The 57,671-nt window shown below is 41.5% G+C and carries 55 protein-coding genes and 6 tRNA genes (1 of these 61 running past the window's edge); 29 read left to right on the top strand and 32 right to left on the bottom strand.

The features are described from left to right. On the bottom strand, window positions 1-609 hold the 5' portion of the coding sequence (gene cmoA, locus ACHSBP_RS06420) for a carboxy-S-adenosyl-L-methionine synthase CmoA (RefSeq protein ID WP_010560452.1). The gene continues 114 nt to the left of window position 1, outside the view; the window shows 609 of its 723 coding nt (coding positions 1-609); its start codon is at window positions 607-609; its stop codon lies beyond the left edge, outside the window. A 183-nt stretch (window positions 610-792) separates the two neighbouring features. Between cmoA and ACHSBP_RS06415 the strand changes: the two genes are divergently transcribed. From ACHSBP_RS06415 to ACHSBP_RS06405, 3 genes are all read left to right on the top strand, one after another. After that, window positions 793-1,476, top strand: a complete 684-nt coding sequence (locus ACHSBP_RS06415; protein ID WP_010560451.1) for a DUF3334 family protein — start codon at window positions 793-795, stop codon at window positions 1,474-1,476. A 168-nt stretch (window positions 1,477-1,644) separates the two neighbouring features. Continuing rightward, a complete protein-coding gene (locus ACHSBP_RS06410) occupies window positions 1,645-2,382 on the top strand; it encodes a hypothetical protein (protein WP_395388388.1) in 738 nt (245 codons plus the stop codon). 23 nt (window positions 2,383-2,405) lie between these two features. Then, on the top strand, window positions 2,406-3,152 hold the full coding sequence (locus tag ACHSBP_RS06405) for a zinc-dependent metalloprotease family protein (protein WP_010560449.1): 747 nt from the start codon (window positions 2,406-2,408) through the stop codon (window positions 3,150-3,152). A gap of 17 nt (window positions 3,153-3,169) precedes the next feature. Here ACHSBP_RS06405 and ACHSBP_RS06400 read toward each other — a convergent pair whose 3' ends face one another. Both ACHSBP_RS06400 and ACHSBP_RS06395 read right to left on the bottom strand, forming a co-directional pair. Then, a complete protein-coding gene (locus ACHSBP_RS06400; protein WP_010560448.1) occupies window positions 3,170-3,700 on the bottom strand; it encodes a M48 family metallopeptidase in 531 nt (176 codons plus the stop codon). 6 nt (window positions 3,701-3,706) lie between these two features. Then, on the bottom strand, window positions 3,707-4,555 hold the full coding sequence (locus ACHSBP_RS06395) for a DUF72 domain-containing protein (protein ID WP_040642473.1): 849 nt from the start codon (window positions 4,553-4,555) through the stop codon (window positions 3,707-3,709). Between the two features lie 173 nt (window positions 4,556-4,728). On the opposite strand from ACHSBP_RS06395, the gene aspS reads away from it, so the two are divergent. Continuing rightward, window positions 4,729-6,498, top strand: coding sequence for an aspartate--tRNA ligase (aspS, locus tag ACHSBP_RS06390; RefSeq protein ID WP_395388387.1), 1,770 nt, complete (start codon window positions 4,729-4,731; stop codon window positions 6,496-6,498). Between the two features lie 66 nt (window positions 6,499-6,564). Here the strand turns inward: aspS and ACHSBP_RS06385 are convergent, their stop codons facing one another. Then, window positions 6,565-8,415, bottom strand: coding sequence for a methyl-accepting chemotaxis protein (locus ACHSBP_RS06385; protein ID WP_105171630.1), 1,851 nt, complete (start codon window positions 8,413-8,415; stop codon window positions 6,565-6,567). A 409-nt stretch (window positions 8,416-8,824) separates the two neighbouring features. Here ACHSBP_RS06385 and ACHSBP_RS06380 point away from each other — a divergent pair, with 409 nt between their 5' ends. The 19 genes from ACHSBP_RS06380 to ACHSBP_RS06290 all read left to right on the top strand — a co-directional run bounded on the left by ACHSBP_RS06380 (window position 8,825) and on the right by ACHSBP_RS06290 (window position 24,044). Then, window positions 8,825-9,916 (top strand): DUF418 domain-containing protein, encoded by a 1,092-nt coding sequence (locus ACHSBP_RS06380; RefSeq protein ID WP_395388386.1) that lies wholly within the window; start codon window positions 8,825-8,827, stop codon window positions 9,914-9,916. A 105-nt stretch (window positions 9,917-10,021) separates the two neighbouring features. After that, entirely contained in the window at window positions 10,022-10,546 is a 525-nt protein-coding gene (ruvC, locus tag ACHSBP_RS06375) for a crossover junction endodeoxyribonuclease RuvC (protein ID WP_010560443.1), read from the top strand. Continuing rightward, the gene (gene ruvA, locus ACHSBP_RS06370; protein ID WP_010560442.1) at window positions 10,543-11,160 is read left to right on the top strand and encodes a Holliday junction branch migration protein RuvA; all 618 of its coding nucleotides are present in this window, start codon (window positions 10,543-10,545) and stop codon (window positions 11,158-11,160) included. Before ruvC ends, ruvA begins: the two co-directional genes overlap by 4 nt. A 1-nt stretch (window position 11,161) precedes the next feature. After that, window positions 11,162-12,169 (top strand): Holliday junction branch migration DNA helicase RuvB, encoded by a 1,008-nt coding sequence (gene ruvB / locus ACHSBP_RS06365; protein WP_395388385.1) that lies wholly within the window; start codon window positions 11,162-11,164, stop codon window positions 12,167-12,169. 841 nt (window positions 12,170-13,010) lie between these two features. Continuing rightward, complete coding sequence (gene tolQ / locus ACHSBP_RS06360) at window positions 13,011-13,697, top strand: protein TolQ (protein WP_010560440.1); 687 nt, start codon at window positions 13,011-13,013, stop codon at window positions 13,695-13,697. Continuing rightward, entirely contained in the window at window positions 13,697-14,122 is a 426-nt protein-coding gene (tolR, locus tag ACHSBP_RS06355) for a protein TolR (protein ID WP_010560439.1), read from the top strand. The genes tolQ and tolR overlap by 1 nt, the downstream gene beginning before the upstream one ends. Window positions 14,123-14,124: 2 nt before the next feature. Continuing rightward, window positions 14,125-15,012 (top strand): cell envelope integrity protein TolA, encoded by an 888-nt coding sequence (tolA, locus tag ACHSBP_RS06350; RefSeq protein WP_395388384.1) that lies wholly within the window; start codon window positions 14,125-14,127, stop codon window positions 15,010-15,012. 8 nt (window positions 15,013-15,020) lie between these two features. After that, window positions 15,021-16,376, top strand: a complete 1,356-nt coding sequence (tolB, locus tag ACHSBP_RS06345) for a Tol-Pal system beta propeller repeat protein TolB (RefSeq protein WP_395388383.1) — start codon at window positions 15,021-15,023, stop codon at window positions 16,374-16,376. 38 nt (window positions 16,377-16,414) lie between these two features. Then, entirely contained in the window at window positions 16,415-16,942 is a 528-nt protein-coding gene (gene pal / locus ACHSBP_RS06340) for a peptidoglycan-associated lipoprotein Pal (protein WP_010560436.1), read from the top strand. 16 nt (window positions 16,943-16,958) lie between these two features. Continuing rightward, window positions 16,959-17,717: a tol-pal system protein YbgF gene (ybgF, locus tag ACHSBP_RS06335; RefSeq protein ID WP_395388435.1), complete on the top strand. Its 759-nt coding sequence runs from the start codon at window positions 16,959-16,961 to the stop codon at window positions 17,715-17,717. Window positions 17,718-17,926: 209 nt separating this feature from the next. Continuing rightward, window positions 17,927-18,002: transfer RNA gene (locus ACHSBP_RS06330), tRNA-Lys, on the top strand. Between the two features lie 44 nt (window positions 18,003-18,046). After that, window positions 18,047-18,122: transfer RNA gene (locus ACHSBP_RS06325), tRNA-Lys, on the top strand. A 23-nt stretch (window positions 18,123-18,145) separates the two neighbouring features. Next, window positions 18,146-18,221, top strand: a tRNA-Lys gene (locus ACHSBP_RS06320). A 23-nt stretch (window positions 18,222-18,244) separates the two neighbouring features. Beyond that, window positions 18,245-18,320: transfer RNA gene (locus tag ACHSBP_RS06315), tRNA-Lys, on the top strand. A 39-nt stretch (window positions 18,321-18,359) separates the two neighbouring features. Continuing rightward, window positions 18,360-18,435, top strand: a tRNA-Lys gene (locus tag ACHSBP_RS06310). Between the two features lie 126 nt (window positions 18,436-18,561). Beyond that, window positions 18,562-19,620 (top strand): quinolinate synthase NadA, encoded by a 1,059-nt coding sequence (gene nadA / locus ACHSBP_RS06305; RefSeq protein ID WP_010560434.1) that lies wholly within the window; start codon window positions 18,562-18,564, stop codon window positions 19,618-19,620. Between the two features lie 103 nt (window positions 19,621-19,723). After that, window positions 19,724-19,813, top strand: a tRNA-Ser gene (locus ACHSBP_RS06300). A gap of 580 nt (window positions 19,814-20,393) precedes the next feature. Beyond that, the gene (locus ACHSBP_RS06295; protein WP_395388382.1) at window positions 20,394-22,997 is read left to right on the top strand and encodes an ExeM/NucH family extracellular endonuclease; all 2,604 of its coding nucleotides are present in this window, start codon (window positions 20,394-20,396) and stop codon (window positions 22,995-22,997) included. 90 nt (window positions 22,998-23,087) lie between these two features. After that, window positions 23,088-24,044 (top strand): phosphotransferase, encoded by a 957-nt coding sequence (locus ACHSBP_RS06290; protein ID WP_395388381.1) that lies wholly within the window; start codon window positions 23,088-23,090, stop codon window positions 24,042-24,044. Window positions 24,045-24,073: 29 nt separating this feature from the next. Here the strand turns inward: ACHSBP_RS06290 and ACHSBP_RS06285 are convergent, their stop codons facing one another. From ACHSBP_RS06285 to ACHSBP_RS06255, 7 genes are all read right to left on the bottom strand, one after another. Further along, a complete protein-coding gene (locus tag ACHSBP_RS06285) occupies window positions 24,074-24,940 on the bottom strand; it encodes an amidohydrolase (protein WP_010560429.1) in 867 nt (288 codons plus the stop codon). Further along, window positions 24,921-25,646 (bottom strand): SDR family NAD(P)-dependent oxidoreductase, encoded by a 726-nt coding sequence (locus ACHSBP_RS06280; protein ID WP_010560428.1) that lies wholly within the window; start codon window positions 25,644-25,646, stop codon window positions 24,921-24,923. Before ACHSBP_RS06280 ends, ACHSBP_RS06285 begins: the two co-directional genes overlap by 20 nt. A 3-nt stretch (window positions 25,647-25,649) precedes the next feature. After that, window positions 25,650-26,129 carry a peptidylprolyl isomerase gene (locus ACHSBP_RS06275; RefSeq protein WP_010560427.1) on the bottom strand — a complete coding sequence of 160 codons (480 nt, stop codon included), beginning with the start codon at window positions 26,127-26,129 and terminating at the stop codon, window positions 25,650-25,652. A 60-nt stretch (window positions 26,130-26,189) separates the two neighbouring features. Continuing rightward, window positions 26,190-27,545: a LysM peptidoglycan-binding domain-containing protein gene (locus ACHSBP_RS06270; RefSeq protein ID WP_395388380.1), complete on the bottom strand. Its 1,356-nt coding sequence runs from the start codon at window positions 27,543-27,545 to the stop codon at window positions 26,190-26,192. Between the two features lie 95 nt (window positions 27,546-27,640). After that, window positions 27,641-27,955, bottom strand: a complete 315-nt coding sequence (locus tag ACHSBP_RS06265) for a hypothetical protein (RefSeq protein WP_100913123.1) — start codon at window positions 27,953-27,955, stop codon at window positions 27,641-27,643. Window positions 27,956-28,034: 79 nt separating this feature from the next. Beyond that, window positions 28,035-28,310, bottom strand: a complete 276-nt coding sequence (locus tag ACHSBP_RS06260) for a cell division protein ZapA (RefSeq protein ID WP_395388379.1) — start codon at window positions 28,308-28,310, stop codon at window positions 28,035-28,037. 3 nt (window positions 28,311-28,313) lie between these two features. Beyond that, complete coding sequence (locus ACHSBP_RS06255) at window positions 28,314-28,538, bottom strand: hypothetical protein (RefSeq protein WP_010560423.1); 225 nt, start codon at window positions 28,536-28,538, stop codon at window positions 28,314-28,316. Window positions 28,539-28,719: 181 nt separating this feature from the next. Between ACHSBP_RS06255 and ACHSBP_RS06250 the strand changes: the two genes are divergently transcribed. After that, window positions 28,720-29,568: a 23S rRNA (adenine(2030)-N(6))-methyltransferase RlmJ gene (locus tag ACHSBP_RS06250; protein ID WP_395388378.1), complete on the top strand. Its 849-nt coding sequence runs from the start codon at window positions 28,720-28,722 to the stop codon at window positions 29,566-29,568. 46 nt (window positions 29,569-29,614) lie between these two features. Here the strand turns inward: ACHSBP_RS06250 and ACHSBP_RS06245 are convergent, their stop codons facing one another. Both ACHSBP_RS06245 and ACHSBP_RS06240 read right to left on the bottom strand, forming a co-directional pair. Continuing rightward, window positions 29,615-30,406, bottom strand: coding sequence for an META domain-containing protein (locus tag ACHSBP_RS06245; RefSeq protein ID WP_395388377.1), 792 nt, complete (start codon window positions 30,404-30,406; stop codon window positions 29,615-29,617). A gap of 156 nt (window positions 30,407-30,562) precedes the next feature. After that, complete coding sequence (locus tag ACHSBP_RS06240; protein ID WP_395388376.1) at window positions 30,563-31,093, bottom strand: TetR/AcrR family transcriptional regulator; 531 nt, start codon at window positions 31,091-31,093, stop codon at window positions 30,563-30,565. 122 nt (window positions 31,094-31,215) lie between these two features. Here ACHSBP_RS06240 and ACHSBP_RS06235 point away from each other — a divergent pair, with 122 nt between their 5' ends. Next, complete coding sequence (locus ACHSBP_RS06235) at window positions 31,216-31,413, top strand: hypothetical protein (protein WP_100913128.1); 198 nt, start codon at window positions 31,216-31,218, stop codon at window positions 31,411-31,413. After that, window positions 31,379-31,900, top strand: coding sequence for a DUF2867 domain-containing protein (locus tag ACHSBP_RS06230; protein WP_395388375.1), 522 nt, complete (start codon window positions 31,379-31,381; stop codon window positions 31,898-31,900). The genes ACHSBP_RS06235 and ACHSBP_RS06230 overlap by 35 nt, the downstream gene beginning before the upstream one ends. 67 nt (window positions 31,901-31,967) lie before the next feature. Here ACHSBP_RS06230 and lipA read toward each other — a convergent pair whose 3' ends face one another. From lipA to leuS, 13 genes are all read right to left on the bottom strand, one after another. Then, window positions 31,968-32,933, bottom strand: coding sequence for a lipoyl synthase (lipA, locus tag ACHSBP_RS06225; RefSeq protein ID WP_054978448.1), 966 nt, complete (start codon window positions 32,931-32,933; stop codon window positions 31,968-31,970). A 3-nt stretch (window positions 32,934-32,936) separates the two neighbouring features. Next, window positions 32,937-33,575, bottom strand: a complete 639-nt coding sequence (gene lipB / locus ACHSBP_RS06220; RefSeq protein ID WP_239031301.1) for a lipoyl(octanoyl) transferase LipB — start codon at window positions 33,573-33,575, stop codon at window positions 32,937-32,939. A gap of 11 nt (window positions 33,576-33,586) precedes the next feature. Beyond that, a complete protein-coding gene (gene ybeD / locus ACHSBP_RS06215) occupies window positions 33,587-33,865 on the bottom strand; it encodes a DUF493 family protein YbeD (RefSeq protein ID WP_010560415.1) in 279 nt (92 codons plus the stop codon). Between the two features lie 169 nt (window positions 33,866-34,034). Further along, a complete protein-coding gene (locus ACHSBP_RS06210) occupies window positions 34,035-35,186 on the bottom strand; it encodes a serine hydrolase (RefSeq protein ID WP_010560414.1) in 1,152 nt (383 codons plus the stop codon). Between the two features lie 59 nt (window positions 35,187-35,245). Further along, the gene (locus ACHSBP_RS06205) at window positions 35,246-35,989 is read right to left on the bottom strand and encodes a septal ring lytic transglycosylase RlpA family protein (RefSeq protein ID WP_395388374.1); all 744 of its coding nucleotides are present in this window, start codon (window positions 35,987-35,989) and stop codon (window positions 35,246-35,248) included. A 4-nt stretch (window positions 35,990-35,993) separates the two neighbouring features. Beyond that, complete coding sequence (gene rodA / locus ACHSBP_RS06200; protein WP_394226570.1) at window positions 35,994-37,097, bottom strand: rod shape-determining protein RodA; 1,104 nt, start codon at window positions 37,095-37,097, stop codon at window positions 35,994-35,996. After that, window positions 37,094-38,968, bottom strand: a complete 1,875-nt coding sequence (gene mrdA / locus ACHSBP_RS06195) for a penicillin-binding protein 2 (RefSeq protein ID WP_100913133.1) — start codon at window positions 38,966-38,968, stop codon at window positions 37,094-37,096. Before mrdA ends, rodA begins: the two co-directional genes overlap by 4 nt. 16 nt (window positions 38,969-38,984) lie before the next feature. Next, on the bottom strand, window positions 38,985-39,455 hold the full coding sequence (rlmH, locus tag ACHSBP_RS06190; RefSeq protein WP_010560410.1) for a 23S rRNA (pseudouridine(1915)-N(3))-methyltransferase RlmH: 471 nt from the start codon (window positions 39,453-39,455) through the stop codon (window positions 38,985-38,987). Between the two features lie 4 nt (window positions 39,456-39,459). Continuing rightward, window positions 39,460-39,777, bottom strand: coding sequence for a ribosome silencing factor (rsfS, locus tag ACHSBP_RS06185; protein ID WP_010560409.1), 318 nt, complete (start codon window positions 39,775-39,777; stop codon window positions 39,460-39,462). A gap of 62 nt (window positions 39,778-39,839) precedes the next feature. Further along, window positions 39,840-40,454, bottom strand: coding sequence for a nicotinate-nucleotide adenylyltransferase (gene nadD, locus ACHSBP_RS06180; protein WP_010560408.1), 615 nt, complete (start codon window positions 40,452-40,454; stop codon window positions 39,840-39,842). Beyond that, window positions 40,451-41,506: a DNA polymerase III subunit delta gene (gene holA, locus ACHSBP_RS06175; RefSeq protein WP_395388373.1), complete on the bottom strand. Its 1,056-nt coding sequence runs from the start codon at window positions 41,504-41,506 to the stop codon at window positions 40,451-40,453. The genes nadD and holA overlap by 4 nt, the downstream gene beginning before the upstream one ends. Next, complete coding sequence (lptE, locus tag ACHSBP_RS06170; protein WP_010560406.1) at window positions 41,506-41,991, bottom strand: LPS assembly lipoprotein LptE; 486 nt, start codon at window positions 41,989-41,991, stop codon at window positions 41,506-41,508. Before lptE ends, holA begins: the two co-directional genes overlap by 1 nt. Beyond that, the gene (gene leuS, locus ACHSBP_RS06165; RefSeq protein WP_010560405.1) at window positions 41,991-44,579 is read right to left on the bottom strand and encodes a leucine--tRNA ligase; all 2,589 of its coding nucleotides are present in this window, start codon (window positions 44,577-44,579) and stop codon (window positions 41,991-41,993) included. The genes lptE and leuS overlap by 1 nt, the downstream gene beginning before the upstream one ends. Before the next feature lie 238 nt (window positions 44,580-44,817). On the opposite strand from leuS, the gene ACHSBP_RS06160 reads away from it, so the two are divergent. Next, entirely contained in the window at window positions 44,818-45,294 is a 477-nt protein-coding gene (locus ACHSBP_RS06160) for a hypothetical protein (RefSeq protein ID WP_010560404.1), read from the top strand. A 92-nt stretch (window positions 45,295-45,386) separates the two neighbouring features. Continuing rightward, window positions 45,387-47,777: a Lon protease family protein gene (locus ACHSBP_RS06155; RefSeq protein WP_395388372.1), complete on the top strand. Its 2,391-nt coding sequence runs from the start codon at window positions 45,387-45,389 to the stop codon at window positions 47,775-47,777. Window positions 47,778-47,822: 45 nt separating this feature from the next. Here ACHSBP_RS06155 and ACHSBP_RS06150 read toward each other — a convergent pair whose 3' ends face one another. From ACHSBP_RS06150 to miaB, 6 genes are all read right to left on the bottom strand, one after another. Then, complete coding sequence (locus ACHSBP_RS06150) at window positions 47,823-50,177, bottom strand: ATP-binding protein (RefSeq protein WP_395388371.1); 2,355 nt, start codon at window positions 50,175-50,177, stop codon at window positions 47,823-47,825. A gap of 84 nt (window positions 50,178-50,261) precedes the next feature. Then, on the bottom strand, window positions 50,262-51,770 hold the full coding sequence (gene lnt, locus ACHSBP_RS06145; protein WP_395388434.1) for an apolipoprotein N-acyltransferase: 1,509 nt from the start codon (window positions 51,768-51,770) through the stop codon (window positions 50,262-50,264). A gap of 29 nt (window positions 51,771-51,799) precedes the next feature. Further along, complete coding sequence (gene corC / locus ACHSBP_RS06140) at window positions 51,800-52,687, bottom strand: CNNM family magnesium/cobalt transport protein CorC (protein WP_010560400.1); 888 nt, start codon at window positions 52,685-52,687, stop codon at window positions 51,800-51,802. 97 nt (window positions 52,688-52,784) lie between these two features. After that, complete coding sequence (gene ybeY / locus ACHSBP_RS06135; RefSeq protein ID WP_010560399.1) at window positions 52,785-53,234, bottom strand: rRNA maturation RNase YbeY; 450 nt, start codon at window positions 53,232-53,234, stop codon at window positions 52,785-52,787. Continuing rightward, entirely contained in the window at window positions 53,231-54,286 is a 1,056-nt protein-coding gene (locus tag ACHSBP_RS06130) for a PhoH family protein (RefSeq protein WP_010560398.1), read from the bottom strand. Before ACHSBP_RS06130 ends, ybeY begins: the two co-directional genes overlap by 4 nt. Window positions 54,287-54,332: 46 nt before the next feature. Beyond that, on the bottom strand, window positions 54,333-55,763 hold the full coding sequence (miaB, locus tag ACHSBP_RS06125) for a tRNA (N6-isopentenyl adenosine(37)-C2)-methylthiotransferase MiaB (RefSeq protein WP_010560397.1): 1,431 nt from the start codon (window positions 55,761-55,763) through the stop codon (window positions 54,333-54,335). A gap of 224 nt (window positions 55,764-55,987) precedes the next feature. Here miaB and ACHSBP_RS06120 point away from each other — a divergent pair, with 224 nt between their 5' ends. Further along, entirely contained in the window at window positions 55,988-57,145 is a 1,158-nt protein-coding gene (locus ACHSBP_RS06120) for an FAD-dependent oxidoreductase (RefSeq protein ID WP_010560396.1), read from the top strand. The last annotated feature ends 526 nt before the right edge of the window (window positions 57,146-57,671 follow it).

Raw genomic sequence — 57,671 nt, 5'->3', positions numbered from 1 at the left:
TACATTTTCAATTGCGCTGCGTTTTTGACTTATTTCAAGCTCTGAGTAACCGTTGGCACGTTTAAAATCGTGGTGAAGGTCAATCAGCAAATCATCCACTAAGGTATTTTCACCTTTAATTTTTTCACTCAGTAGTAACACACCACCGGGTTTTAAGCCTTGGTAGATTTTTTCTAACAAGGCAAAACGCTGCGGCTGCGGAATAAACTGCAACGTAAAGTTGAGCGCCACCACAGATGCATTGCTTATTTCAATTTCGTAGATATCGGCTAATTCAACTGTGACAGGCACATCTGAACGGAAGCCCTCAAGGTGAAGCTTGCAGCGCTCAACCATTGCCGCAGAATTATCAACCGCGATAATTTGGCAGTTTTGTTTATCGATATTACGGCGCATGCTCAGCGTTACCGCGCCAAGCGAGCTGCCTAAATCATATAAATTGGAATTGTTTTGCGCATATTGTCCCGCAAGCTTGCCCATTGTGCTTACAATGGTTGCGTAGCCAGGCACAGAGCGCTGGATCATGTCTGGAAATACCTCAACAACGCGTTCATCAAAGGTAAAATCTTTAACCGCTTGTTGGTTTGCGTAAATATTGTCTTTACTCACTTGCGTGATCTCTCAAGCTTTTAATCGGCATATTTTACGTTTTTTCTTGTCATTAGTCAGTGCCTTCACACAATCATTAATTAAAATTTTGATGTTTTTAGTAAAATTTAGTTTTCTCTTTTGTTAATTAGGTGTAGTTTGCTGTCTATACTCAATATAGTTGCAGTTTGAGGCAGAGTAAGAATGAGAAAAAATAATACAATTAGTACCGAAGATATTTTAGCGACCTTGTGTAAATCCGTAACCGAAGTGTTGTCGGCGGCAACCAACAATAAAATCGCCTATTCTGCCATGGTGCAGAAAATAACACGCACCTGTATGCGCCCCGATATCGGCTGCTTTGTGCTGTTTGACGGTGGCTTTACTGGTCTGGTTGTGAAAAACTTCACCGCGCAAGCTGCGATGGAAATTTATGGCGACTATATGCGTAATATGGGCATGCCTGAGAGTGAGATTGCTAAGAGCCACTTATCAGACGACGTATCAAATGTACTTGGTGAACTTATGAACCAAGTTGTTGGTGATTTTACCAACAAGGTACGTGAGCAATTACATACATCCATTACGCAGAACCAGCCAAAAATGATGGCAATTAATAAACAAGTTCAAATCTCTGTTGATACCACCATGGATAGACCGCAAGCACGCCGCGTCACGTTTACCACAGAAGATCAAAATATCTTTTACCTAGAACTCGCAATGGATAAAACCGAGTTTATCAAACTGCATGATTTTGATATTGCTGAAGCCGTTGATCCAGACGATATTATTGCCAACGAAAAAGCAAAGCCAACAAAAAAAGCGGAAGTAAAATCATCGGCAAACGATGATATTGATGACGACTTTATGGCAGACCTTGGTTTGTAAAATCTGTTATCAGTTTATTAAGGCCTCATTTGTGAGGCCTTTTTTGTATCTGCAGCTAAATCATTGTTCCTCATAATAAACTTAGTAAACAACTGTTAACAGGTGGTTGTTTATTGGTCATTTCTTTAATATTTTTGTACCTAAAATAGATAAATGTAAAAGTAAGTTATGAAAATTAAAGTCGTGATTTTAATCCTTGTGTCTCTAGTTGTGGGTGCTGCCTATTTATACGGAATATCTGATGAGCACACGCAGTCTGCTCAGCAAGTTGAGTCTGTGGTTGTTGCCACAGAACAGCCAAGCGAATTAGTGCTCGCCGCTGGCACTTTAGGGGCAGGAAAAGACGTTACCGCGGATGAAATAGAAATCACAGTTCAGCCAGCAAAGCCACAAGGGGCCGATAATTCTGAGCAAGCAAAAAGTCATTACAGCAATATCATCAAATCGTCGCCAGAGGCAAAACATTATTTAGCCGATGCAGGGCTTATTCCTTCGGATTTAAACGGTGAGCACTATGTTGAATTTGATCTCGACGCGTTACGGGCGCTTGAAGAGGGCAATACGTTTGATATGGCAATACCACAAACGGCTGAAGAATTTTCAGCGGAAGTCACTAAGGTAACGGTTTTTCCCAATGGGGATAAAAGTGTTCATGCCTTAGTGGTGGGAGGCGATGGGCGTTTTCATAATACCGTGCTGACGGTTGGCAGTGACGCGCTTTACGGCCAATTTACAGTACCGTCGGGTAACTATGCATTTGAATCTAAAAATCAGCATGGTTGGATAGCCGCTAAACGTGATCTTTATAAAAATCACGTTGAGCATATGCCAAACCAAGGTGATAGTGATGACCACACGTCATCACATAATCGTGACCCCATTTCGGTGGTCGATAATGGCAAATAAGCCAATCTAAAAGGGAAATCAAAATGAAGAAAATGGTTAAATCGGCTGCAGTAGCGGCAGCCTTACTTGCGTCTAACGCTTATGCAGCAACAATTGATATTGCAGTGTTATACACAGATGAAGCAGCGCGTAAAACGGGGAATATTAACACCAAAATCAACCAGTTAATCTCGTTTTCAAATCAGGTGTATAGCCAAAATAGCAATAACATTACGTTACGCTTAGTAGGCTCTTCAAGTATTGGTAATGTCAGCGCACAGCCAACAGAAGGTATGCTACGTTCATTAACAAATAGTTCAAGCATTCAGAATTACCGTAATCAAACACGTGCAGATATGGTTGCATTACTGGGTACTAGTCAAGCCGTTGGTGATAATTCGGGTTTAATTTCATGCGGTATTGCGTGGGTTGGTCAAGGCAGCAACGGTCGCTTATACAATTCGTCAAGTGATCTAATGTATAGCATTACAGCGGTAGATTGTGGTGCCACGACCTTTGTTCATGAACTTGGCCACAATATGGGATTAGCGCACTCACGTAAGCAAGGTGATACGCGTGGTGGCGTATATGTTGATGGCATGGGTCATGGCGTACAAAATGTATTTGCCTCAATTATGGCGTATCCGCATGTGTTTGGTAGTGCAACACAGTACGACTATTTTTCTAACCCAAATTGGAGCCTTGGTAGTTACCCGTATGGCGTAACAGGCCAATCATACGCGCACAAAACGGTAAATGCTGTGCGCGACCAAATCGCTAGCTTTAAATAATTTTTGAAGCATCCCTGTTAAGGAGAGTAAAAATTCTCTCCTTTTTCACACAACACCATAAATAAGCGCAGATCCAATTCACATTCAAAATAGTTTGCTTGCATGTGGCAGCATAAGTTGTAAAAGCTTTTGTTATGGTCTTTTTCTTTAAAATGCGCGAGTTCATGAACGACTAACGCTTTCAAAACCTCTAAAGGCGCATATTTTAATTGATTTGCCACCGCAATATGGTGCTGAGCTTTAAGCTTTTTACCGTGTGCGTGTCGTTTAAAGGTGTGCGTACCAAGTGCATTGAGCACCAAGTCTTTTCGCTTTTCATACTTTACCGAGTCCAACTTTGCGGCATTTTTCAAAAACTGTTGTTTTAGTGTATTGGCATATTCATAAAGCGCTTTTTCAGAATTATATTGATGGCCGCTTGGGTATTTTTTCTTAAAGTATTGTATTAACTTTCCTGAGCTTATCATGGTGTTAACCTGGGCTCTTATTGGCTCAGGGTAACCGTTAAAGTAATTCATGTACGGTGAGGTTTTATCGATTGCTGACATAAATACCTAAAATAAGTCGTTTTGTTTTGCTTCTGTTTGCGCAGGAAAAGGCGCTAACACATTGTGGTTAAAGCCACCATCTTGGCAAAATTGACGGGCAAGTTGGGCTGAGTCGTGGTTGTCGGCAGTATGAAAAAATACATACGGTGTTTTACCTTCACTTTGCCATTGTTTTATTTTTTTGACCCAAGGCGCATAAAAGGAATGGTTATTTTTTAATGTCGAACAACCAACAAAACGTATAATCGGCTTTTCTCCGGTTGCGATAACATTGACAGGCACACGTGGTTTTTTATTTTGCGCATCAATAATCGCATCTGTATTTGCTGACTCAGAAAAGAGTGCTCGGGTATCCATTATAATGCGGTCAACATTGTGACGCATGAGTAGCTGATTAAAACGCTTTTCATTGTCGTCTTTTTGGAAAAAGCCAAGGTGTCTTACTTCAATGGATAATGGAACGTGCTTTGGCCAAATTTGAATAAATTGCTCAATTCGTGGCATGTAAGCGGGCGAACATGATTTGGGCAATTGCAGCATTACAGAACCTATTTTTGGCAGTAAGGGTTCAAATAAGGTGAGCCAATCTTTGAGGTCTTGATTTATACCTTCTAGCGCCATTTGATGCGAAATACGTTTTGGTATTTTAAAGGTAAAGCGAAATTCATCACCAGTGCTTTGATACCAGTTATTAATTGCTGTTGGCGTAGGGTCGGCGTAAAAGCTGGTATTGCCCTCAACAGTATTAAAAATTTGAGCATATTGCGTAAGCATTTCACTATTTTTACAGTGGCTTGTGAACACTCGACCTTTCCAGTGATTACTGGACCACTGTGGGCAACCTAAATACAGCATTTAGAAAATTATTTGATGAGCAATTTTTGTAGTTTATCAAAGACGGAATTTACTCTCTACACTCGCAATTTTAAAGCGCTTAAGTATAATTGGCGTTTATTTTTTAGTGATGACTAATTTCGAGCCGATTATGTGCTCGAAAAATTGATAAGTCTTTTACGGACAGGATAGATATGCGCTCTATATATTGCGGACAAGTAAATAAATCAAACGTAGAACAAACGGTCGAACTGTGTGGTTGGATCAATAAACGCCGTGACCTAGGTGGCTTAATCTTTATCGACTTACGCGACCGCGAAGGGTTAGTGCAAGTGGTATTTGATCCAGACGTTGAAGGCTTAATGGATACCGCTAACCAGTTACGTAACGAGTTTTGTGTAAAAGTAACGGGTATTGTACGTGCTCGCCCAGAAAGCCAAATCAACAAAGATATGGCGACAGGTGAAGTTGAAATTTTAGGTAAAGGGTTAGAGATCATTAACCGTTCTGAGCCATTACCACTTGATTTTAATCAGCAAAACTCTGAAGAAATGCGTTTGAAGTATCGCTATTTAGATCTTCGTCGTATTGAAATGAGTGAGCGCATTAAGTTACGTGCTAAAGCGTCGTCATTTGTTCGTCGTTTCTTAGACGATAACGGTTTCTTAGATATTGAAACGCCTGTACTTACTAAAGCAACTCCTGAAGGTGCACGTGACTATTTAGTACCAAGCCGTGTACACAATGGTAGTTTTTACGCATTACCTCAGTCACCACAGCTGTTCAAACAGTTATTAATGATGTCGGGTTTTGACCGTTACTATCAAATTGTTAAGTGTTTCCGCGATGAAGACTTACGTGCTGACCGTCAGCCTGAATTCACTCAAATCGATTTAGAAACGTCATTTATGAGCTCTGACGAAGTGCGCGCAATGACTGAAAAGCTGATCAAAGATATGTGGCAAGAGCTACTAAACGTTGATCTAGGTACATTCCCAACCATGTCGTACGCAGATGCAATGCGCCGTTTTGGTTCAGATAAGCCAGATCTACGTAACCCAATGGAATTAGTTGATGTTGCGGATTTAGTTAAAGACGTTGAGTTTAAAGTTTTCTCAGGTCCTGCTAACGATGAAAAAGGTCGCGTAGCGGTAATTACTGTGCCAGGTGGCGCATCGCTTTCACGTAAGCAAATTGATGAATACACTAAGTTCATCGGCATTTACGGTGCTAAAGGCTTAGCATGGATGAAGGTGAACGACCTTGCAGCTGGCGTTGAAGGCGTACAATCACCAATTGCTAAATTCTTAAATGAAGAGGTGATCAGCCAATTACTAGAGCGCACTAATGCGCAAACAGGCGACATCATTTTATTTGGTGCTGACAAGCGCAATGTTGTTAACGAAGCAATGGGCGCGCTTCGTCTGAAAATTGGTTTAGATCTTGAAATTACTGACCTAACTAAGTGGGCACCACTTTGGGTTGTTGATTTCCCAATGTTTGAAGAAGACGATGAAGGTACACTGCACGCGGTTCACCATCCGTTTACTGCACCAAAAGACGTTTCTGCGGCTGAACTAGAAGCAAACCCAGCAGCAGCGATTTCAGATGCATACGACATGGTACTTAATGGCTACGAAGTAGGTGGTGGTTCTGTTCGTATTCATAACAATGATATGCAACAAGCGGCATTCCGCATCTTAGGTATTGAAGCGCAAGAGCAAGAAGACAAGTTTGGCTTCTTACTTGATGCACTTAAGTACGGTACACCACCACATGCAGGTTTAGCATTTGGTTTAGACCGTTTAGTAATGTTGCTATGTGGCACAGAAAATATCCGTGATGTAATTGCGTTCCCGAAAACAACGCAAGCATCATGTTTATTAACAAACGCTCCAAGCGTTGCAAACCCAGATGCACTGGTTGAACTAGGTGTATCTGTGGTTGAGGCGGCTGACGAGTAATCGTTACCAAGTCTAAAAAAAGGCGCACGTTAACGTGCGCCTTTTTTGTTTGCTTGCAAAGGGAAACTAAACGGTAAAACGCGCGACATCTTGCTTCATGTTTTGCGCATCGGTTTCAAGTGCATGACAATTTTGACTGTTTTCGCATGAATCAATAAACAATTGCTCAGCCGAAACAGAGATATTTTCAGTGGCACTTTCTACTTCCTTCACTGTGTACATTTGTTCTTGTGTGGCACCTGCAATTTGAATAACGCGATCCCGAATTGCATCGAGCGATTGTTTATTGCGATCCATACTTTCTCTCGCAGTATCAAGAGAGTCGTTCATTTCACTGGTGAGACTTAAACTTTGTTCCATTGCCTGTTCAGAACGAACCACTAGATCTTGCAATGTTTTAATCATTTTTCCGATTTCTACTGTTGATTGCTGTGTGCGTTTGGCAAGCGTTCTCACTTCATCGGCAACAACGGCAAATCCTCGGCCTGTTTCGCCGGCACGTGCAGCTTCAATTGCGGCATTAAGTGCGAGCAAGTTGGTTTGCTCAGTGATATCACTTATCACGCTCGTTACCCCTTCAATTTCGCGACTTGATAGGGTTAACTCACTCATAATCTCGCTGGTGGATTCAACTTGTGACTTTAACAATCCCATATTGGTGTGTGTTTGGCTCATTACATCAGTGCCTTCACGCATATCTTGTTCCGCTTGCTCTACACTTGCCTCTACGTCAACACTGCTTTGGGCAATGAGTTCAACGGCTTTAACCAGTTCTGACACCGCTTGTTTGACTGCGAGCGTATTGTTTTTTTGATCTTCAATTGCGGTTTGCGAACGCAAACTTAATTCGGCAGAGTGGTGTGCGCCTTTTTCTACGGCTTCACCTTTATGCTTAATTTCACGCACTATTTCTGCTGTGGTATCAATAAACTCGTTAATGCTATCGGTAAACTCTGACAATTCATCTTCACCGTCTAGTTCAATGTGTTGGGTTAAATCGCCATTGCCGTGGCTAATATCTGCCATTTTTTCATTGGCACTGTGTAGGCGATGAATAATGCGATAGGTTTGCCACAATAAAATAATTGAAATAACCACTGTGATAAGTCCAGACACCATTGCGCCTTGTTTTTTACTGACTTGCAATGTGTCGGAAATTTCAGCGTTAATGCCCGTTGTTAATTGGTTGAGCGTGGATTCTACTTGGTGAATACTGCCTCGTAATGCACCGCGTAATCCTTCTTCTTCTGATAAACCTCGCTGTTTTAATGCATCAGCAAGGTTTGCTGCGGCATTTTCGAAGTTTGCAAGGGTGGCTGTGGCGCTTACGGTGTCATAAGTAGTGAGATAGGTTTTTACCGTGCTTAGTTTTTCTTGCGCTTGATTTTTGGCCGCAATATCTAACGATGATTGAAAGTCATTTTCAAGTAGTACGAGCCGTACCATAGAGCTTATTGCATTGGTGTCGCCCGTTGTTAGCACCGCTTCTTTTAATTGGGTTTCGGCTAAATTGAATGCCTGTCGCAATCCTTGATCTTTTGATAAGCCAATGCGCTTGTCGAGTGCCACTAAGGTAAGAAACTGAGTTTCGTATTGTTCGATTAAATCATGAGTATCGCTAAGTTGTAGCTTTAACGATGGAATGGTATCGAGTGCGTTGTGTAATGCATGGATATTTTGCTTAATTAACACAATGCGCTGATTAAACTTATCAACATACTTTTCGTTTTTACGCAGTAAAAAGTCTTTTTCATGACGTCGCAACATCAACATGTTGTTACTCAACTCTTTACTTAGCGCTAGTTCGCTTCCGAGTTCTGCCATTTGATTTGTTGAATACCAAATAAGACTCGCCATTACTGCCATCGCTAAAATAATTAGCGCCGATAGTGACAAAAATGATCGTTTGATAGACATGAACACTCCTTATTCATCAGTAGAATTGCTCGTAATTTAGTACGATATTTAACTATCAATAATGCTAGGATCAGTTTTTAATTCTTGCCACAAAAATGTCATATTAGCGGCTTTTTATCTTGCTCTAATAATTGAACCGAGCGAATAAATCACCTTTATCAAAGCTAATAGATTTCAAATGGCGAATAAGTTTGTTAACCCGCGTTCAGGTAACATAGGGTGTTGCCATTGCTCCATTGGAAATATGAGAAGTTCGCACATCACTACGTATTATTGTTTTAATACGAATTGCTATGAGTGTGTGATTGTTATCCTTTAATCTCGCCGTTTATCATTTAAAACTTTACCAACAGTTACTTGACGCTCACTATGGCTGCGTTTTTAGTTTTCTCGAATGTAGGTTGTATGTATGCCACGTATTAAAACGCTTGATGTGCTGAGAGGTTTTGCTGTGTTGGGTATTCTGTTTATGAATATTTACTATCATAGCGTTTTTGAATTAGGTTACGTGCCGTTTCAAGTTACACCGCTTAGCGATAATGTGATTGAGGTGATAAATGCCTTTTTTATAGATGGTCGTTTTAGAGCCTTATTTTGTTTATTGTTCGGTGTAGGCTTAGCTATTTTGTATGATAAGCATGGTCAAGACGATGCCTTTACGTTGTTAAAGTCGCGTTTAAATTGGCTTCTTATTTTTGGCTTTATCCATAGCGTGTTTATTTTTTCTGGCGATATTTTGGTTAACTACGCACTAGCAGGGTTGATTGTGTATCGCGAAATAGGCAGTAGCCAAGAAGTGCTCTTAAAAAAAGCGAAAACTTATTTTGCTATAGGCTTTTCATTAATATTGCTGTTTGCGTTGATCCCAAACGAACCCATCTACCGTGATAGCGATGAATACTTCGAAATTATTAACACTTGGCAATCAGGTTATGGTGAGCAATTAATTCAGCAAATTGTGTTTACCATTATTATGTTTGTATTTAGCTGGGTGTGTTTTATTTGGATTACTGCAGGCATAGTCCTGTTTGGTGTTTACTTATATCGCGCCGATTTTTTCAATACGGGTTTATCAACAAAGCAATTGCTTGCATCTTTATTGGTGGTGATAACCATATCGAGCATCGATGCGCTATTGCGTGTTAATTACGTTCACTTGGTTGAACTCACTATGTCCATTGCCACATTTTCAGGACTAGTATGTGCGTTAATGTATTGCCATGTTTTTATTAAGCTAAATGAAAAGCTTACCGTATTAAACAGTATTTTTGCGCCTGCGGGACGTATGGCATTTACGCTTTATATTTTGCAATCAATCGTATTTGCGCTCTTCTTTCGCTACTTTTCACCTGAATTTGTGCATAGCGCAACGCGTTTAGACTATATCTACTTGTGTTTAATATTCTCAGTTTTTCAGCTGGTATTTGCGTTTTTCTATTTAAAACTTTTCAAGTCAGGTCCAATAGAGTGGCTTTGGCGCAAAGCATATAGCGCAAAATAAGTTAAATTTTGTGCAACTGCGCGCAGTTTAAAAACTATCACTGGTAATCCATACAGTTATTGGTCATTATTAGTTATCACAAGAAAACATCGCAAAAGGTGTGCATTGGCAATAATACTTGGCATCGACCCTGGCTCTCGCTTTACGGGCTATGGTTTAATTAAACAGCAAGGTATGAAGTTTGAATACTTAGGTAGCGGCTGTATTAAAATGGGCGAAAAGCCAATGGCCGAGCGCCTTAAAATAATTTTTCAAGGTGTGACACAGCTAATTGAACAATATCAACCAGATAGCTTTGCGATAGAACAAGTATTTATGGCGCGAAATCCCGATTCCGCTTTAAAACTTGGCCAAGCCCGTGGCGCTGCCATGGTAGCGGCTTCGCTTCAGTCACTTGAGGTGTTTGAATATTCTGCAAGGCAAGTTAAGCAGGCCGTAGTTGGCACCGGTGGTGCTGATAAATCGCAAGTACAACATATGGTAAAGAGTTTTTTAAAACTGCCAGGCACACCACAAGCAGATGCCGCCGATGCGTTGGCAATCGCCATTTGTCATGGCCATTCACAACAACATTTAATCAAGCTTTCAGGGCAAGCGAGTAAAACAGTAAGAGGACGATTAAGACGATGATAGGGCGATTACGCGGAACATTAGTAGAAAAACAGCCACCGGAAATCTTAATTGAAGTGAGTGGTGTTGGCTATGAAGTGAATATGCCAATGACCTGTTTTTACAACTTGCCGAAAGAAGGTGAAGAAGCGGTTGTTTACACCCATTTTGTGGTGAGAGAAGATGCACAATTATTGTTTGGTTTTAACAATAAAACGGAACGCGCACTATTTCGTGAATTATTAAAAGCCAATGGTGTAGGACCTAAGTTAGGTTTGGCAATTTTATCAGGTATGTCTGCCGAGCAATTTGTTGCCTGTGTGCATAATGAAGATGCAACTAGTCTTGTTAAATTGCCTGGTGTAGGTAAAAAGACAGCTGAGCGTTTAGTGCTTGAAATGAAAGACAGGCTGAAAGATTGGGGTATGGATCTCTTTACTCCTTATACCGATGGTGCAATATTGGAAATGCAGGAAGATCCAACCGTTAAAGGGTGTGCACAAGATGATGCAATAGCAGCGTTAATGGCACTCGGTTATAAAGCAAATCAAGCAGAAAAAGCCGTTAAAGCAATTAAAGGCAGTGGCTTATCAAGCGAAGCGCTAATTAAAGAAGCGTTAAAGGCAATGATGTAAGATGATTGAAGCAGATAGATTAATAGAGCCCGAGAAAAAAGGAAATGAGGACGTTATCGATAGAGCGATACGTCCAAAGCTGTTGTCTGATTACCGTGGTCAACCCCATGTAAAAGAGCAGATGGAAATTTTTATTGAAGCGGCGCGCTCTCGTGAAGAAGCACTTGACCATTTGCTTATTTTTGGCCCGCCGGGTTTAGGTAAAACTACGTTAGCGAATATTGTTGCTAACGAGCTGAATGTGAATATTAAAACAACGTCAGGCCCGGTACTTGAAAAAGCCGGCGATCTTGCGGCAATGCTAACCAACTTAGAAGAAAACGATGTGCTTTTCATTGATGAAATACACCGTCTAAGCCCACATGTTGAAGAAATTCTTTACCCAGCAATGGAAGACTATCAACTCGATATTATGATAGGTGAAGGACCGGCTGCACGTTCTATTAAATTAGATTTACCGCCGTTTACATTAGTGGGTGCAACAACCCGTGCAGGTTCCCTTACTTCGCCACTTAGAGATCGTTTTGGTATTGTTCAGCGATTAGAGTTTTATTCAGTTGAAGATTTATCACACATCGTTAGTCGTTCTGCGGATTTCTTATCCCTTGAAATGGAAGACGAAGGGGCGGTTGAAGTGGCACGCCGTGCCCGAGGTACCCCGCGTATTGCCAACCGATTATTACGCCGTGTTCGGGATTATGCCGAAGTTAAAGCCGATGGTGTGGTAACAGCCGAAATCGCAGGCAGCGCCCTTGATATGGTAGATGTTGATAAGAGCGGTTTTGATTATATGGACCGCAAATATTTACTCTGTCTTATCGAGAAGTTTATGGGCGGCCCTGTAGGCCTTGATAATATTGCAGCGGCAATAGGAGAAGAGCGCGAAACAATCGAAGATGTTATTGAGCCTTATTTGATACAGCAAGGATTTATTCAGCGTACGCCAAGAGGGCGTATTGCCCAAGAGTTTGCCTATAAACATTTTGGCTTTCCAATAAAAGACGCGTAATACAAGTAACGTTAGTTTGGATTAGTTATTGAAAAAGGTCGCTTAGCGGCCTTTTTTGTTATGTAACTTTTGCTTTGCAACAGGTAACACTTGTAAAAGAGTCTTTTATGTAAAGGCGGTCTATTGCCAATCAATTAACGATAGCAGTTAGCAAAAATGTGGGTTAGAAGTCGATTCGCTATCTATATCTGAGCGTATTTATAGTGGAGTTGTTCTAAATTTTAGGCAAAAAAAAAAGCCCGCTAGGGAGCGGGCAAACAACAAGTTGAAGGAAGTAATCCAGGGAACGCATTTAAAAAAATGCTACACAATGACAAATCAGTAATCACTGTGTATATGAAACTAGGGTTAGCACAGTGTGTGTGCATGTCCTCGTGTTTACAGGTGCTATATTACGGATTAGTGAGGTTTTCATCAAACTAGAAAAATTATTTTTTGATATAAAAAAAACTAATCCGATGATGTTTTTGGTTGTGTATATAACCATCAGTTAATTAATTGTTAATAATTACATCATTGTATTTAAAAGGAAAATTATTAACGCGTAAAATTTGTCCTATAAGTTTTATTGTTTTGGTGATTCTTACATTTAAAGTTTTGAGTATTTATTCATATTTAGTGAATAAACGTTATGTTTTTGAATGTTTAGTGCGTTATAAAATCATCATTTAGTATCATAAAGTTAATTTGTGTGTTTTTTTTGTTCAGTTGATGCGATTCTTAGTGTCTAGCCATTGTATGCAGGTATTAGTATGGTTAAACTAAATCTCATACTAACAAGGGAACTTTCCAAGCACTAAACGAACTAACCCTTGACTATCAATCATTTCAGGAGTGAGCAGTGGCCACCGAAATTTCAATTATTGACTTAATATTTAAAGCGAGCTTTTTGGTGCAACTTGTGATGTTGACTTTGGTATTAATGTCTATTTTTTCTTGGGCTATGATCATTCAACGTCGAAAAGCGCTAACAGCGGCAAAAACGAATGCTAAAAAGTTTGAAGACAAATTTTGGTCGGGTGTCGATTTAAGTAAATTGTATGCGGAACTGTCTGCCCGTAATGAACTTGATGGCCTTGAGGCAATGTTCACTTCTGGTTTTAAAGAATACGCACGCCTTGCAAAAAACAATCATGCATCACCAGGTTCTATTTTAGATGGCACGCACCGCGCAATGCGCGTAACGCTTTCTCGTGAAGTGGAAAAATTAGAATCAAGCCTATCATTCCTTGCAACCGTTGGTTCAATTAGCCCATACATTGGTCTGTTTGGAACGGTTTGGGGGATTATGACCGCATTTATCGCACTTGGCTCAGTAAAACAGGCAACTTTACAAATGGTAGCGCCTGGTATCGCAGAAGCGTTGATTGCAACTGCAATGGGTTTATTTGCTGCAATTCCTGCTGTTATCGCGTTTAACCGTTTTTCACATACAGTAGAAAAAGTTGAATCGTCTTACGGCAACTTTATGGAAGAGTTTTCTAATATTCTTCATCGCCAAGCTGTGGCAAAAGTGGAAGCAAACTAATGTACCAACGTAAAAAACGTCGTCCGGTCGCCGAAATCAACGTAGTACCTTATATAGACGTTATGTTGGTTTTGCTTATTATTTTTATGGCGACAGCGGCCGTAATCACCCACGGTGTTAAGGTTGATTTACCACAGATGGAACAATCGGAGCTTGTTGAAGCAACGGAAACACCACCCATTGTGGTGTCAATCGATGCTGATGGTAATTACTATGCCAGCATTGGTATTGATCCTGAAGCGCCAATGGAAGCAGTTGATATTGCTGCTCAAGTTAAATTGGCGTTAGATAAAGATCCCAAAACCCCAGTCATGTTAAAAGGCGATGGCAAGGTAACTTATCAAGAAGTGTTGCTGTTAATGGATTTTCTAAAAAAAGCGGGCGTACCGTCGGTGGGATTAATGACGGAGTCTTTTGAGCAGTAATTATGAAAAACGACTTTAAATCTGCTCTGGTAAAATCATCAGCTTTGCATATTGGCATTATTGTCGCGCTTGTTATTGGCAACTGGTTAAAGCCATCAACACCACAAGTAATGGAAGTCACTTTAAATGCTCCTGTTAAGCCAGAGCAAAAAGCCATTGAGGCCGTGTCGGTTGATAATAAAGCCGTAGAAAAGCGTATTAACGAACTCAAAAAGCAAGAAGCAGATAAAAAAGCCGCTGAGGCAAAACGCATTCGTGACTTAGAACGTCGTGCTGCAAACGCTAAAAAGAAGCGTGAAGAAGAGGCAAGACGTATCGCCAAGCTTGAAAAAGAGCGCGTGCGTAAAGAAAGAGAAAAGAAAAAAGCAGAAGCTGCAGCGCGAGAAGCGAAGAAAAAGCAGCAAGCTGAACAGAAAAAAGCGGCAGAAGCGAAGAAGAAAGCCGAAGCGCTTGCGAAAAAACGCAAAGCTGAAGAGGAAAGGCTGAAAAAAGCGGAGGCCAAACGTAAGGCCGATGCTGAAGCTGCGCGTCAAAAAGCATTAGCTGAAAAAATGATGCAAGAGCAACTTGCCGCGGAAGCTGCAGCGCGCAGTCGTGCTAAGCAAGCACAAGTACTTTCTGAAGTAGAAAAATACACCGCGCTTATTATCGCCAAAATCCAGCAAAACTTATTGTTGGAAGACAGCATGAAAGGCAAGCAATGTCGTCTTAACTTGCGCCTTGCGTTTAACGGTTTAGTAACACAGGTTGAAGCACTAAGTGGCGATAAACAAGTGTGTGAAGCCAGTATTCGTGCGGTACGCAGAGCTGATACATTACCAGTGTCAAAAGACAAAGCGGTTTTTGAAAAACTTAAAAACATTAACTTAACCATTAAACCAGATATTTAAGGGATAACATGATTAGCGCATTACAAAAATGGGCTTTGTTGGTTGTGCTATTAGTGAGTACAGCAGCGAACGCCGCTCTTGAGATTGTAATTACCGAAGGTGTCGATTCAGCACGCCCGATTGGTATCGTGCCATTTAAATATAGCGGAAATGGTATCGCGCCAAGCAATATTACAGACGTGATTGCTGCCGACTTACGTCGCAGTGGTCGTTTTAATCCAGTGGCGCCGGCTAATATGCCGCAGCAGCCAGCAACGGATTTAGAAGTAGATTACAGTGCGTGGGTTTCTGAAGGTGTTGAAGCTATTTTAGTTGGTAGCATTACCGAACAAATGGGCGACCGTTACTTAGTGAGCTATCAACTAATTGATGTTATTCGCGGCCAAATTACAGGTGGCGATACAAAGATTTTAAGTAAAGGCCGTTTAGTTAATTCGGAAGATCATATTTTAGATGCGCGTCAAACCGTAATTGGCAGCGATAGTTTCCGCCGTTACGGTCACCGTATTAGCGACGTGGTGTACGAAGCACTTACTGGTGAACGCGGTGCGTTTTTAACTAAAATTGCGTATGTAATTGTACGTGAAAACGAAGATCGTCCATATCAATTAGTGATTGCAGATTACGACGGTTACAACGAGCAAACGCTATTACGTTCGAAAGAGCCGCTAATGTCGCCAACGTGGTCACCAGATGGCACAAAGCTGGCGTACGTAACATTCGAAAATCGCCAGAGCCAGATTTATATTCAAGATATTTACACCGGTAAACGCGAGCGCTTAACAACCTTCAAAGGCATCAACGGTGCACCACGATTTTCGCCTGACGGTAATAAGCTAGCAATGGTGCTGTCTAAAGACAAAAATGGTGCGACTGAAATCTATGTAATGGACTTGAAAAGTAAGAAAGCACGCCGCATTACAAGACACAGAAGTATCGACACTGAGCCAAGCTGGCATCCAAACGGTAAAGAAATCATATTTACGTCGGAAAGGGCTGGTAATGCTCAGATTTATAGCGTAAATTTAGCAACTGGTAAGAAAAGAAGACTTACTTTTGACGGTGATATGAATTTAGCGGGTTCAATCACGCCTGATGGTAATAGCTTGGTGATGGTAAATCGTACCTTAGGTCGATACCATATTGCTAAAAAAGAATTAAAATCAGGTGACTTCAGTGTGTTAACACGTACTCGCTTAGATGAATCACCAAGCATTGCGCCAAATGGCTCAATGATTATCTATAGTACGTTACATAATAATAAACAGGTCCTTGCATTGGTATCAATGGATGGACGGTTTAAAGCTCGCCTACCGGTAGCGGAAGGTGAAGTTAAGGCACCCGCGTGGTCGCCATTTTTGTAAAGATTACAGGTTAGACTTTTAAAAAAGGAATCAACTCAATGCAACTTAACAAACTACTAAAAAGCCTACTCATTGCAGTGCCTGTAATGACGTTAGCTGCTTGTAGCTCATCTTCAACTGTTGAAGAAGATACATCTGCGAATCAAAGCAACCAAGGTCAAGAAGAAACAGTACAAGTTGAAACTGTTGCTAAAGAAAAGACGCCAGAAGAAATTCTTGCAGAAAAATATGAAGCGCTTCGTCAAGAGCAAATCATCTACTTTGGTTTTGATAAATCAACAGTTCGCAGCGATTACGTTGAGTTACTTCAAGCACACGCTGATTTCTTAGTTAAGAACCCAAGTGTTAAAGTACTTGTAGAAGGTCACGCTGATGAGCGCGGTACTCCTGAGTACAACATCGCACTAGGTGAGCGTCGTGGTGAAGCTGTATCTAAATACCTACAAAGCCTAGGTGTTGCGGAAAGCCAAATCTCAGTAGTTAGCTACGGTGAAGAAAAGCCAATGGTTAAAACACGTACTGAAGATGCTTTCGCGAAAAACCGTCGCGCAGTTTTAGTATACTAATATAGAAGATAATATGATTAAGCCGAAAGTTATTTTGGCAACCATGTTTCTTAGCGGGAGCAGTCAGTTACTGGCTGCTCCCGCTCCTGTTTCTGAGGTAGGCGCAAGTTCAAGCATGTCATCGACAGCACTTGAAACGCGTTTACAAACTTTAGAGCGCATGGTTGCAAATCGAAACGTACAATTTCTTCAATTGCAGCAGCAATTGGAATCATTACAAGATGAAGTAAGCCAACTACGCGGTGTTACCGAAGAGCAAGGCTACCAATTGGAAAAAGTGCTGCAACGTCAGCGTGAGCTGTATCAAGAAATTGAAACGCGCGTATCGAGTTATAGCGCACCGACACAAGTAGCAGACACTACATCAGATGTTAGCTCAGGCACAATGAGCAACAACTTGTCTGAGAATGATGCTTACGATCGCGCTGTACAACTCATTATGCAAGATAAACGCTATGATGATGCGATCCCAGAGTTCAAAGCATTCTTAACAAACTATCCTGATTCAGTTTATGTGCCTAATGCACATTATTGGTTAGGTCAGTTACTGACAATTAAAAATGACAGCAAAGGTGCACTTACGCACTTTGAAAGTTTAGTGAATGGCTTCCCTGACTCAAATAAGCGTTCAGATGCCATGCTTAAACTTGCAAACACCTATTTAAAAGAAGGTGAAACGGTACTTGCGAAAAAAATCTTAAATGATTTAGTGGCACAATACCCTGATTCAACCCCAGCGAAGTTGGCTGTTGAAAAATTAGCGAGTCTTAATTAAGACTCGCAACACCACTTATTTGTAAACGAAAAGTGAAAACATTATCACTTTTTAGGCTAATCTTAATTTGTTGGTATAAAATTAGCCAACTGAGTCATAAAACTTAAAAAAACCGTAATTTTAGGTTGCACTCATTTTTTAAATAAGTATTATAAGCGCCCGCAGCCGCTTGTTACGAAAGACAAAAACGCTGCGCAAAAAATCTGATTGGGTCATTAGCTCAGTTGGTAGAGCAGTGGACTTTTAATCCATTGGTCGATGGTTCGAGTCCATCATGACCCACCATTCAGATTTTTGCACTTCGAGTATTTCCCTCACGGGAATTGAGCGGGTCATTAGCTCAGTTGGTAGAGCAGTGGACTTTTAATCCATTGGTCGATGGTTCGAGTCCATCATGACCCACCATTCGAAATGCACTTGCTTAGAGCGGGTCATTAGCTCAGTTGGTAGAGCAGTGGACTTTTAATCCATTGGTCGATGGTTCGAGTCCATCATGACCCACCATTTTCTAAGCCTTCTCTTTGAGCGGGTCATTAGCTCAGTTGGTAGAGCAGTGGACTTTTAATCCATTGGTCGATGGTTCGAGTCCATCATGACCCACCATTCAAAGACCTTTCTATATGCAATACGCATTCTATGAGCGGGTCATTAGCTCAGTTGGTAGAGCAGTGGACTTTTAATCCATTGGTCGATGGTTCGAGTCCATCATGACCCACCATTCATATCTTATTTATATTTCTTAATTATATCCATCGCGTTATTTTATCAATCACAAAACTGTCATTCAGTTGCCATTTTCAGTATAATGCGCGCCAATTTCCTGTAGCAGTTCACGGTCGAGAATATGAGCTTAGCTGAACAAATTATGCCTGAGGATTATATTTTTCCTCCCAAGCCAGCCCCTTTATCAAACGATGAAAAGCAGGCGTATAAAGAACGTATTAAATCACTTCTAAAAGAGAAAGATGCGGTATTAGTGGCACACTATTACACCGATCCTGAAATTCAAGCCCTGGCTGAAGAAACCGGTGGTTGTGTTGCAGACTCGTTAGAAATGGCGCGTTTTGGTAGTAAACACCCAGCAAAAACTATTGTGGTTGCAGGTGTGCGCTTTATGGGCGAAACAGCCAAAATCTTAACGCCAGAAAAAACAGTTGTGATGCCAACGCTAGAAGCAACGTGTTCACTGGATGTTGGTTGTCCAATTGATGAGTTCTCAGCGTTTTGCGATCAGCACCCAGATCGCAAAGTGGTGGTGTATGCAAATACTTCAACGGCAGTTAAAGCTCGTGCAGATTGGATTGTTACCTCAAGCTGTGCACTTGAAATTGTTGAACACCTTGATGAGCAAGGCGACAAGATTATTTGGGGCCCTGATAAACACTTAGGCTCGTATATTCAAAAGCAAACTGGCGCAGATATGATCATGTGGAATGGCGCATGTATCGTCCATGATGAATTCAAAACAAAAGCGCTAAAAGATATGAAAGCCCTGCACCCTGATGCAGCGGTATTAGTGCACCCTGAGTCACCTGCTGAAATTGTTGATTTAGCTGATGCGGTAGGGTCAACGAGCCAGTTAATTAAAGCAGCGCAAGAGATGGACAATCAAAAGTTCATCGTGGCAACGGATCGCGGTATTTTTTATAAAATGCAGCAACTGTGCCCTGAAAAAGAATTCTTTGAAGCACCAACTCAAGGTGAAGGTGCAACATGTCGTAGCTGTGCGCACTGTCCTTGGATGGCGATGAATGGCCTAAAAGCGATTGAAGAAGCATTACTTGATGCAAGCGGTAAAGAAGTGTTTGTGGATATGGAACTTCGTGAAGGCGCGCTACGTTCGCTTAATCGCATGCTAGATTTTTCGGCATCGTTAAAGTTGGCAACGACAAACAATACTTAATGTGTTGTAATTTTAGCCGCTCATAATCAGTGTTCTAAAAAGTACTTGCTTACAATCAAGGCTTTGCATAAGATACGCCACACATTGCAAGGCAGTGTAATGCGGAGAGGTGGCTGAGTGGCTGAAGGCGCACGACTGGAACTCGTGTATAGGTTAACCCCTATCGAGGGTTCGAATCCCTCCCTCTCCGCCATTCTAGATTTAAAGAAAACGCTTGAGTTTATGCTCAGGCGTTTTTTTATGCCCGCAGTTTACCGAAAGGCTTTTTTAGAGGGTGTGCTATCAACCTTTTAAGAAAATGAGTCACGCTAGTGAGTTTAGTTTTACATAGTGGGCTGAAGTGGTTTAGGTCAAAACAATATGATGAGATTTTATTTTGCGAAAAGGTAAAAAACGTTATTGGTTTAGTCAGCTTTTTTATACAAAAGGTGCGGTGTAAAGTCTGCTGTTTGTTATAAATCTCTTGCGAACTAAATACAATAAAACGGCTAATAGTGTCGCCGTTAATTGTTTATTGGTAGCAGCAAGGTCATATGTCCGAATGAAATTAAAATTAAGTAACGCTAATTCCATTTGGGAATTGATATTTTTTTCTTATTCCTAAAAATATCTAAAACACCGGACATTAGTCCTTTCAATTTCAAGTGTTTCAAAAATGTTAAATTAATCGTAAATCACTGTAAATAAACACTATTTTGTAATTGATTTGTCACTTTATATGCCTAGCATACGATGTTCCTTAGTCGGGTAAAACAAAATCGGGAACAATACTAATGTTAAAGAAAACACTTTTGGCAAGCGCAATTGCCTTGGCAACAGCCAGTGCCAATGCGAATGTGATCATTTCGGAATACGTTGAAGGCGGCAGCTACAATAAAGCGGTTGAAGTTTATAATGCAGGCGATACCGCAGTTGATTTATCAACTTACGCACTAAACTTTTATTTTAACGGTAAGACGGAAATTGGCCGTACGATTACGCTTGCTGGTGAGCTTGCACCTAACACTACTTATGTTGTTGCACACTCACGTGCAGCGGAAGCGTTAAAAGCAAAAGCGCAGCTTGATACTGATGGCAGTTGGTTTAACGGTGATGACGCGGTTACATTAACTAACAGTGACACTGTGGTTGATAGCTTAGGCCAAATTGGTGTCGATCCAGGTTCAGCTTGGGTAAGCGGTGATGTACGCACTCAAGATCGTTCGTTAATTAGATTAGAATCTGTGAAATCTGGCCGTACAGATGCATTTGCAGCGTTTGATGGCGAACTTGAATGGATGGCATTGCCAAAAGATGATTTTTCAAATGTGGGTAGTCACAATCAGCAAACAGAAGAGCCGGACCCAGTTGAATGCGGTGGTGATGCAACTCTTATTAGTGCTATTCAAGGGAATGGTGATGCGAGCTCGCTTGTAGGCGAAACAGTTGAAGTGCAAGCAGTTGTTACTGTAAGCCTGCAAGGTGACGATCAGTTAAAAGGCTTTTTCTTACAAGAAGAGTCATTTGACCAAGATAGTGACTTAACCACATCAGAAGGTATTTTTGTTTATTACAACAAAACTGAAGTAGCACAAGGTGATGTTGTAAAACTACGTGCAAAAGTAGAAGAAAAATATGGGCAAACTCAACTTGCTTATGTTGGTGATCTTAAAGTGTGTGGTACAGAAAGTTACAGAGCCACAGAAATAACACTACCAGCTGAAGGTGGCTTAGAAGCGTATGAAGGTATGCTTGTAAGTGTATCTAATGAACTAGTTGTAAATGATACTTATGGTCTTTCACGCTATGGCGAGTTAAAACTTGGCACAGAACGTTTATTCCAAAGCACGCAAGTTGCACTGCCTGGTGATGCTGCAAATGCAGTAGAGGCTGAAAACAAGCTTAAATCTATTACATTAGATGATGGTTCAAGCGCGCAAAACCTTGAGGTTATCCCATACCCAACGCCAGAACTTGATGCTTACAATACATTGCGTCTAGGCGATAAAGTAAATGGCCTTACCGGCGTTCTTGGCTATGGCTATAGCCAGTACCGTATTCACCCAACAACAACACCAAACTTTATCCCTGAAAATGAGCGTAGCGAAGCGCCAGACGCTGTTGAAAACAGTAATTTACGAATTGCGAGCTTTAACGTACTTAATTACTTCAATGGTGACGGCCAAGGCGGTGGTTTCCCAACGCCTCGTGGTGCAGACACTGCAGAAGAATTTGAACGTCAAAAAGCAAAAACAGTGAGTGCAATTTTAGCGCTAGATGCAGATGTGATTGGTTTACTTGAAATGGAAAACGATGGTTTTTCTGATTTAAGTGCAATTGCTGATTTAGTTGCGTCTTTAAATGCCGCTCAAGCAAACGATACCTATGCCTTTGTTAATTTAAACACGGAACAGGTCGGTGGCGACGCAATTATGTCGGCGATTATTTATCGCAGTAACAAAGTGGCAGAAATAGGCACAGCTGCGTTCACTGAAGCAGTTCCGTTTGATTACGGAAACCGTCCACCAGTAATGCAAACCTTTACAGATAAGCTAACCAAAGAGAATTTCTCTGTAGTGGTTACTCACTTACGTTCTAAAGGTAGCTGTAGTAAAGCGGAAGGTTTAGATGCAGACCAAAAGGATGGTCAAGGTTGTTGGAACCAAACTCGCGTTAACGCAGTTAATAAACTGAATGAGTGGTTAGCGACTAATCCAACTACTGTAGCTGATGAAGATATGGTAATTCTTGGTGATATGAACGCGTATGGTGAAGAAGATCCAATCTATGCATTTGTTAACAATGGTTTTGTAAACATTAAAAAGCAACGGTTTGGTCATACACGTGATTACTCGTATGTATATCAAGGTCGCATTGGTAGTTTAGATCACGCATTTGCATCAAGCAGCATGTATGACAAAGTAGTTGGTATTCAAGATTGGCATATTAATGCTGACGAGCCAGTTTCACTTGACTACAACATGGAATACAAATCAGATAAGCACCTAGCAAGTTTATATGCTGATCACGCTTATCGTGCATCTGATCACGACCCAATCGTAATTGACTTTGATACACGCCCAGCGCCAACAGTTATTGAAGGTACATTTGAAAACCTATCTGGTTGGTTCTGGTGGGATCACCGTACTATTGAACTGCCAGCGGGTTTTGATACGTTAGAAGTGTCAATTGAAGGCGATGGTGAAGCAGATTTATATGTGCGCCACGGTAAACAGCCTAACTTCTTTAAATATGATTGTCGTCCATATTTATGGGGCAGCAACGAAACATGTACGCTAGACAAACCTGAAGAGGGTAAGTGGTATTTCCGTCTGCGTGGTATTTTACCGTATGCAAATGTGACACTGCGCTACAAAGCAACTAAGCAAAATTTCTAATTGTTACTCGTTGAACAAAAGAGCGGCATTTGCTGCTCTTTTTTTTGCAATATGGTAGCGTGTACGCGATTTGATAATATCGGTTCCACTATGCTAAATGACACCATTCAACTGCAAATATGCCAAACTCTTGGCAAGTCAAATATTCGCCAAGTAGATACCTTCAAAACAGTTTGGAGTGGCTTTGGTGCGCTGCATCGTATTTCGTTTGCACAAAATGATGAATCGGTAGTAGTAAAATCCATTTGCAAGCCAACTGAAATACACCACCCGAAGGGCTGGAATAGTGACTTTGCATCTGCTCGAAAGCTAAGTTCTTATCGCAATGAACAATATTTTTATCGCCACTACAGCAACAAACTAAATGTCGTTACGCCACAATTTTTAGGGTTACTGGCAGCTGATAATACGCAATATTTACTGCTCAGTGATTTAGCATCTGCGGGGTTTGAAGCCATAGCCGAAGATGATATCTCAGCGGTTAAAGGGGTTCTTGATTGGTTGGCGTGTTTTCATGCGCAAAATCTTAATGTCAGTGACAATAAGCTATGGCAGCAAGGCGGTTATTGGCATCTTGCGACGCGTCCGGATGAGTTAAATGCAATGTCGCATACAGCGTTAAAAGCGGCAGCGCCAGCGTTAGATAATCAATTGCGGAGTTGTCCGTATCAAACACTTATTCATGGCGATGCTAAAATTGCTAACTTTATGATGTCGCAAAATACCGTTGCAGGGTATGACTTTCAGTATGTTGGCAAAGGCATTGGTATACAAGACGTAATGTTGTTACTCAGTAGTGCATTTACCAGTGAGCAACTATATGCTGTTGAGCATGAGTTACTGAATTATTATCAAACGGCGTTTTTAAAGTATTGTGATGTGTTTGCTAAGCCGGGCGGTACGCAAATTTTATCGTGCTGGTTAGCACTTTATAGCATTGCGTGGGCGGACTTTGTGCGCTTTTTAGAGGGCTGGTCACCAAAACATTGGAAATTACATGAATATGCGTGGCATCACGCTAATAAGGCTTTAGCAAATATCTCGTAATAATTAACCTGAGAGCTGGCTAGCTATCGCTATTTCTGTATCTGATAAATTCGCTTCGCGTTAGCAAAACTGAGCTTTTGCCACAGTGCTTTATTAGGGCACAGGTCGTAATATTGTTGCCAAAGCGAGGCATAACTTGATGCCATTAAACAAATTGGAAAGTTACTGGCAAACATAACGCGGTTTTCGCCAAAATGTGTAACTAGTGTGGTCAACACCGTTTTTCTGAATGGTTCGTTTAATGGCAAATCTATCATTTCAAACCCAGAATACTTTATCGCGATATTATCAAAGCGTGCCAGGTTTTTGATTGCTGTGTGCCAATCATCAAACGATTCAGCTGTAACCAGACCTGCGTGATTTAACACAATATTTAAAGTGGGGCATGCTTTTGCTAAATCACATAAGCGCTTTGTGATAGGGTGTTGGTGAAGTTCAAACTGCGCCTCAAAGATTAACTGATGGCTTTCAAGCAGCGCAAAATTGCTTACGACTTCTGGCTTTAATAATCGCTCGGCATCCGCACCTTCACTAATATCTCGAATGCCAACAAAAGTAGCATAGCGTGAAAAGTCCTGAATTTGCTCTTTAAAGGTATGTGGGTCTTGGTCAATTTGCGCATAACTTATCGCACAATGCGCGCGTTTGTATTTTTGTTCTAAAAAGGCGATTTCGGCCGCGGGGTGAGTATTATTAAAACCCGCTTCAATATGCGCGTAGCCGTCAAGCTGAAAATGTACCGGTAGTTTTAAATCGGCTGGTGTGAAATTGCGTTGAATTAAACTAATTTTTGGCCAAGGGGGCAGTGCATTTTTGAGCCAAAAATAATCACCTTCATCTAAATCAAAAAGATGAAGGTGAGGGTCGAATATGGCGTTATTGCGCTGTGTATCCACCGTCAATAACCTGCAAGCTACCGGTGATAAATGTCGCTTTATCACTGACCAAAAAGCCAATGTAATCTGCTACCTCAGTTGCCTGACCTAAACGGTTAAGCGGTTGTAGTGCTTCTTCTTCAGCGTGTACTTCGGCCTTGTTAGCGCCGCTTTTTTCACAGTAACTATCTATAGCTGCATGATAAAGCGGTGTTTCAATGGTACCTGGACAAACAGCGTTGGCACGAATGTTATATTCGGCATAGTCTAACGCGGTGGTACGTGCCATTGAGGCAAGTGCCGCTTTAGATAAGTTATATGCGAAGGAGTTTCGCTTACCAATAAGCGCTTGATCAGACGCTACTAGCACAATTGCGCCGCCGTTTTGTTTCATAAAAGGTAGCGCATGCTTAATTAGGCTAAACGCGCCTTTCACATTCAACGAAAATAGCTCATCTAGCATCTGTTCAGATGTGTTTTCGATGTTAGCTGAAAGGTGGCGACCTGCATTAGATACAACCACATCAATTGATTGATGTTGTTGCCCTATATTTGCAATCACGTTGCCAACCGCATCAACATTGCTCACATCGCAGTCGATAAAATGCCCGACATCTGAATGGCTAATATCCAGGTTGTATACGATATAACCATCGTCAATTAATCGCGAAACGGTAGCAAGGCCAATGCCTTTACTACCGCCAGTAACTACTGCGACCTTACTCATAATTTAGTGGCCGCAACCGCCAGCGCCATGCACATGGCCGTGCGATAACTCTTCGCTTGTTGCTTCGCGTACTGATACAACTTCGATATTAAAGGTTAAATCTTTACCAGCAAATGGGTGGTTTAAATCACAATCAGCGTTAAAGCGACCAACTTTAATGATTGTTACTTGGCGTTGACCTTGATCGGTATGCACAACGGCAGTCATGCCTGGCTTCCATACTTTAGCACCTTGTAAGTGCTTTAAAGGAATACGCTGAACTGCATTATCGTGGCGTGGCCCATATGCGTCTTTAGCTTCAAGCTCAACGCTAAATTTCTCATCAGCTGCTTTGCCATCAAGCGCATTTTCTAAACCTGGTAACATACCTTCATGGCCATGAAGGTAAGCTAGTGGAGAGCCATCTTTGCTTGATTCTAACTGAGTGTCACCTTCAAAAACGGTGTAATGAAATTCAACAACGGCGTCTTTTGCGATTTGCATAATAATCCTAAATTTAACAATTTTTCGCAGTATATATGAATTCAGATTAAGACGCGAAAATCAATTGTTTAATGTCGCAGTTTGGCTAATTGAAAAGTAGGGCAGTTGCTCGGTGATATCGCCAGATGTAAGTATGTTTTGCGGCGCCGCTTTAGCTTGCGTAATAACAATTTTTAATTCTTGCCCTGGTTTTATAATGCCTTTTCGCGGCAATGCATTCCAATCGCGCAGTTGCTTGATGGTAACATCAAACAAAGTGGCAATGTGCCAAAGGGAATCGCTCGGTTTAACCTGATAAGATACTTCTAATCTTTCGATTTCCGGTTTTGCCCGTTTGATGTAACGGCTAATGGCATATTCACGCACTAAACTCGGCATGCTTTTACTGCTGGCGGGTAAGATTAAACGCTGCCCGATATACAATACATCTGTAGTTAAACGATTAAGCGCTTTTAACTTTGAAATTGATGTGTTGGTGAGGTTTGCTAAGCGGTATAAAGAGTCCCCCTTTTTAACTGTGTATCCTTTATCTTTACCATAGCGGCTAAACAACAATACTTGTTCTAGTGTGATGCCGAGCTTTTTTGGTAGCAGCAAATGAAAGGGGCCATTTGGTGCACTTTTATCAGCGATATAAGCGCGATTTAGTTTTAATATTTCCGCGCTAGGCACTTGGAGCAGTTCTGCAATTACAATAATGGAAAAGGGCTGCTCTACATCGATGATACGAGTAGAGGATATGCTTTCCACAGGTGGAAAAAACGACGGATTGTTCGCAATCAGTTTGTTAACCGCTAATAGCTTAGGTACATAATCTTTGGTTTCTTGCGGTAATGGCAAATGCCAAAAATCTACCGGTTTAGCGTTATGTTTATTTATACGTATTGCCTCTTTTACTTTACCCTCACCGCAGTTATAGGCCGCGATTGCTAACAACCAGTTTTTGTCAAAAGTCACGTATAGTTCGTTTAAATAACTCAGTGCAGCATGGGTTGAAAGCACTAAGTCGAAGCGGCCATCGTAATATCCGTTAATTGGCACATTATAATGCTGTGCAATCAGTGGCATAAGTTGCCAAATTCCCGCCGCGCCTTTTTGTGATTTAGTCATACGAAAATCACTTTCAACAATGGGCAGTAGGGCTAATTCTATCGGCATATTACGTTTTTTAAGCTCTGCAACTATGTAGGGTAAGTATGGCTTTGCACGCAATGAAATATTGCTGGCATAAAACGATTGTTGCGAATACCAGTGTAATTTATCGTCTATTCGTGGGTGTGAGAGGTTTGCTAGCTGTCTATTTTCAGCAATAAGTTGCCAAATATTCGATTTGTCGCTCACGGCAGATACAGTTGGTGCTACTAATGCAAGTAACAGCGATAGCAATAGACCTTTTAACTCGGGTGAGCGATACATAACCAGCATGCCTTTTCAGGAAAACTTGGTTTAAGTGTAGACAAGAAAAAAGTATCAGAAATGACAAAAAGGCAAAAAGTTGATAACTGTAAGATTTAAAAGAAGTTAAAAAAACTTGTTACAGAATAAGGGCTTGTCGCAAAAATAAAGGGTAAGGCTATAAAAATCAAGGCCATAATTAAATAGCTTGATGCACGCATTGCGCTGATTTTTTTGAGCTGTAAAAGCGAAATGCCACTCACAATACCACCTGCTACCAAACAGCTTCCCCACAATTGAACTTGTAACACAGTTACCGAGTTTTGCGTATTTAAAAGCTGGCAAATAACCACTGCATCTACAATTAAAATGACAAAAAATACTAAACTAATAACGAGTAGTTTGATGCCAAATAGTTGAGATTTTTGCATGGCCAACGGTTTTTAGCGGTTAAAGGTGTGACATTAATATCGCAATAGTAAAATAATTTCCAGAACAATCTGAGATATATTATTCGACTGCTGACAACAACTTAACAATCAGTTGGTTCATTTGCTTGGTATGTTGCGCGTCAGCACTGAGTAATTCGTGACAAAGATTCAAAGCGACCATCAGCAATACTTTATCATCGCTTTTGGTGTGTGCACGCTGTTTAAATTCGTTTAACTCATCGTTTAAACGGTTAGCTGCAGCAAGCAGCTCATCTTCTTTGCCTTTTGGGCAAGCAATCATATGTTGCTTGCCAAGTAAGGTTATTGCGAGGCCCTGATTATCACCTTGCGCCATAAATTAACTTGCCGCTTGCGAAAGCTTAGTAACAAGTTCGTTTAAAGACGCTGCTTGTGAGCTGCTTGATTCTTCAAGCTCCATTAATTCAAGCTGTGATGTTTCAAGCTCGTCTTTTGCTTTGGCTAACGCAGTTTCAAGCGCTTGCTTTTCTTCTTTTAGGGTTTGGTTTTGGGAGATTAATTGGTCAACTAACGAATGTAGCGTAGAGTATAAATTGTCGCTCATAATGGCACGCCTTAAATAATAATGAATAAATGTGACAGTAATATGTAAATATGGGTATTGGATGGCGATAGCAAGGCTAAGTTCAAGGAAATTTAGCTAAAATCGTTTAACTGCGCAAAATCTACCCGTAAAACATGTATAAAAGAGTTATAATGCAGCAAATTTACGTTTAGGGCTGTATATGCTTAGCTATCGTCACTCTTTTCATGCAGGTAACCCTGCTGATGTTATTAAACATTTAGTATTAATTGAAACGCTTACTTATCTTACGCAAAAAGATAAGCCACTTGAATATATTGATACCCACTCAGGTGTTGGCATTTATCGTTTAGCCAATGCAGACGCCCAAAAAACGCAAGAGTATTTAGATGGTATTGCTAAGTTATGGCAATACAAAGGTGACAACCAAGCAATTGCAAATTATGTTGAGCGTGTAAAACAGTTTAATAAAGGGGAACTTGAGTTCTATCCCGGTTCGCCACTTGTTGCTGACAGCTTGTTACGTGATAGCGACAAACGCTGGTTATTCGAATTGCACCCGCAAGACAGCGAAAGCTTAAAAAACAATATGGCTGAGCTTAGCACGCGTCGCAAGCAAACCTATGTTCGTAAAGAAAACGGATTTGCAGGACTATTAGGTTTACTACCACCTCAGGCAAAACGTGGTTGCGTATTAATTGATCCTCCTTACGAAATAAAGTCAGATTACGAGCAAGTTGTTAAAACCGTTAAAAAAGCCAATGTAAGATTTAACAGTGGCACGATTATGATTTGGTATCCTGTAGTGACACGCAAGCGCATTGAAAAAATGGAGCAGGGGCTTATTGCATCGGGTATTCGCAATATTCAGTTATTTGAACTTGCGACGAGCGCAGATAGTGATGAATTAGGCATGACGGCCTCAGGCATGATTGTGATAAACCCACCATGGACATTGAAAAAGACCATGGATGCATGTTTACCAGAACTTGTTTCCTTGTTATCGGATGACGGTGGTTTCTACCGTAGCGAACAACTCGTTGAAGAATAAAAAAAGCCGCAAAATGCGGCTTTTTTATGTATTAAGTAAGGTTTAGTTAGTTAAAATATACGGCACTAAACTGAGCAATTTTTTCTTTTTTCTCGTTAAATAAAGTTAATGACTCACCCTTTATTTTGTATTCAAACGTATCTTGCAATACTTGATGCATTGCACTTTCAAGGGTGTTCGCCGTACCTTGGCACATCATCATAGTACTGGCCATGCCTTTAAAGCGCAGGCCAAACTCTTTTGCTAAATAGCCACCCATAAAGTTATTGCAGCCAGCAAATCCACGCGCGTTACCATCGGCTTTTAACTGCACAAAGACTTCTCGTGCACCTTCAGGTGTATTCACTTGAGCATCTTGTAACATGGTGGCTTTCCAATAAGTATTTGTCAGCGGTACATCTGGTTTAATTGTTGGGGCGATTTTAGTCAGTTTTAGTCGTAGCGGACCGCTGTTATTTGCAAACGGGTTATTTGATTGTGTCGTGGTATACAATAACTCACCGTCTTTACGGATCTGTGCGCGTACGTTGTAGCGCATGTTGTCTTTAATGAGTGCTTCATCATAAGTTAGTGCAACGCGATAAGGTGGCGCAGTATCGAGCGTGGTTAATTTACTACTGATCACGGTTGCGGCAACGTCCATTTTTGATACGTCTTCAAGCGTTACTGTTAACTCGGCATTAGGTGGCAACATGCTGCGGTCAAAATAGAATACTTCCGTATTTAAGGTGCGCATTGTTGATTGCTGTACTTCAGGGGCAGATTGACACGCGGTTAATGTAATTGTGCTGGTGGCAATAAGTGAACATAAAAACAAAGGTTTAGCAAAGCGATTCATAGTAGTTCCTTTATCTTGTTTAACGAAATTAAGTGGACTTACACAAGTGCGTGTTGAGCTTTGCTCTTTGCAAGTTCAACCCCGCGTATTTTAAAGCGCTATTATTAACTTATGCTTAATGCTACATAGGTTAACCTATTTTAGTTAACCTGAATGTTAGTTAGGTACATTGAGCATACTCAGCTTATTTTCAAGTTGTGCAACTAATTCATTTTCATTTATTTCAGGGTGATTTAGCCCGTATAGCAAGGTCATAAAATAAAGATCAATGATCACATCAGCATGATGTGTACTTGCGTTGTTATCGTGTATTAGTTGGTTTTTAAATCGTGCTAACTGAGGGGCAAGTTCACTGTGTTGCCACATGATCGTGCCAAGTAACTCTCGACTAAACTCACGCTGAGATAAGTAAAACGGGTAGAGCGCTTTAGCATAGTGCGACATGCGTTCAATTGCAGTATGGCTTTTATCTTTTTTGCTGGCGTTTAACAGTACTTCATCTAATTGGTCTGAAAATCCCGCTTTTAATATGTCTATTTTACTTTTGAAATGACTAAATACTGTGCCGTTGGCAACACCAGACGCCATAGCAATATCGCGCGTGCTGGTATTTTGGTATCCATTTTCTTTAAAAAGCAGCCATGCGGTTGTAAGAATAAGTTGTTTTGTTTGTTCTTTTTTTGACACGTTTTCCTCCAGTACATGTGCTATTACACCAGCTTTATAAATTAACGCAATAAAAATTGTTGTTGATTTTTGAGCGCGCTCAATAATAAAATGAGCGCGCTCAATTTATTTTAGGAGTGAGTATGGAACATTTAAAACGATTACTTGGCTCGGTTATTTTTCTGCCGTTTATCTTTTGTTATAGCTATGTTGTTGGTCCGCTGCTTATGGCTGTTTTAGTGCCTGGTGGAGTAGTGCTGTTGCTACTTATTTTAGGCTTTAAAGATGGAAAAAAGGCGTTTAAAGATGCGTTTTTACAAAAGCAGCTCGGTAAAAAATAAAGTTACGGCAATTCAATTTCCAAGTGTTATTAGCAAAGGCTGCGGGGTGTGTTACAAAGACGCATTTATGTTTACTGCAAACAAAGCTGACTTAACTGCACAGCAGGTTTATTTTGCTATTTTTGCTGAGTTGCCACAGTGGGTGAAAGGCCTTTTGACACTGCGTAACAAAGTCGTCTCACTGTTTGGCTTTTTGGCAACAGATAATAATATGGGAAGTAGTTTGACCTCGATGAAAACAGGCGAGAGCGCGGGGTTTTTGCGTTACCAATTGGTAAGCGATGAGCAAGTTGTCAGTACCAGTGAGGAGCCCAATATGGCAATTTGGCTAACGGTAAAACGGGTGTCGCAAAGTCAATTTATTGTTGCGACAGAGGTGGAGTTAAGAACGTTAAAAGGGCGAGTGTATATGGCAATCATTAAGCCATTTCATCGATTTATTGCGCCATTTTGCATTCGTTACGCATTAAAAATGAATCGAATATAAAACATAAAAGCCAGCATGTGCTGGCTTTTATTTGTAATCTATTTAAGTAATTTAGCTTACGCTTTCGTTACTTAACCTCTTTACCTGCTGCTTGTAAATCAGCGTGGTAACTAGAGCGTACAAACGGACCACAAGCTGCATGGCTGAAGCCAATTTCATCAGCATAGTCTTTTAATGCATCAAATTCCACAGGCGGCACGTAGCGCTTAACTGGTAAATGGTGCTTAGAAGGCTGTAGATACTGACCCACAGTAAGCATATCTACATTATGTTCACGTAAATCGCGCAACACTTCTTCAATTTCGCTAATTTCTTCGCCCAAGCCAACCATTAAACCTGATTTTGTTTTAACGTTCGGGTGAGCTTCTTTAAAGCGACGCAGTAATTCAAGTGACCATTTGTAGTCAGCACCCGGACGTGCAAGCTTATAAAGGCGCGGCGCCGTTTCTAAGTTGTGGTTAAACACATCAGGTGGCGTTTCGGTTAAAATCTCAAGGGCTTTATCCATACGACCACGGAAGTCAGGTACTAAAATTTCAATCGTAATACCTGGATTGTGTTTGCGAATTTCGCGAATACAATCGGCAAAGTGCTGTGCACCACCGTCACGTAAGTCATCACGGTCAACAGACGTAATTACAACGTAACTTAGCTTCATATCTTTAATCGTTAAGGCAAGCTTTTCTGGCTCTTGTGCATCAGGCTTCAGCGGTCGACCGTGGGCAACATCACAGAAAGGGCAACGACGGGTACAAATTGCACCTAAAATCATAAAGGTGGCTGTGCCGTGGTTAAAACACTCAGACAAGTTTGGACAAGATGCTTCTTCACACACTGAGTGCAAACCATGCTTACGCATTGCGCTTTTAATGCCGTCAATACGTTCACTTGATTTAGGTAAACGAATTTTTAGCCATTCTGGCTTGCGCAGCATTTCTTCTTTTTCAGTTGGCATAACCTTGACGGGGATTAGTGCCATTTTTTCCGCATCACGAAGCTTTACGCCCGGTTGCATTTTTACAGGTTTACTCATTGATTAAAAACCTACTACTTGCTCATATTCAGTGGTACCTAATTTTTTAACTAGGTGCTTTACCAGCCCGCTTGACGCTTCTTCTAGCGTTTGTGGGCCATTAATTTGTTTGGTTTGTAGCATTTCCATTCCGGCATAACCACATGGATTAATGCGTAAAAACGGTTCCATATCCATATCGATATTTAACGCAAGACCGTGAAAAGAACAGCCGCGACGAACGCGAAGACCCAAAGAGGCTATTTTCTTTTCATCGACATATACGCCCGGTGCATCGGCTTTGGCGTACGCCTTGATACCGAAATCATTTAGGGTATCGATCACCGTTTCTTCAAGCCAGGTAACCAATTCGCGCACACCAATTTTGAGACGACGTAAATTAAACAGTACATACAGTACTTGTTGGCCTGGACCGTGATAAGTTACTTGGCCGCCACGATCAACTTTAACTACCGGAATATCACCGGTCATTAATAAGTGTTCTTCTTTGCCTGCTTGACCTTGGGTAAACACAGGGTTGTGTTCTACCAACCAAATTTCATCAGCGGCATTTTCGTCGCGCGTATCGGTATAGTCCTGCATTGCCTGCCATACCGGCTCGTAATCTTGGCGATTAAGCTGTCGAACGATCAATTTAGGCATATTAATAGGCCTTACAGTACGTAACGTACGTCTGCGATTGAGCCAAGCTCAGTGTAAATTGTTTCGATATGTTCTTTGCTGGTCACTGTTGCAACTAAACTTACAGACTCATAATTACCTTTGCTGCTAGCTTTGGTTTTTGGTGCGTAGTCGCCAGGCGCCAACTTTTGCATCACAGTTAATACTTGCGAGGTTAAGTCAACATTTGCAAGGCCCATTACTTTAAAAGTAAAAGGACAAGGGAACTCTAAAAACTCGTCAAATTTAGTATTTTTAACCGGATTAACCACATTTCACCTCAGTAATTATAGGGTTATTACGACCATTTAGCTGGCCCTAAGAAAATGCCCGCTAGTCTATCATAAATTCAAAAAAACGCTTATTAATAATGTTTATCTGTCTTTGGCAATTTACAAATAAAAAAAGCGCCAAATGGCGCTTTTTTTATTAATTAACAGATTAGTTGTTAATTTGTAGACGAATGTAATCGTAGATTTTGCTAAAGAAGCTGCCTTCGTTAATTTCTTCCAACGTTACTAGTGGATATTGTGCAATATCTTCACCGTCTAGTTGTAAGAACAAAGTACCCACTTTTACACCTTTTTCAATTGGTGCTTCAAGTGTTTGGTCTAGCTCGAAATTCGCTTTTAGGTTTTTCATTTGACCACGAGGAATAGTGATCGGTGTATCTTCTAAAATACCTAGCGATACCGTTTCTTTGTGACCCATCCAAATACGCTGCTCGGCAAAGCTGTCACCGGCTTTATATGGTGTCACTGTTTCGAAAAAACGGAAACCGTAGTTAAGTAATTTGCGGCTTTCTGTTGCACGTGAACGCTCGCTCTTAGTACCCATAACAACCGATACTAAACGCATATTGCCTTTTTTAGCTGAGGTTACAAGGCTGTAGCCAGCTTCACTGGTGTGGCCTGTTTTAATACCATCAACGTTTAGGTTTTCATCCCACAAAAGTGAGTTACGGTTATACTGCTTAATGCCGTTATACGTGAACGACTTCTCTGCGTATAGCGAGTACTCAGCTGGTACGTCACGAATGAGTGCAACACCTAAGGTTGCCATATCACGTGGCGTAGTATAGTGCTCTGTAGTATCTAACCCGTGGCTGTTGATAAAGTGCGTATTACTCATACCTAATTTTTGTGCATGGGCGTTCATTAAATCAGCAAATGCTGGTTCGCTACCTGCAATATGCTCAGCCATTGCTACACACGCATCATTACCTGATTGAACAATAATGCCGCGGTTTAGGTCTTCTACCGATACTTGTTTACCTACTTCGATAAACATTTTTGATGAGTCTGGGAAGTTTTTCGCCCACGCTCTTTCACTGATGGTAACTTGATCATCAAGCGAAATATTACCGCTTTCTACCTCAAGACCAATCACATAGCTGGTCATCATTTTGGTTAAACTTGCCGGTGCTAGCTTAGTATCAGCTTCACCTTCGGCAATTACTTTACCTGTTGTAAAGTCAACTAAAAAATAGCCCTTGGCATTGATTTGAGGAGGCGCGGGGATGATTTGTGCTTGCAGTGAAAAGCACGACGCTGCTGCAATGGCAGCAATAACTGTTTTTTTAATTCGATTCATTGGCTCTTTGGGTCAATTGTATTAGTTTTGGGTATTTTGCGTTAATTATCCTAAAGCAATCAGTCACTGTAAAGCATGAATGCGTTTTCATGGCTGTTTGCCTTAATTTTATCGAGTAATTCTTTCGCAACTTGCGCATTGTCGATTGGACCAAGGCGTAAGCGATAAATTCCATCTTTTTTCACAATTTTACTGTCTACCTGATGTTCTGCCGTTAACGTTTTAGCAAGCACGCCTAAGTGCTCGATACTTTGCGCTGCAGCAATTTGGATATAGGCTTTGTGATGATTAGTTTCCGGAACTAGGGCTTCTATTTTTACTTTCGCGGTACCTGTGCGATGGTAGCCTAGTTTATATGCGGCGGCGTACGATAAATCGATAATACGATCATCGTGAAATGGCCCGCGGTCGTTAACGCGTACCACTGCAGTATTGCCATTTTCTAAGTTGGTAACACGCACGAAACTGGGTAACGGTAAGGTTTTATGTGCTGCGGTCATGGCGAACATATCGTATGGCTCACCATTAGATGTGGCGTAGCCATGGAATTTTCGCCCATACCAAGAGGCTACTCCAGTTTGGCTGAAGCCTACTTCACTGTGCAATGGCTGATAACGCTTGCCGTGCACTTCATAAGGTCTGCTTGCAGAAATGCTTTTCTTTTCAGATGTTACGGCAACATCTTGCATTTCTTCTGGCAATGGCGCGCGCAGTGGCGCTGCGTCATGACGCATACTGTAGCGACCAGACGGCGCACATGCGGTTATCGAAATTAAAACTGTTATAAGTAGTAGGTGTTTCATTGTGTTATTTCACCAAAATACGCTTATGGGTTGCAATAGACATAATAATACCGAACCCCGCAAGCAGGGTTACCATGGACGTACCGCCATAGCTGATAAGGGGAAGGGGAACCCCTACTACAGGTAATAACCCTGAAACCATACCAATGTTTACAAAAACATAAACAAAGAAGGTCAGGGTAATACTCGCTGCTAATAATTTGCCGAATGCATCTTGTGCACTGACAGCAATAAATAAGCCGCGAGCGATAATAAACAAGTACAAGCTAAGTAAAATAGTGACACCTATTAGGCCAAACTCTTCACTCAGCACGGAAAAAATAAAATCGGTGTGGCGCTCGGGCAAAAATTCTAATTGAGACTGCGTGCCATGCGTCCAGCCTTTTCCTTCAACACCGCCAGAGCCAATCGCAATTTTAGACTGAATAATGTGATATCCCGCACCAAGTGGATCGCTCTCAGGGTCGAGCATGGTTAGCACCCGCGTTTTTTGGTACTCGTGCATGCCATAATGCCAAAAACCATAAATTGCGGCTGGTGCAATGGCTAAAGCACCTAAAATAAGGCGCCAATGAAGACCGGCAAAAAACAACACAAATAGGCCAGAACTTGCAATCAGAATTGATGTGCCTAAATCGGGTTGCTTCATGATTAAACGTGTTGGAATAGCAACAATTAACAAGCCAATTGCTAAATGACGATATTTCGGTGGCAAATGATAACGGCTAATATACCAAGCAACCATTATCGGCATGGCGAGTTTCATAATCTCAGAGGGTTGAAAGCGAATACCCACATTGAGCCAGCGCTGTGCGCCTTTACTTGATACACCAAAAAACATGACGGCAACCAGCAGGGCAACACCAACCACGTAGATGGGCAATGCCCAGCGCCGCATATTTGTGGGTGATACTTGGGCAAGGGCGAACATAACAAATAGGCCAAGTCCAATACGGGTTGCTTGACGAAATACTAAATCAATATTCTGACCGCCGGCACTGTAAACTACCACTAAACTGCCGCTCATTAAGGCTAAAATTGCCACAAGTAATGGCCAGTCTAAGTGTAATCTATCCCAAATCGTTTTATTGTGATTGAGCGCCTTCACGGTTTACCTACCAAAGATTCTGGTTTATTCGAAAAGTAATAGTCCATTAATGTACGCGCAATCGGTGCCCCAACGGTTGCGCCGCCACCGGTATTTTCAACGGCAACTGCTATTACAATTTCAGGCTTTTCATAAGGGGCAAAACCAATATACATTGCGTTATCGCGATGGCGCTCGTCTAGTTTTTCTGCGTTGTAACGCTCACCTTGGGCGATACTTTTTACCTGCGCAGTACCGGTTTTTCCACCTGCCGTGTATTGTGCACCAATAAAGGCTTTGTGCGCCGTGCCCGTTTTTTTATGTACTGTGTTGTACATCGCACGTAGTGCAATATCCCAATTTTCATCATTTTTAAGTTGCACGGGGGGCTTTTCATCACGGGCAATAATTTGTACTTGGTCGCTCAGTTTAGTTGCTGACACTAAATGCGGCTGATAGCGCAGGCCCTTGTTCACCATGATAGTCATGGAGTTGGCTATTTGCATTGGCGTTGCGGTCCAATAGCCCTGACCAATTGAAATATTTGGTGTGTCGCCTGGGTACCAAGGTAACTTGTATGTGACTTCTTTCCACTCTCGCGATGGCAAATTGGCTGTTTTTTCTTCGTGAATATCAATGCCAGTGCGCTGACCAAAACCAAATTGATACATAAACTCGCTAATTTTATCGATGCCTAAGCGGTAACCCACTTCATAAAAGTAAGTATCGCAACTTTCTTCGATTGCTCTATATACATCGACTTTGCCATGCCCCCAAGGTTTCCAGTCACGCCAACGGTGATCCGCTTTCGGTAATTTAAAAAAGCCAGGGTCGTACAATTCGGTTGTTTCAGTAACAACGTCTTCATCAAGCGCCAACATTGCAAGGTGTGGTTTAATTGTTGATGCCGGTGGGTAAACCCCTTTGGTTACACGGTTAACAAGAGGTCTATCGGGGTTGAGCAGTGCTTTGTAATCTTTACTACTAATGCCGTGAACAAATAAATTAGGATCGTAACTTGGGTTTGAATAAAAGGCTAAAATACCGCCGTCACGGGCATCCATCACTACAACCGCACCACGCATGCCATCAAGCGCCGCTTGTGCTATTTGCTGTAAGCCAATATCCAGCGTCAGAATGAGATCTTTGCCAGGTTCAGGATCGGTGGATTTTAGCGTGCGTAAAATTCGCCCGCGGTTATTTATTTCAACTTCTTCGCTACCGACGGTGCCATGTAATATTTCTTCGTAGTATTTTTCGATGCCTAACTTACCGATATCACGAGTCGCCCGATAGTTTACGTCGCGGCCTTCCATCTCAAGCTCAAAGTGCTCAGTTTTATTCATCTTGGCAACATAACCAATGGCATGGGTTAGGGCATCGCCATAAGGGTAATGACGCGCCAAGCGTGCTTCAACGCTAAAGCCTGGGTATTTGTGTTGGTTAACAGAAAACAATGCAACTTGCTCTGGGGTTAGGCGAGACTTTAAAATTTGGCTTTTAAAACGACGTTTGCGTTTACTGTTTTTAAGAAATTCTTGTTGCTGCTCTTGGCTAATATCAAAAAGAGCGGAGACTTCGCTTAAACTTTTTTCGAGGTCGTCAGATTCTTCTGGGATTACTTCAAGATTATAAACAGGGCGGTTTTCCGCGAGTAGTACACCGTTACGGTCGTATATCAGGCCACGGTTTGGCGCAATTGGAATGACTTTAATGCGATTTTCGTTAGAGCGAGTTTGGTAACTTTGGTGTTGATTAACTTGTAAATTAAACACGTTAACAAACAAGATGCCAATAACAATCATGACAAACACAAACGCCACAAACGCGCGGCGGGCGACTAAATTAGCCTCCGCTGAGTGATCCCTGATAGTAGCGCGTTGTTTTAGCATCTAATTGTTTTTATTCTTATTCTCGGTGATAAGGGTGATTGTTATTCAAACTCCATGCACGATACAAGCTTTCTGCGACGATTATTCTTACCAGAGGGTGAGGCAAGGTCAAATTAGACAATGACCATTTTTGCTCAGATGCGGCAATACACTCAGGTGCCAAACCTTCAGGGCCGCCAATTAGTAAGCTGATATCGCGTCCATCAAGTTGCCATTTACTCATTTCCTTGGCAAGTTGATGGGTATCGAGTGCTTTACCTGTGACCTCTAAAGTAACGATTTTGTTCCCTTTAGGAATTGCGGCTAAGGTCTTTTCACCTTCTTGCTGCAGAATACGCTTAATATCGGCATTTTTACCACGTTTACCAGCGGGAATCTCAATAAGCTCTAAGCTCATATCGCGCGGAAACCGGCGTTGATACTCTTGAAAGCCGGTTTCTACCCACGCTGGCATTTTCGTACCAACAGCAATTAGCTGAATACGCACAGAATTAGCTCCAAAGTTTTTCTAACTGGTAGAATTCACGTGCACTTTCTTGCATTACATGAAGTACTACATCACCTAAATCAAGTAATACCCATTCGCCTTCTTGTTGGCCTTCGGTACCGATGATTTCAATACCTTGTGCTTTTGCTTCAAGTGCAACGTTGTTGGCAATTGACTGTACATGGCGTTTTGAAGTGCCTGAGCACACAACCATATAGTCGGTAATTGATGATTTATCTGTCATATCTAACGTGGTGATATCAACGGCTTTGATGTCGTCTGCTTTGTCGATTACAAAGTCTAATAACTCGCGAGGATCCAAAAGTATTTCCTAGTAATTGGTTTATTTGGCTTAATTGTCAAATTTTAACACGTGCAGAGGGTTTATTGGTAGAGACGATGCTGTTTTATATAGTCAGAAACCGCTTCTGGCAGGAAATCATTTTTGTATTGGGTAAGATTTGTACGCAGTGCCGAGGATGAAATGGCAACTTGCTGGTGCTGTGCAAGAAAGATATGACCGGCAAGCGGTAAGTCTTTTATCGCATCGTTAATATCGCCACTAATAAACGGCGCAACTTCAGGGTTCGGTTGAAATGTTTCGCCCGGTCGTTGAAAGACTAAAAAGTTGCTATTGCTGATACAGTCTTGCCATTTATGCCATTTATGCAAGGTGTTGAGTGAATCCATTCCGATAATAAAAAATAAAGGTACTTTCGGGTATTCATGTCTGAAGCTAATTAGGCTTTCTAGCGCATAACTTGGTGTTTCGCGGTTTATTTCACGCAAATCAATCGCAAAGTTAGCCTCATCTTTAATTGCGAGTTTAATCATATTAATGCGGTGCGCGCTTGTTATACCCGACGTGGCTTTATGTACAGGTTGCTTGCACGGCATAAACAGTACTTTGCTTGGCGCTAGTGTTTGATCCGCTTGTTTCGCTAATGCAAGGTGCCCGGTGTGTATTGGGTCAAATGTGCCACCTAAAATAACAATCATAGGTTGGCGTATTGTTCTACTTTTGCGTTAAACGGTACAGAAAAGGGCAGAGGACCAACAAACATTAGAGCAATATGCAGTAAGTGTTGGTAGGCATCAATATGCTGGTGTTGTTTGTAGGCTAAATCAAATTCGGCCAGTACATCACCGAGCGCGTTTAGTTCAACGTGTGTTAAACGCCTTAATGCTTGCTCTGTAATGGCTTGCTTATTTTTCCACACCTTAAATTGGCTGAAAATTGCATTGAATGATTCGCCGTTTGCTATTGCTTGTTGCATTGCTTGTAAGCTTTCAAACTCGCGTACCAGTGCCCATAAAATAATGGTTGGTTCGACGTTTTCTTGTTTTAGCTTAAGCATTACTTTGCTGATCTGAACACTGTCGCCTTTTAATAGGGCGTCGCTTAAATCAAATACGTCTAAACGCGACTGATTGACCAGCGTTGGTGCTAATGTTTGGGCGTTAATTTCACCAGAAATATTGAGTAAAGAGAGCTTTTCAAGTTCTTGAGATATTGCGAACAAATTATCTTGGTTGTAGTCAACCAATAGGGTTTTAGCATCAGCAGATAATCGCAAATTCAAACTTTGGCACTGCTGTTCAAGCCACGCAAATAACTGCTTTCCTTGAAGCGGGTAACACGGCACAAATAACCCGTGTTTATCCAATGCTTTAAACCATGCGCCACGTTGAATATCGTTACCCACTTTTTCGCCTTTGATAACGAGAATGCAATCGGGGTTTGGGTTTTGCGCAAGCGTTTGTAATAACTTGCTGGCTGCAGCATTGGGCTTGCTGTCACCAAGTTCTAATTCGATAATTTTGCGATTAGCAAAGAGTGACAAACTTGCATATTCTTGCACAATTTCTTGCCAGTCAAACTGGGAAGAAGCGGCAAAGCGAATGACCTCATCAAACCCTTGTGCTTTTGCAATTGATTTAACTTGGTTTGCAGCTTGGTTTAATAAAAATGCTTCTTCACCAAAAAGTAAGTAAAAAGGCGTTAAGCCTTGTTTTAACTGAGCAACTAATTGGTTCGGATAAATACGCATTAATATTGGCCTAACTGACGAATAATCAAGTTACTTGCTTGTTGGCGCAATTCTGACAGGATCAATTCCATTTCTCTTGATTTTGCTAGCGCGTTATCAGGATCGTCTTGATAATTACGGGTAAGCTCAAAGCTATTGGTAATTGGCTTTTGCTGGTCACGAATAAGTTGGTAACTGACAGTGTAAATAAGTTCATGCTCGGCTACTTGGCCGTTTGGAAATAAACTTAGTGTACGACGGTTAAGAGAGTCTTTTAGTAGCTTTAGCTCAGCGGTAGCGTGCTTTGAATCAGTATTAATATTGCTCAGCGCTAAACTGTTTTGTAGCTCGGTAAAAAGCTGAGAGTCAGGGTTTGTCGCCGTGACCACTAAGTTTTGCAGATCGTCTGGTAATACTGATGCGGTGCGCAATTTAAAACCGCAGCCAACTAAAAGCACAAAACACAGCAATAATGCTGTGTTTTGTAAAAAGCGTGGTGCAAACATTAGTTTGCAACCACGTTTAGCAATTTACCTTTAATAAAGATAACCTTGCGAATAGTTAAACCGTCTGTGAATTTAGTCACATTAGGTTCTGCAAACGCTGCTTTTTCAACCGCGTCTTGGTCTGCGTCAGCAGCAACGGTAATTTTACCGCGTACTTTACCGTTAACCTGCACTACAACTAGCTTTTCGTCTTCAACCATCGCTGATTGATCAACCACAGGCCATGGTGCATCAACGACTTCACCTTGCTTGCCAAGGTTTAGCCATAATTCATGACACACGTGCGGTGTGATAGGTGAAAGCATCACGATTAATGCTTCAAGCGCTTCATAACCAATCGCGATATCGTTGCTATCGTTTAATGGCGCTTTAACAAGCTTGTTAAGTAACTCCATAACCGCGGCAATCGCTGTGTTAAATGTTTGACGACGATCTAAGTCATCAGACACTTTCGCAATTGCTTTATGTAATTCACGACGAAGCACTTTTTGCTCGTTTGAAAGCGAAGCACTATCAAGGGTAGTACGCTCATTTGCCATTACTTCAGTTGCGTATTTCCAGACACGTTTAATAAAGCGATGTGCACCTTCTACACCTGAATCAGACCATTCTAACGTTTGCTCTGGTGGCGCGGTAAACATCATAAATAAACGCACTGTATCGGCGCCGTATTGGTTAATAACCGTTTGTGGGTCAATACCGTTATTTTTCGATTTAGACATTTTGCTCATACCAGCAGATTCAACTGGTTGGCCGTCGTCTTTGTGCCATGCTTTTACAACGCGACCTTTGTCGTCTTTTTCGCTTTCAACGTCGCTTGGTGCAATCCAAACGTCGCCGCCTTTCTCGTCTTTACGGAAGAAGGTTTCTGCTAATACCATGCCCTGACATAATAAACGTTCGAACGGCTCATCTGAATTTACTAGGCCAAAATCACGTAATAGCTTGTGGAAGAAACGCGCATAAAGTAAATGCAAAATAGCGTGCTCAATACCACCGATATACTGGTTTACTGGAAGCCAGTAGTTAGCTGCACCAGGCTCTAACATGCCTTCATCGTAGCGCGGGCTACAGTAGCGTGCGTAGTACCAAGACGATTCCATAAACGTATCGAATGTATCTGTTTCGTGGAATACTTGCTCGCCGTTAACGGTTGCTTTCGCCCATTCAGGGTCAGCTTTGATTGGTGATGTAACACCATTCATTACTACATCTTCAGGCAGGCGCACTGGCAACATGTCTTCTGTAGCTGCAAGCTCAGAGCCGTCTTCTTTGTTTAACATTGGGATTGGTGAACCCCAGTAACGCTGACGGCTTACACCCCAGTCACGCAGACGGAAGTTAACTTTGCGCTTACCTGCGCCGATACCTTCAAGTTTATCGGCAATAGCATTAAATGCTGCTTCAAACTCAAGGCCATCAAATTCGCCAGAGTTAATTAACACGCCTTTTTCAGTGAATGCTTCATTGGCGATATCTGCTGTTAGTTCAGAACCTTCAACAGGTGCAATAACTTGCTTGATTTCAAGGCCGTAGGCGGTAGCAAATTCAAAGTCACGTTGGTCGTGACCTGGTACTGCCATTACTGCACCCGAACCGTAGTCCATTAGTACAAAGTTAGCAGCCCATACCGGTACTTCTTCGCCAGTTAATGGGTGAATTGCTTTAAAGCCAGTGTCGATGCCTTTTTTCTCCATTGTTGCCATATCGGCTTCAGCAACTTTGGTGTTTTTACATTCTTCAACGAAGGCAGCAACCGCTGGATTATTTTTAGCAGCTTCTTGTGCAATTGGGTGACCGGCTGCAACACCAACATAGGTTACGCCCATAAAGGTATCTGGACGTGTTGTGTACACAGTGAATGTTTCACCGTTATCAGCACGTTTAAAGTCGATTTCTAACCCTTCAGAGCGACCAATCCAGTTGCGCTGCATGGTTTTAACTTGCTCAGGCCAGTGCTCAAGTTTGTCTAAGTCGTCAAGTAGCTCTTGTGCATAGTCAGTAATTTTAATAAACCACTGCGGGATTTCTTTTTGCTCTACAACGGCACCTGAACGCCAACCACGACCGTCAATAACTTGTTCGTTTGCAAGTACGGTTTGGTCTACTGGATCCCAGTTAACCGTTGACATTTTTTTGTATACAAGGCCTTTTTCGTACAGTTTTGTGAAAAACCATTGTTCCCACTTGTAGTACTCAGGGTGACAGGTCGCGATTTCACGATCCCAGTCGTAACCAAAACCAAGTTGCTTTAACTGGTTGCGCATGTAGTCAATGTTTTCGTAAGTCCATTTTGCCGGTGCCGTGTTGTTTTTAATTGCGGCGTTTTCAGCAGGTAGACCAAATGCATCCCAACCCATAGGTTGCATTACGTTTTTGCCTTGCAAGCGTTGGAAACGTGATACTACATCACCAATGGTGTAGTTACGTACGTGACCCATGTGCAGGCGACCACTTGGGTAAGGGAACATTGAGAGGCAGTAAAACTTTTCTTTGCCTTCTTGCTCAGTTACTTTAAATGTTTGATTTTCATCCCAATATTTTTGAACTTTTTGTTCGATATCCTGCGGGCTGTATTGCTCTTGCATTCTAATTTCCAAACTACTTGCAAAATAAATAAAAATTGGCGCTTAGCATAGCGTAAATTGCGGCGCTAATACACCCTTAGCAGTGTATTAAAAGTAAGTTTTTTGAGTCTTTAATCGCACCTTAAAAGCCATTTGATTTTGCTACTTGATTGTTGTTTTAATAAGCAGTTAACTGTTTGATACAAGATATTTTTTATATCGCTACTATACTTATAGAAACAGCAAAAGGAGGAATAAAATGAAAGACAGTTACGACAATTATTTAAAGCGCTTTCAACAGTGGTTACAGGATGTAAACGATCATGAGCTTAAAAGCTTGCAAAAAGCCTTCTATGACTTTCAAAAAGAGCTGGCAGCCCTTGGCAAATATTCAAAAGAGCAAATAGAAGATTACAGTTATTACGTAAAACGTGATATTGAGGAGTTTAACCGGCTCAGAAAGGCGCAAAAAGACAATGACTTCGCAAATGAAGAATTTAATGAAGAGTGGTGGTTAGCGCTGTCACATTTAGTTGATAAAACCCAATTAGAATGGTCACTATTACTTGATGACTTTGAGCACAATGGTGTTTACAAACAAGGCGAGTGGGTATCGTTTGGTGAGTTTCAATGTAAAGCCTGTGGTGAAGTGAAACACATCACGCATCCAAGCCAATTAAGCGCGTGTATAGAGTGTGATGCCATTGAGTTTCATCGTATCGCCAGCGCGCCATAAATATTTTTAACTTTCTGATGTTATTTTTTAAGGACTTAAGTAGACTCACACAAAAGCTATAGCGAGCAAGCGCTAATAAGGACGGTAGTATTATGAAAATTGGCGAACAGAATAAACTTGGTGTTGATGTACTTGCACCGCAAATAGAATTGCACGCAATAGAAACTTGCATGGCGCAAGCATATCCTGATGAATACACAATTATTGGACAAAAGCGTGCACAAAGTGCCATTGATTTTGCGCTAGGAATGGAGCTGCCAGGTTACAATATTTACGTGATGGGTGAACCGGCTCTAGGTCGTTTTACCATGGTGCAAGAAAAACTAGCTGCGCAAAGTCGCACCAAACAAACCCCACCGGATTGGCTTTATTTAAACAACTTTGACGAACACCGTCAGCCAAGTGCGATTTTTATGGCTGCAGGCGAAGGTAAGCTATTTAGTGAGGATATTGATTCATTTATTGATGAGATTTTAGATACCTTTCCAGCCGCATTTGATAACCCTAATTACCAACGTCAAAAGAAAGCCATTGATAGTAGTTTCAACGAGAAATACGATGAAGCGCTCGAGATCGTAGAAAAAATTGCTAACCAACATAACGTGGCGTTATTTGAAGAGTCGGGCGTGATCAGCTTTGCCCCGGTAATTGATGGTAAACAGTTAGATGACGCTGAGTTTTCAAGCCTTGATGACGAGCAAAAGCAGTACTTTTACGATGTAATATCTCGCTTAGAAAATGCACTTAATGAAGCGCTAATTGAATTGCCAAGATGGAAACGTGAATCATCGGAAAAGCTACGCGAACTAAAGCAAAAAACGGTAGAAACCGCAATAAAACCACTGCTAAAAGATTTAGAGCACAAATACACCAGCCATTTAGGCATTGTGAAGTATTTAAAAGACCTTAAAGCTGAGTTAATAGACGCAGTATTAGAGTGGCTGGCTGAAGAGAGCGACGAAAATAATAAAGAAGACTTAGATAAGCGCGCAATGCTAACGGAATACATTGCGCCAAACATTTTAGTGAGCCACAAAGAAGAGGGCGCACCTGTTGTCTATGAGCCAAATCCAACGTTTGGCAATATTTTTGGCAAAGTAGAATACACCTCGCAATCAGGTTCCATTGTTACCAGTTTCCGCTCGATTCAATCGGGGGCGCTACATCGTGCTAATGGTGGTTATTTAGTGATGGATGCGGAAAAACTGATGGCTAATAGCCAAGTTTGGGACGCGCTTAAATTAAGTTTAAAGAGTAAGCAAATTAAAACAGATCTTGCTGCTCAAGATTCAAGTGTGGGGGCAAGTTTCACGTTAAAACCACAGCTTATTCCGCTTGATGTAAAAATAATTTTGCTTGGTTCACGTGATTTGTATTATGTAATGCAAGAGTATGATGATGAGTTTAATGAACTTTTTCGTGTGCTCGCCGATTTTGATTACCATATTCCGGCAACCGATAAATATCAGTTCCAACTGATCAGTCGGGTGCAAAAATATGCGACAGAAACACTGAAAATGTCACTTTCGGCCCATGCGTTTGCGGCGCTTCTGCGTTTTAGCCACCGCCAAGCTGAACACCAACGCAAGCTTTCAGCGCGCTTTGCCGATGTGATTGAATTAACCAACGAAGCCGCGTTTTTTGCACGGCAAGATGGCGAAACCACAATTGAAGCAGCGCATATAGACGAAGCGCTTGCTGGTAAACAATATCGTACTGGGCAAATAAGCGAATCCTTTATGACTGAAATTAAAGAAGGTCATGTGCTTATACAAACAGAAGGTACACAAGTGGGCTGTGTTAATGGCTTAACAGTGTTGCATATCGGAGATACCAGCTTCGGTACGCCAGCGCGCATTACCGCGACTGTCTACGCAGGCAGTGATGGCATTGTTGATATTGAGCGTGAAGCTGACCTCGGTAAATCAATTCACAGTAAAGGCGTAATGTTACTAACGGGCTATTTAGGTAATAAATACGCGCAAGATTTTGCCCTGACCTTGAGCGCGAACATTGCCATTGAACAAAGTTATGGTTCGATTGATGGTGATAGTGCATCACTTGCTGAGTTGTGCGCATTGGTTTCAGCCATCACGCGTTTACCGATTAATCAAGGTATTGCGCTCACCGGCTCAATTAACCAGCACGGTGAAGTGCAGGCAATTGGCGGCGTGAATGAAAAAATTGAAGGCTTCTTTAAGCTCTGTCAGATGCGCGGTTTAAATGGTGCACAGGGCGTGATTGTGCCGCAATCTAATGTGCATAATTTAGTGCTTAATGCACAAGTGCTGGAGGCTGTTGAAAAAGGGCTGTTTAGTATTTATGCGGTGAGTAAAGTTGATCAGGCGTTTGAAATCTTACTAGGTAAACAAGCTGGCGAACTCTCTGCCAAGGGCACTTATGGTAAGGATACCATTCACGACTTAGCGCTACGTCGCTTAAGCCATTTTGCCGAAGTGATTAATGGCGGTGTTGAAGAATAAACACCTAGCTAATAAACCAATTAAAGCAGCGGGAACGCTGCTTTTTTATTTTAAGTACTGCTGTAACTTGGCCAATAACAAGGTTTTTTCTATTGGTTTTCCAATCCAGTCATTACATCCAATCTCGCGATAGCTTTGAATATCCGACTGCATAATATTCGCGGTGAGTGCGATGATTGGCGTGCTGGTATCGTTTTCTCTGATTTTGGTGGTTGCGGTTTTGCCATCCATAACCGGCATTTGCATATCCATTAAAATTAAATCAAAAGATTCGCTCACCGTTTTTAATGCTTGCAAACCATTGCTCACTATTGTTAGTTGCGCTTGTGTTGGCTGTAACATTGCTTTAACTAATACTTGGTTAATTGGATTGTCTTCAACTAGCAATACGCGCTTTTCGCTAAGGTTGATAATTTCTTCGGCTTGTGTGTGTTGATTTTGTGCATCCTCTTTGGCCTTTGTCAGTGGAATATCAATGGTAAAGTTTGTGCCTTTATTTAATTCACTCGTAACACTTATGGTGCCACTCATTAGTTTTATTAACGATTGTGCGATTGGCATACCAAGGCCTGTGCCACCATAGTTCCGGGTAATGGAATCGTCAGCTTGTTCAAAACGATGGTATAGTTTATCAATGCTTTTTTCACTCATACCAATGCCAGTGTCATTAACTAAAAATGTGATATGTGGTTTATTGGTATTTGGCAAAATAGACAGGGTAACGCTGCCTTGTTGGGTAAATTTAATCGCATTAGAACAGATATTCAGTAGCACTTGCTTAATACGTGCTGGATCGCCAATCCATAGGTCGTGCTCTACCTGATTTAAAATATTAAGCGCGATGTTTTTCGCCAGCGCAGTTTGGATCAGATCTGCATGTAAATTAGCGAGTAGCTCACTAAGTTTAAATGGTGTGCGCTCTAACGATAATTTACCGGCTTCAATTTTCGAAAAATCAAGAATATCGTTTACCACGGTCATTAATGCTTTTGTTGAATCGAGCGCATCTTTGACATAGCCATTTGCTACTTTATTGAGTTGCATTTCATTTAACAGTTGCAAATTGCCATACACACCGTTCATTGGTGTGCGTATTTCATGGCTGGTGTTAGCCAAAAAGGCACTTTTCGCATTGTTGGCACTTTCGGCGACTTCTTTCGCGTGCTTTATTAAACGCTCTTGCTCTTTGCGCTCAGTAATATCACGTATTACGCCTACAAAGTGGTGTTCTTCGTCGAGTAAAATGTGGCTAATCGTTAATTCAATGGGAAACTCATCGCCATTTTTACGTTTTGCAATTAAATCACGATTTTTACCAATAGCAGAGGGGGATTGTTTAACGCGATAGTTGGCAACAAACTCGTCGTGCTTTTCTGCAAACTCGCTATTCATTAGCAAGGTAACGTTCTTGCCAAGCACATCACGTGATTGCCAACCAAACATAGACTCGGCACTTGTTGAGAAGAGTTTAATATGGCCTTTTTGGTTAATAACGATAATTGCATCTGAGAGGCTAGTAAGTACCGCGGCTTGCTGTTGTTCGGTGATTGCGATACGTTTTTTTGCGCTGTCGAGAGATGCTTGTGTGGCTTTCTCTTGCTGTAATAACGACTCGTTAGAGCTTTGCAACTGAAGAAACAAGTATCGCTCGTTTTGCAGGGCAAACCATAATGCCACGCCATACGCTAATAGCCTCAGTAAGTGCCATCCCCACCATGAAACATCCCATAAGAATGATTGTTGAAACATGATAGCGGCAAAGCCAAACATTGAGCAGTGTAAAATAAACAGTAAGTCATCACTTTTATTAAATTGTTTATAAACAAAGAAAAGCTTGATTGCAGCGAATAACAAGGCAATACCACCAAACACGTTCATAAGGGTAGCTAATGAGGTAAAGCGTGTTTGCTGCACCATAATGGGTACTTGTTGTGGAAAGATAATCGAAACTATCGAAATAATGAGGCTAAATAGCAAAGTCACATAGACAAAGCGTGTGCTGATGGCATTTGTAAATTTCGGCTTAAGCATTACTAATGCGAAGAGTAGCCCGCCAAAAAATGTGGCCAACGAATGTAACCAAACAAATAAGTTTCCCGGTTTGACTAAAGCATGGGCAATATCGAAGACACCCATCGCGCCAATCGCCGCAGCGATAACTAAATTAAAGCTAGTACCGCGTTTACTTTGTTCCAAATTGATTAATAGAAAACATACTAATAGCGCAATAACGCCACCGATTACTTCCACTGCGCTATGAAATGGAATATGTTGCCAACGCCATTGAGACAAGGTGGTCTTTGCTAGAGCAAAGGTTAACAGATGAATAAATGCGCTCAGCAAAATCGTAATGACGATGGTTTTACTAAAGCGCAATGGCGAATCGGGCTGTTTAAGCAAATGTGTGCCTTAAGTATCTGACAAAAAAGGTAACACATTAAATTTAGACGTCATGGTGTGATAACACAATAACGTCGTCATTGATTATGACATGCTTTTTTGTTTTTGCCGTTGGATAATTAAACTTGCAATAAAACAAAGCAGTAGAGCGATGTATAACGCACGGTCGCCATACTGGCTGTAAAATGTTTTACCAGTGGTGAGTGGTAGGGTAAAGCGCTCTAACGCCGCTTCAAATTGGGGTAAATATTGTCCGTGTTTAGCGATTGGGTCGTAAACGCCGCTTACGCCGTTATTGGTGACACGAACCAAGGGCATACCCAATTCAAGGGCACGCATGCGTGCAATTTGCATATGCTGGTGGGGGCCGTGAGAATTACCAAACCATGCATCATTACTTACCGTAAATAAAATATCAGAATCTTGCTGATAGTTACCACGTACTAAGCTACTAAATGCAATTTCATAACAAATCGCCGGTAAAACATGATAACCATTAGCAATTAAATTAGCTTGCTTTGCTTCGCCTCGGGTGAATGAAGAATGGTCAAGGTCAAACAGCGGTGCAATCGGTCTTAATATTTCTTCAAACGGTACAAACTCACCAATGGGAAGTAATTGGTGCTTGTTATAGCGATTGTGATGCAAATAACGGTAATGGCCCTGTTGGTCATCAGCATGCTTTTTGCCTACTACAATTAAATTGTTATAAACCGTTTTTGTACCGAGCTGATAATCAATAATGCCGGTAATAAGCGCGGTATTATTAAATGCCGCTGCTTTATCAAGATTACCAAGGTAATCGTCTACTAGTACTTCAATCTCAGGAATAGCAGCCTCGGGCCAGACGATTAGATCCGCCTGCCAATTTGGACGAGTCATATCTTGATATTTCGCCATGGTTGGCCAGAAGTTCTCAGGCGCGAAGCGTAACTCTTGTTTGATGTTGCCTTGCACCAGTACGACATCAATCGATTTATCTCTGTAGCTTACAGAAGGCGAAAAATGCACTAAACCGAGTGCCAATAAAAGCACAGATGCAATCACAGCTGCAGGCTTAAAACTGCGTTGGCTCAGTGCGTAAATAGCAAAACCCAGCAATAAACTTACCGCAGTTAACCCTGTTTCACCTATCCAAGGGGTAAGGCTATTAAGTGGACTATCTGTGAGCGTATAGCCAAAACTTAACCATGGAAAGCCTGTAAGTAGCGTACCGCGTAAGTATTCCATCAAGATAAATAACGGAATAAAAAGTGCCAAATACGTTATAGATGAAGTGTTTTTGTGACTGAATTTATGGCTAAGCCAGCAGGCAAGGGTTGGGTATAACGCAAGGTACGAAACCAAGATCACCATCAACAAGAGTGATGCAATTAGCGGCAAGCCACCAAACTCTGCAATGGATACATGTACCCAACTTATGCCCGCACCAAACCAACCTAGGCCAAAGATAAAACCATGGCTAGCAGCGGTTTTAGCGCTGACATTACGATTGAGGTAAAAAAGAGTGGCAATAGCAAAGGACGCGATTGGCCAAAGGTTAAACGGTGAGTAACTAAATACCATTAAAATGCCGGCGATAAGCGCCAGCATTTTGTCTTTCATTGATGATGAGATCACGTTTAATTATCTGTTGATTCGTCTTCGTTGGTATCATCACTTTTTGGCAATGTAACCTGTACTTGAAGAATACGGCGGCTATCTGCGTTGGTGATTTTAAATTGAATTCCGTCAATTTCAATGGTTTCACCACGAGATGGCATATGACCAAAGGCATGTAAAATAATACCACCTATGGTGCCGGCTTCATCGGTATCGAAATACGTCGAAAAGTGCTGATTAAAATCTTCCAGTGGCGTAAGCGCTTGTACTAAATATACGTGCTTCGCAACTTGACGAATATCTTGTGTTTCTTCTTCTTCGTCGTGCTCATCTTCAATTTCACCAACGATGATTTCAAGAATATCTTCGATGGTAACAAGCCCAGAAACACCACCGTATTCATCAATTACAATCGCCATATGATAGCGCTGTTGACGAAACTCGTTGAGTAGGGTGTCTACACGTTTACTTTCTGGCACAACAACAGCTGGGCGCAAGTAATCGCGAAGTGGTGGGTGCTCTTCTTGATTTTTTAAAATAAGCGGTAATAAATCTTTAGCGAGTAAGATGCCTTCTACATGATCTTTATCTTCGCATACCACAGGAAAGCGTGAGTGCGATGATTCAACCATAACTGGCAACAATTCGGCAATTGTTTGTTCTACATCCAGTGTAATCATTTGCGAGCGAGGGATCATAATATCGCGAACTTTCAGTTCAGATACGCCCAAAACACCTTTCATCATATCTTTGGTTTCTGGGTCAATAAGATCTCTTTCTTCAGCGTCGATAATAACTTCGACTAACTGCTCTTTATTCTGGGGTTCCCCTTGTAACATTTGGGAGATTTTGTCTAACCAAGTTTTACCAGAAGAACCCTGACTAGATTGCGAATTTTCGTCGCTCATAAGCGCTTTATTAGCTCCATTTAAATAAAATTAAGGATTAATTATTGGCTAATCCAAGCCTGTTATACCAAATTTGGTTTGAATTTCAAAAACAAAATTAGTCGCGATAGGGATCGTCGATGTTTAAATCAGCAAGTAACTGTTTTTCTAACGATTCCATCTCTAATGCTTCTTCGCTATCTATATGGTCATAGCCCATTAAATGCAAGCAGCCATGCACTACCATATGCGCAAAATGGTCATGAAATGCCTTTTCTTGCTCGATAGATTCTTGTAACACAACTTCAGGGCAAATAATTAAGTCACCAATTAATGGCAGCTCAATGCCTGGTGGTGCCTCAAACGGAAAGCTCAGCACGTTTGTTGGCTTATCTTTACCGCGATATTCGTGGTTAAGTTGTTGGCTCTCGTTTGCGTCACTAATGCGAATGGTTAATTCGGCGTCGGGCTTTAAATTTGCCAGCGCTTTATTTGCCCAAAGTTCAAATTGCTCAAATGTTGGCAAGTCGTCACATTCATGGGCGATTTGTAAATCCAGCTCTATCATGTTGCGTCTGACTCATTTTGCGTATTGGCTTTATCAAGCTCTTGCTGCTTTTTCTTCTCGATTTTCTTTAAGCGTTCAACTTCATCGTGTTTTTCGTACGCTTCTACAACTGCAGCAACAACAGGGTGACGCACAACATCGTGTGACTTAAAGAAGTTAAAGCTAATCGCTTCTACATCGCTCAATACTTCAATGGCATGACGAAGCCCTGATCGCGCACCACGGGGTAAATCAACCTGCGTAATGTCGCCAGTAATCACCGCCTTAGAGTTAAAACCAATACGCGTTAAGAACATTTTCATTTGTTCAACGGTAGTGTTTTGGCTTTCATCTAAAATAATAAAGGCGTCGTTTAAGGTGCGACCACGCATGTAGGCAAGCGGGGCAACTTCAATCACATTCTTTTCAATTAAACGCTCAACTCGCTCAAAGCCTAACATTTCAAAAAGTGCATCATAAAGCGGGCGTAGGTATGGGTCGACTTTTTGACTTAAATCACCCGGTAAAAAGCCCAGTTTTTCACCTGCTTCTACCGCAGGGCGAGTAAGTAAAATACGGCGAATTTCTTGACGTTCAAGGGCATCTACTGCCGCAGCTACCGCCAAATAGGTTTTACCTGTACCTGCAGGGCCAATACCAAAGGCTATATCATGCAACAGTACGTTTTTAATATAGGTTGCTTGGTTTGGGTTACGAGGCTTTACAACGCCGCGGCGGGTTTTGATAACAAGTTCGTCACGATATAAATCATCGTCTTGCTCGAGTACCGTGGTTTCTTGAATTGTTAAATGCACCAAATCTGGTTCGATATCTTTGCTGATACCTTTAACCGGTTGTGTTTCGATGTAGAGATTTTTAATAATCTCTGTTGCCGCAATCACATTATGTGCGTTGCCAGTGATTTTAAAGTGGTTTTCACGATGGGCGATTTCCACACCAAGTCGACGTTCGATTTGTTTTATATTTTCGTCGAATGGACCACAAAGTGATGCTAGACGTTTATTGTCTGAGGGTTCGAGGTAAGTTTCTAACGTTTTTAACTGGTTACTCAAAATGGGTTCCTTGATTGGTGTGGCATCTGCCACACCAAATTAACATTTAGGGTGTAAATGTTGCTACACCCAGCTCATTCGCTTCTTGGCTTTGTGCTTTACCTAAAATATCGCTTGGTGCTACGTCTTTACGTAGGTCCATTTCAGCTTCAGTGCGAATTAACTCACCACGCAGTGAATTTGGTAAGGCTTCGGTAATTTTTACATCAACAAACTGACCGATTACAGAGTGCGGACCTTCGAAGTTAACTACGCGGTTGTTCTCAGTACGACCACGAAGTTCCATTGGATTCTTTTTCGATGGGCCTTCAACTAAAATACGTTGCTCAGTTGCAAACATTTTACGGCTGATATCTTGCGCCATTTGCGTAATGCGGTTTTGTAAAATGTATAAACGCTCTTTCTTTTCAGATTCTGGTACATCATCAGGTAAATCAGCGGCTGGCGTACCAGGGCGTGCACTGTAGATAAAGCTAAAGCTCATATCAAAACCAATATCGTTGATAAGGTTCATCGTCGCTTCAAAATCTGCTTTCGACTCGCCTGGGAAACCAATAATAAAGTCCGAGCTCATACTTAGGTTAGGGCGGATCTTACGTAATTTACGAATTGTTGATTTGTATTCAAGCGCCGTATGACCGCGCTTCATTAATGCAAGAACTCGGTCAGAACCGCTTTGTACAGGTAAGTGTAAGTGGTCAACAAGCTCTGGCACATCAGCATAGGCTTCAATGATGTCAGGTGTGAATTCTACTGGGTGCGACGTGGTATAACGAATACGGTCGATACCATCAATTGCCGCTACATAGCGCAGTAAATCTGAAAAATAACAAATTTCACCATCGTGAGTTTCACCACGATACGCATTTACGTTTTGGCCTAGTAGGTTTACTTCACGTACGCCTTGCTCGGCAAGTTGCGCAACTTCAAGTAATACGTCATCAAGTGGGCGGCTTACTTCTTCACCACGCGTGTATGGTACAACGCAGAACGTACAGTACTTAGAACAACCTTCCATAATCGATACGAACGCGCTTGGGCCTTCAGCTTTTGGCTCAGGCAAACGGTCGAACTTTTCGATTTCAGGGAATGAAATATCAATTACAGAGCCGCTTTCTTCTTGCACTTGTTTGATCATTTCAGGAAGACGGTGCAATGTTTGTGGACCAAAAACAATGTCTACGAAAGGTGCACGTTGGCGAATTGTGTCGCCTTCTTGTGATGCTACGCAACCACCTACACCAATCACAAGATCAGGGTTGTCATCTTTTAACAGTTTCCAACGGCCCAACTGGTGAAATACTTTTTCTTGTGCTTTTTCACGAATCGAACACGTATTTAGAAGAATAACATCTGCATTTTCTGCTTCTTCAGTTAATTCATAACCATTGCTAGCATCTAATAGGTCTGCCATTTTTTGCGAGTCGTACTCGTTCATTTGACAGCCCCATGTTTTGATATGCAGCTTTTTACCCATGTTTTCGTGCCTCAACAAATTACTTACAGCTTAAAGGACGCGTATTTTATCCTTAAGCGTAGGTGGATTCAAATATGTTTGCAAAATCATCAGTGCTTATTTAGAAAAACAATTTATGAGTTAAATTTAACGCGATTTTTCTTAAAAAATATGAATCAAAATCAAACTTTTGTTAGAGGCTTACGTTAGAATAGTCGGCATATCAATCTGAAGGATTATGTCTTATGAGTTTATCTATTTGTATTGTCGGTGGCGGCATGGTGGGCGCAGCGGCCGCAGTGGCGCTTGCAAAACAAGGTCACACCATAACGTTAGTGGAAAATAAACCGATAGATGCCGTAAAAACACTCGAAGATGAACAAATTGATATTCGCGTGTCTGCACTTAACCTTTTCTCTGAAAATTTGTTGCAAGACTTAGGCGCATGGCAATACGTTAAGGCCGCGCGCAATGTGCAATATAATCGTTTGAGTGTACAAGATCATCACCAAGCACCTTTGGTATTTTCCAATGAGGAAATTGGCGAGACCCATCTTGGACACATTATTGAAAATAGCATTATTCAGGCGAGTATCTGGCGTGCGTTTGCTGATTTAGCGATTTCAGTAAAAAGTGATTTAGGCCCGTTAGAGGGAATACTCGAACATAGTAACACTGTGAGTGTGTGTTTTTCATCACATACGATAGACGCTGATTTAGTGATTGTTGCTGACGGTGCACGCTCTAAAACACGAGAACTGTTGGGTATTGGCACTACCGGTTGGCAATACCAACAAGCATGCATGGGTGTGTTAATAAAGCTAGATGCACCAGAGCAAGACATTACATGGCAAGAGTTCCAACCAACGGGCCCTGTTGCATTTTTGCCGATGCAGGCACCTTATGCGAATTTAATTTGGTATAACCACGAAGATACACTAAATAAGCTCGCGACTGGCAGCAAAGCGTCACTTAAAAGCGCGATTTTGACGCATTATCCTGAGTTACCTGGGGATTTTGAGATTCTAAATACAGCGGTATTCCCGTTAACACGCCAGCATGCAAACAATTACAGCAAAGGACGATGTGTATTAGTCGGCGATGCAGCACATGCAATTAATCCGCTTGCAGGGCAGGGCGTAAATCTAGGTTTTAAAGATGTGGCACAATTAGCTAACAGTTTATTAAAAGAAGCTGATGTATTGAGTGCGTTAAAAGATTATGAGAAAAAACGACGTTTACCAAATCTTGCTATGATGAGCATGATGGATGCGTGTTATTTTGCATTTTCTAATGAATTAACACCGCTAAAGCTACTGCGACAAGGCGCTATTGCTGGACTCAATAAAGTCAGTCCGATAAAAAGTCAGATGCTAAAATACGCAGTAGGCCATTATTTATAATGGCCTTTTTTATGCTTTTTGTTTTTAAGGCTCGATGAGTCCTTTAGAGACACTAGCAAGTCAATTCTCTTTCGACGAAATCTAATTAAACGTTTTAGTTACACTTAGCTTGGCGTATTATTTGTTACTCTCTCGAGAGTAACATTCGTTATGGTTATGAACATTTCCCTAACCTAGCTGAAAACACTATTGGACTGAATATCGTTAGATCTTCGCTTGCGATAAAATGCCTGTTTAGATAAGCCTGCTTACCCCAAAGCTCATTCATCTAATGTTACCTATGATCATAATCTCAAAAGAATAGGTATTTAGTGTAACGGTATTAATCTAATTAAAATCGATTCGTTATGGTGTAAGGAGTAAACGTTGTAGGCAGTTAACAGAATAGTGTTAGCTTTTGATAACAGAGATAACAGAGATAACAGAGATAACAGAGATAACAGAGATAACAGAGATAACAGAGATAACAGAGATAACAGAGATAACAGAGATAACAGAGATAACAGAGATAACAGAGATAACAGAG

The organism is Pseudoalteromonas sp. XMcav1-K (assembly GCF_044005875.1).
Taxonomy (GTDB): domain Bacteria; phylum Pseudomonadota; class Gammaproteobacteria; order Enterobacterales; family Alteromonadaceae; genus Pseudoalteromonas; species Pseudoalteromonas spongiae.
This window is presented reverse-complemented; position numbering and strand designations above follow the sequence as displayed.

What these genes read in the sequence shown, in the direction of transcription:
- ACHSBP_RS06385 (WP_105171630.1), bottom strand. Translation starts at nt 8,415, where the DNA reads ATGTCTATCAAACGATCATTTTTGTCACTATCGGCGCTAATTATTTTA.
- ACHSBP_RS06230 (WP_395388375.1), top strand. Translation starts at nt 31,379, where the DNA reads ATGCGTTTTTACAAAAGCAGCTCGGTAAAAAATAAAGTTACGGCAATT.
- ACHSBP_RS06400 (WP_010560448.1), bottom strand. Translation starts at nt 3,700, where the DNA reads ATGTCAGCAATCGATAAAACCTCACCGTACATGAATTACTTTAACGGT.
- holA (WP_395388373.1), bottom strand. Translation starts at nt 41,506, where the DNA reads ATGCGTATTTATCCGAACCAATTAGTTGCTCAGTTAAAACAAGGCTTA.
- miaB (WP_010560397.1), bottom strand. Translation starts at nt 55,763, where the DNA reads ATGGGTAAAAAGCTGCATATCAAAACATGGGGCTGTCAAATGAACGAG.
- ACHSBP_RS06290 (WP_395388381.1), top strand. Translation starts at nt 23,088, where the DNA reads ATGCTAAATGACACCATTCAACTGCAAATATGCCAAACTCTTGGCAAG.
- ACHSBP_RS06210 (WP_010560414.1), bottom strand. Translation starts at nt 35,186, where the DNA reads ATGAATCGAATTAAAAAAACAGTTATTGCTGCCATTGCAGCAGCGTCG.
- mrdA (WP_100913133.1), bottom strand. Translation starts at nt 38,968, where the DNA reads ATGCTAAAACAACGCGCTACTATCAGGGATCACTCAGCGGAGGCTAAT.
- ACHSBP_RS06250 (WP_395388378.1), top strand. Translation starts at nt 28,720, where the DNA reads ATGCTTAGCTATCGTCACTCTTTTCATGCAGGTAACCCTGCTGATGTT.
- ACHSBP_RS06415 (WP_010560451.1), top strand. Translation starts at nt 793, where the DNA reads ATGAGAAAAAATAATACAATTAGTACCGAAGATATTTTAGCGACCTTG.
- tolB (WP_395388383.1), top strand. Translation starts at nt 15,021, where the DNA reads ATGATTAGCGCATTACAAAAATGGGCTTTGTTGGTTGTGCTATTAGTG.
- ACHSBP_RS06380 (WP_395388386.1), top strand. Translation starts at nt 8,825, where the DNA reads ATGCCACGTATTAAAACGCTTGATGTGCTGAGAGGTTTTGCTGTGTTG.
- ACHSBP_RS06410 (WP_395388388.1), top strand. Translation starts at nt 1,645, where the DNA reads ATGAAAATTAAAGTCGTGATTTTAATCCTTGTGTCTCTAGTTGTGGGT.
- ruvA (WP_010560442.1), top strand. Translation starts at nt 10,543, where the DNA reads ATGATAGGGCGATTACGCGGAACATTAGTAGAAAAACAGCCACCGGAA.
- ACHSBP_RS06160 (WP_010560404.1), top strand. Translation starts at nt 44,818, where the DNA reads ATGAAAGACAGTTACGACAATTATTTAAAGCGCTTTCAACAGTGGTTA.
- ACHSBP_RS06245 (WP_395388377.1), bottom strand. Translation starts at nt 30,406, where the DNA reads ATGAATCGCTTTGCTAAACCTTTGTTTTTATGTTCACTTATTGCCACC.
- ACHSBP_RS06275 (WP_010560427.1), bottom strand. Translation starts at nt 26,129, where the DNA reads ATGCAAATCGCAAAAGACGCCGTTGTTGAATTTCATTACACCGTTTTT.
- ACHSBP_RS06270 (WP_395388380.1), bottom strand. Translation starts at nt 27,545, where the DNA reads ATGTATCGCTCACCCGAGTTAAAAGGTCTATTGCTATCGCTGTTACTT.
- ACHSBP_RS06260 (WP_395388379.1), bottom strand. Translation starts at nt 28,310, where the DNA reads ATGGCGCAAGGTGATAATCAGGGCCTCGCAATAACCTTACTTGGCAAG.
- corC (WP_010560400.1), bottom strand. Translation starts at nt 52,687, where the DNA reads ATGAGCGACGAAAATTCGCAATCTAGTCAGGGTTCTTCTGGTAAAACT.
- ACHSBP_RS06205 (WP_395388374.1), bottom strand. Translation starts at nt 35,989, where the DNA reads ATGAAACACCTACTACTTATAACAGTTTTAATTTCGATAACCGCATGT.
- leuS (WP_010560405.1), bottom strand. Translation starts at nt 44,579, where the DNA reads ATGCAAGAGCAATACAGCCCGCAGGATATCGAACAAAAAGTTCAAAAA.
- tolR (WP_010560439.1), top strand. Translation starts at nt 13,697, where the DNA reads ATGTACCAACGTAAAAAACGTCGTCCGGTCGCCGAAATCAACGTAGTA.
- nadD (WP_010560408.1), bottom strand. Translation starts at nt 40,454, where the DNA reads ATGATTGTTATTTTAGGTGGCACATTTGACCCAATACACACCGGGCAC.
- nadA (WP_010560434.1), top strand. Translation starts at nt 18,562, where the DNA reads ATGAGCTTAGCTGAACAAATTATGCCTGAGGATTATATTTTTCCTCCC.
- ACHSBP_RS06405 (WP_010560449.1), top strand. Translation starts at nt 2,406, where the DNA reads ATGAAGAAAATGGTTAAATCGGCTGCAGTAGCGGCAGCCTTACTTGCG.
- ACHSBP_RS06235 (WP_100913128.1), top strand. Translation starts at nt 31,216, where the DNA reads ATGGAACATTTAAAACGATTACTTGGCTCGGTTATTTTTCTGCCGTTT.
- lipA (WP_054978448.1), bottom strand. Translation starts at nt 32,933, where the DNA reads ATGAGTAAACCTGTAAAAATGCAACCGGGCGTAAAGCTTCGTGATGCG.
- ACHSBP_RS06295 (WP_395388382.1), top strand. Translation starts at nt 20,394, where the DNA reads ATGTTAAAGAAAACACTTTTGGCAAGCGCAATTGCCTTGGCAACAGCC.
- lnt (WP_395388434.1), bottom strand. Translation starts at nt 51,770, where the DNA reads ATGCTGGCGCTTATCGCCGGCATTTTAATGGTATTTAGTTACTCACCG.
- ACHSBP_RS06280 (WP_010560428.1), bottom strand. Translation starts at nt 25,646, where the DNA reads ATGAGTAAGGTCGCAGTAGTTACTGGCGGTAGTAAAGGCATTGGCCTT.
- pal (WP_010560436.1), top strand. Translation starts at nt 16,415, where the DNA reads ATGCAACTTAACAAACTACTAAAAAGCCTACTCATTGCAGTGCCTGTA.
- ACHSBP_RS06155 (WP_395388372.1), top strand. Translation starts at nt 45,387, where the DNA reads ATGAAAATTGGCGAACAGAATAAACTTGGTGTTGATGTACTTGCACCG.
- ruvB (WP_395388385.1), top strand. Translation starts at nt 11,162, where the DNA reads ATGATTGAAGCAGATAGATTAATAGAGCCCGAGAAAAAAGGAAATGAG.
- tolA (WP_395388384.1), top strand. Translation starts at nt 14,125, where the DNA reads ATGAAAAACGACTTTAAATCTGCTCTGGTAAAATCATCAGCTTTGCAT.
- ACHSBP_RS06255 (WP_010560423.1), bottom strand. Translation starts at nt 28,538, where the DNA reads ATGAGCGACAATTTATACTCTACGCTACATTCGTTAGTTGACCAATTA.
- ybeY (WP_010560399.1), bottom strand. Translation starts at nt 53,234, where the DNA reads ATGATAGAGCTGGATTTACAAATCGCCCATGAATGTGACGACTTGCCA.
- ACHSBP_RS06265 (WP_100913123.1), bottom strand. Translation starts at nt 27,955, where the DNA reads ATGCAAAAATCTCAACTATTTGGCATCAAACTACTCGTTATTAGTTTA.
- lipB (WP_239031301.1), bottom strand. Translation starts at nt 33,575, where the DNA reads ATGCCTAAATTGATCGTTCGACAGCTTAATCGCCAAGATTACGAGCCG.
- ACHSBP_RS06120 (WP_010560396.1), top strand. Translation starts at nt 55,988, where the DNA reads ATGAGTTTATCTATTTGTATTGTCGGTGGCGGCATGGTGGGCGCAGCG.
- aspS (WP_395388387.1), top strand. Translation starts at nt 4,729, where the DNA reads ATGCGCTCTATATATTGCGGACAAGTAAATAAATCAAACGTAGAACAA.
- lptE (WP_010560406.1), bottom strand. Translation starts at nt 41,991, where the DNA reads ATGTTTGCACCACGCTTTTTACAAAACACAGCATTATTGCTGTGTTTT.
- ACHSBP_RS06395 (WP_040642473.1), bottom strand. Translation starts at nt 4,555, where the DNA reads ATGCTGTATTTAGGTTGCCCACAGTGGTCCAGTAATCACTGGAAAGGT.